The 57,671-nt window shown below is 59.5% G+C and carries 45 protein-coding genes and 1 tRNA gene (1 of these 46 running past the window's edge); 19 read left to right on the top strand and 27 right to left on the bottom strand.

Annotated elements, in window-relative coordinates; all coding sequences use genetic code 11:
- On the bottom strand, positions 1 to 380 hold the 5' portion of the coding sequence (locus HHJ06_RS03915) for a DUF417 family protein (protein WP_215427781.1). It extends 244 nt beyond the left edge of the window; only the first 380 of its 624 coding nucleotides appear in the window; the start codon lies at positions 378 to 380; the stop codon falls past the left edge of the window.
- A 480-nt stretch (positions 381 to 860) separates the two neighbouring features.
- Here HHJ06_RS03915 and HHJ06_RS03910 point away from each other — a divergent pair, with 480 nt between their 5' ends.
- From HHJ06_RS03910 to HHJ06_RS03895, 4 genes are all read left to right on the top strand, one after another.
- Positions 861 to 2,018 (top strand): CynX/NimT family MFS transporter, encoded by a 1,158-nt coding sequence (locus HHJ06_RS03910; RefSeq protein WP_215427779.1) that lies wholly within the window; start codon positions 861 to 863, stop codon positions 2,016 to 2,018.
- Between the two features lie 166 nt (positions 2,019 to 2,184).
- Positions 2,185 to 3,210: a phenylalanine--tRNA ligase subunit alpha gene (locus tag HHJ06_RS03905; RefSeq protein WP_022396059.1), complete on the top strand. Its 1,026-nt coding sequence runs from the start codon at positions 2,185 to 2,187 to the stop codon at positions 3,208 to 3,210.
- 18 nt (positions 3,211 to 3,228) lie between these two features.
- Positions 3,229 to 5,748: a phenylalanine--tRNA ligase subunit beta gene (gene pheT, locus HHJ06_RS03900; RefSeq protein ID WP_215427777.1), complete on the top strand. Its 2,520-nt coding sequence runs from the start codon at positions 3,229 to 3,231 to the stop codon at positions 5,746 to 5,748.
- A 62-nt stretch (positions 5,749 to 5,810) separates the two neighbouring features.
- Positions 5,811 to 6,833, top strand: coding sequence for a DUF4105 domain-containing protein (locus tag HHJ06_RS03895; protein ID WP_215427775.1), 1,023 nt, complete (start codon positions 5,811 to 5,813; stop codon positions 6,831 to 6,833).
- Here HHJ06_RS03895 and HHJ06_RS03890 read toward each other — a convergent pair.
- On the bottom strand, positions 6,823 to 7,416 hold the full coding sequence (locus HHJ06_RS03890) for a M15 family metallopeptidase (protein WP_215427773.1): 594 nt from the start codon (positions 7,414 to 7,416) through the stop codon (positions 6,823 to 6,825). The genes HHJ06_RS03895 and HHJ06_RS03890 overlap by 11 nt on opposite strands.
- A 152-nt stretch (positions 7,417 to 7,568) precedes the next feature.
- On the opposite strand from HHJ06_RS03890, the gene HHJ06_RS03885 reads away from it, so the two are divergent.
- Positions 7,569 to 9,032, top strand: coding sequence for a tryptophanase (locus HHJ06_RS03885; protein WP_215427770.1), 1,464 nt, complete (start codon positions 7,569 to 7,571; stop codon positions 9,030 to 9,032).
- 130 nt (positions 9,033 to 9,162) lie between these two features.
- Here the strand turns inward: HHJ06_RS03885 and HHJ06_RS03880 are convergent, their stop codons facing one another.
- The 4 genes from HHJ06_RS03880 to HHJ06_RS03865 all read right to left on the bottom strand — a co-directional run bounded on the left by HHJ06_RS03880 (position 9,163) and on the right by HHJ06_RS03865 (position 12,419).
- Positions 9,163 to 9,621 (bottom strand): GNAT family N-acetyltransferase, encoded by a 459-nt coding sequence (locus HHJ06_RS03880; RefSeq protein ID WP_343206594.1) that lies wholly within the window; start codon positions 9,619 to 9,621, stop codon positions 9,163 to 9,165.
- 72 nt (positions 9,622 to 9,693) lie between these two features.
- Positions 9,694 to 10,323 (bottom strand): uracil-DNA glycosylase family protein, encoded by a 630-nt coding sequence (locus HHJ06_RS03875; protein ID WP_428994123.1) that lies wholly within the window; start codon positions 10,321 to 10,323, stop codon positions 9,694 to 9,696.
- A gap of 18 nt (positions 10,324 to 10,341) precedes the next feature.
- On the bottom strand, positions 10,342 to 11,391 hold the full coding sequence (locus tag HHJ06_RS03870; RefSeq protein ID WP_215427763.1) for a serine/threonine protein kinase: 1,050 nt from the start codon (positions 11,389 to 11,391) through the stop codon (positions 10,342 to 10,344).
- 80 nt (positions 11,392 to 11,471) lie between these two features.
- Entirely contained in the window at positions 11,472 to 12,419 is a 948-nt protein-coding gene (locus HHJ06_RS03865; RefSeq protein ID WP_215427761.1) for a hypothetical protein, read from the bottom strand.
- 150 nt (positions 12,420 to 12,569) lie between these two features.
- Between HHJ06_RS03865 and HHJ06_RS03860 the strand changes: the two genes are divergently transcribed.
- The 3 genes from HHJ06_RS03860 (at position 12,570) to proC (ending at position 14,915) form a co-directional block, all read left to right on the top strand.
- Entirely contained in the window at positions 12,570 to 13,445 is an 876-nt protein-coding gene (locus HHJ06_RS03860) for an ABC transporter permease (RefSeq protein WP_215427759.1), read from the top strand.
- A gap of 1 nt (position 13,446) precedes the next feature.
- On the top strand, positions 13,447 to 14,019 hold the full coding sequence (locus HHJ06_RS03855) for a DNA-3-methyladenine glycosylase I (RefSeq protein ID WP_215427756.1): 573 nt from the start codon (positions 13,447 to 13,449) through the stop codon (positions 14,017 to 14,019).
- A gap of 89 nt (positions 14,020 to 14,108) precedes the next feature.
- Entirely contained in the window at positions 14,109 to 14,915 is an 807-nt protein-coding gene (gene proC / locus HHJ06_RS03850) for a pyrroline-5-carboxylate reductase (RefSeq protein ID WP_215427753.1), read from the top strand.
- A 47-nt stretch (positions 14,916 to 14,962) separates the two neighbouring features.
- Here proC and HHJ06_RS03845 read toward each other — a convergent pair whose 3' ends face one another.
- From HHJ06_RS03845 to HHJ06_RS03825, 5 genes are all read right to left on the bottom strand, one after another.
- Entirely contained in the window at positions 14,963 to 16,387 is a 1,425-nt protein-coding gene (locus HHJ06_RS03845) for a hypothetical protein (protein ID WP_215427750.1), read from the bottom strand.
- A gap of 13 nt (positions 16,388 to 16,400) precedes the next feature.
- Complete coding sequence (locus HHJ06_RS03840) at positions 16,401 to 17,846, bottom strand: hypothetical protein (RefSeq protein ID WP_215427747.1); 1,446 nt, start codon at positions 17,844 to 17,846, stop codon at positions 16,401 to 16,403.
- Positions 17,836 to 18,837, bottom strand: a complete 1,002-nt coding sequence (locus HHJ06_RS03835; protein ID WP_215427744.1) for a prenyltransferase/squalene oxidase repeat-containing protein — start codon at positions 18,835 to 18,837, stop codon at positions 17,836 to 17,838. The genes HHJ06_RS03840 and HHJ06_RS03835 overlap by 11 nt, the downstream gene beginning before the upstream one ends.
- Positions 18,838 to 18,904: 67 nt before the next feature.
- Entirely contained in the window at positions 18,905 to 19,567 is a 663-nt protein-coding gene (locus HHJ06_RS03830; RefSeq protein ID WP_215427742.1) for a hypothetical protein, read from the bottom strand.
- Positions 19,564 to 22,185, bottom strand: coding sequence for a hypothetical protein (locus HHJ06_RS03825; protein ID WP_215427740.1), 2,622 nt, complete (start codon positions 22,183 to 22,185; stop codon positions 19,564 to 19,566). The genes HHJ06_RS03830 and HHJ06_RS03825 overlap by 4 nt, the downstream gene beginning before the upstream one ends.
- A gap of 204 nt (positions 22,186 to 22,389) precedes the next feature.
- Here HHJ06_RS03825 and HHJ06_RS03820 point away from each other — a divergent pair, with 204 nt between their 5' ends.
- Complete coding sequence (locus HHJ06_RS03820; RefSeq protein WP_215427739.1) at positions 22,390 to 24,444, top strand: methylmalonyl-CoA mutase family protein; 2,055 nt, start codon at positions 22,390 to 22,392, stop codon at positions 24,442 to 24,444.
- Between the two features lie 23 nt (positions 24,445 to 24,467).
- Positions 24,468 to 26,612, top strand: coding sequence for a methylmalonyl-CoA mutase (gene scpA, locus HHJ06_RS03815; protein WP_215427736.1), 2,145 nt, complete (start codon positions 24,468 to 24,470; stop codon positions 26,610 to 26,612).
- Between the two features lie 269 nt (positions 26,613 to 26,881).
- Here scpA and HHJ06_RS03810 read toward each other — a convergent pair whose 3' ends face one another.
- Complete coding sequence (locus tag HHJ06_RS03810) at positions 26,882 to 27,337, bottom strand: hypothetical protein (protein WP_215427734.1); 456 nt, start codon at positions 27,335 to 27,337, stop codon at positions 26,882 to 26,884.
- Positions 27,338 to 27,655: 318 nt separating this feature from the next.
- Between HHJ06_RS03810 and HHJ06_RS03805 the strand changes: the two genes are divergently transcribed.
- The 5 genes from HHJ06_RS03805 to ppdK all read left to right on the top strand — a co-directional run bounded on the left by HHJ06_RS03805 (position 27,656) and on the right by ppdK (position 34,920).
- Complete coding sequence (locus HHJ06_RS03805) at positions 27,656 to 28,549, top strand: class I SAM-dependent rRNA methyltransferase (RefSeq protein WP_215427733.1); 894 nt, start codon at positions 27,656 to 27,658, stop codon at positions 28,547 to 28,549.
- 95 nt (positions 28,550 to 28,644) lie between these two features.
- Positions 28,645 to 29,733, top strand: a complete 1,089-nt coding sequence (locus HHJ06_RS11835; protein ID WP_215427731.1) for a tetratricopeptide repeat protein — start codon at positions 28,645 to 28,647, stop codon at positions 29,731 to 29,733.
- A 24-nt stretch (positions 29,734 to 29,757) separates the two neighbouring features.
- A complete protein-coding gene (locus tag HHJ06_RS03795) occupies positions 29,758 to 31,296 on the top strand; it encodes a glucose-6-phosphate isomerase (protein WP_251841404.1) in 1,539 nt (512 codons plus the stop codon).
- Between the two features lie 205 nt (positions 31,297 to 31,501).
- Positions 31,502 to 31,960: a hypothetical protein gene (locus HHJ06_RS03790; RefSeq protein WP_215427728.1), complete on the top strand. Its 459-nt coding sequence runs from the start codon at positions 31,502 to 31,504 to the stop codon at positions 31,958 to 31,960.
- A gap of 215 nt (positions 31,961 to 32,175) precedes the next feature.
- Positions 32,176 to 34,920 carry a pyruvate, phosphate dikinase gene (gene ppdK, locus HHJ06_RS03785; protein ID WP_215427726.1) on the top strand — a complete coding sequence of 915 codons (2,745 nt, stop codon included), beginning with the start codon at positions 32,176 to 32,178 and terminating at the stop codon, positions 34,918 to 34,920.
- A gap of 119 nt (positions 34,921 to 35,039) precedes the next feature.
- Here the strand turns inward: ppdK and HHJ06_RS03780 are convergent, their stop codons facing one another.
- From HHJ06_RS03780 to HHJ06_RS03750, 7 genes are all read right to left on the bottom strand, one after another.
- Positions 35,040 to 35,612 carry a four helix bundle suffix domain-containing protein gene (locus HHJ06_RS03780; protein WP_215427724.1) on the bottom strand — a complete coding sequence of 191 codons (573 nt, stop codon included), beginning with the start codon at positions 35,610 to 35,612 and terminating at the stop codon, positions 35,040 to 35,042.
- 62 nt (positions 35,613 to 35,674) lie between these two features.
- A complete protein-coding gene (gene aat, locus HHJ06_RS03775) occupies positions 35,675 to 36,253 on the bottom strand; it encodes a leucyl/phenylalanyl-tRNA--protein transferase (protein WP_215427722.1) in 579 nt (192 codons plus the stop codon).
- Positions 36,250 to 37,275: an A/G-specific adenine glycosylase gene (locus HHJ06_RS03770; protein ID WP_215427720.1), complete on the bottom strand. Its 1,026-nt coding sequence runs from the start codon at positions 37,273 to 37,275 to the stop codon at positions 36,250 to 36,252. Before HHJ06_RS03770 ends, aat begins: the two co-directional genes overlap by 4 nt.
- Positions 37,268 to 38,200, bottom strand: coding sequence for a shikimate dehydrogenase (gene aroE / locus HHJ06_RS03765; protein ID WP_215427718.1), 933 nt, complete (start codon positions 38,198 to 38,200; stop codon positions 37,268 to 37,270). The genes HHJ06_RS03770 and aroE overlap by 8 nt, the downstream gene beginning before the upstream one ends.
- 150 nt (positions 38,201 to 38,350) lie before the next feature.
- Positions 38,351 to 39,058 (bottom strand): DUF5131 family protein, encoded by a 708-nt coding sequence (locus HHJ06_RS03760; RefSeq protein ID WP_215427716.1) that lies wholly within the window; start codon positions 39,056 to 39,058, stop codon positions 38,351 to 38,353.
- Positions 39,059 to 39,158: 100 nt separating this feature from the next.
- A complete protein-coding gene (locus HHJ06_RS03755) occupies positions 39,159 to 42,701 on the bottom strand; it encodes an adenosylcobalamin-dependent ribonucleoside-diphosphate reductase (protein WP_215427714.1) in 3,543 nt (1,180 codons plus the stop codon).
- Between the two features lie 84 nt (positions 42,702 to 42,785).
- Positions 42,786 to 42,995 carry a hypothetical protein gene (locus HHJ06_RS03750; RefSeq protein WP_215427712.1) on the bottom strand — a complete coding sequence of 70 codons (210 nt, stop codon included), beginning with the start codon at positions 42,993 to 42,995 and terminating at the stop codon, positions 42,786 to 42,788.
- 393 nt (positions 42,996 to 43,388) lie between these two features.
- Between HHJ06_RS03750 and HHJ06_RS03745 the strand changes: the two genes are divergently transcribed.
- Positions 43,389 to 44,762 carry an NADase-type glycan-binding domain-containing protein gene (locus HHJ06_RS03745; protein ID WP_215427710.1) on the top strand — a complete coding sequence of 458 codons (1,374 nt, stop codon included), beginning with the start codon at positions 43,389 to 43,391 and terminating at the stop codon, positions 44,760 to 44,762.
- Positions 44,763 to 44,796: 34 nt separating this feature from the next.
- On the opposite strand, the gene HHJ06_RS03740 is transcribed toward HHJ06_RS03745, so the two are convergent.
- Positions 44,797 to 45,513, bottom strand: coding sequence for a TIGR02206 family membrane protein (locus tag HHJ06_RS03740; protein ID WP_215427708.1), 717 nt, complete (start codon positions 45,511 to 45,513; stop codon positions 44,797 to 44,799).
- A 103-nt stretch (positions 45,514 to 45,616) separates the two neighbouring features.
- On the opposite strand from HHJ06_RS03740, the gene HHJ06_RS03735 reads away from it, so the two are divergent.
- The 3 genes from HHJ06_RS03735 (at position 45,617) to HHJ06_RS03725 (ending at position 48,153) form a co-directional block, all read left to right on the top strand.
- Positions 45,617 to 46,129 carry a thioredoxin family protein gene (locus HHJ06_RS03735; RefSeq protein WP_215427706.1) on the top strand — a complete coding sequence of 171 codons (513 nt, stop codon included), beginning with the start codon at positions 45,617 to 45,619 and terminating at the stop codon, positions 46,127 to 46,129.
- Between the two features lie 393 nt (positions 46,130 to 46,522).
- Entirely contained in the window at positions 46,523 to 47,461 is a 939-nt protein-coding gene (locus HHJ06_RS03730; RefSeq protein WP_215427704.1) for a T6SS effector amidase Tae4 family protein, read from the top strand.
- A 224-nt stretch (positions 47,462 to 47,685) separates the two neighbouring features.
- A complete protein-coding gene (locus HHJ06_RS03725; protein ID WP_251841403.1) occupies positions 47,686 to 48,153 on the top strand; it encodes a hypothetical protein in 468 nt (155 codons plus the stop codon).
- Between the two features lie 193 nt (positions 48,154 to 48,346).
- Here HHJ06_RS03725 and HHJ06_RS03720 read toward each other — a convergent pair whose 3' ends face one another.
- From HHJ06_RS03720 to HHJ06_RS03690, 7 genes are all read right to left on the bottom strand, one after another.
- Positions 48,347 to 49,564, bottom strand: coding sequence for an aspartate kinase (locus HHJ06_RS03720; RefSeq protein WP_215427700.1), 1,218 nt, complete (start codon positions 49,562 to 49,564; stop codon positions 48,347 to 48,349).
- A gap of 21 nt (positions 49,565 to 49,585) precedes the next feature.
- Positions 49,586 to 50,914, bottom strand: a complete 1,329-nt coding sequence (locus HHJ06_RS03715) for a homoserine dehydrogenase (protein WP_215427698.1) — start codon at positions 50,912 to 50,914, stop codon at positions 49,586 to 49,588.
- A gap of 580 nt (positions 50,915 to 51,494) precedes the next feature.
- A tRNA-Gln gene (locus HHJ06_RS03710) sits at positions 51,495 to 51,569 on the bottom strand.
- Positions 51,570 to 51,664: 95 nt separating this feature from the next.
- Positions 51,665 to 52,168 (bottom strand): threonine/serine exporter family protein, encoded by a 504-nt coding sequence (locus tag HHJ06_RS03705; protein WP_215427696.1) that lies wholly within the window; start codon positions 52,166 to 52,168, stop codon positions 51,665 to 51,667.
- The gene (locus HHJ06_RS03700; RefSeq protein ID WP_215427694.1) at positions 52,165 to 52,941 is read right to left on the bottom strand and encodes a threonine/serine ThrE exporter family protein; all 777 of its coding nucleotides are present in this window, start codon (positions 52,939 to 52,941) and stop codon (positions 52,165 to 52,167) included. The genes HHJ06_RS03705 and HHJ06_RS03700 overlap by 4 nt, the downstream gene beginning before the upstream one ends.
- 30 nt (positions 52,942 to 52,971) lie before the next feature.
- Entirely contained in the window at positions 52,972 to 56,733 is a 3,762-nt protein-coding gene (metH, locus tag HHJ06_RS03695) for a methionine synthase (protein WP_215427692.1), read from the bottom strand.
- 466 nt (positions 56,734 to 57,199) lie between these two features.
- A complete protein-coding gene (locus tag HHJ06_RS03690) occupies positions 57,200 to 57,355 on the bottom strand; it encodes a hypothetical protein (RefSeq protein WP_215427690.1) in 156 nt (51 codons plus the stop codon).
- Between the last annotated feature and the right edge of the window lie 316 nt (positions 57,356 to 57,671).

Here is a 57,671-nt window from a genome sequence, read left to right as displayed (position 1 = left end):
CAATCGCCGATGACGCCCACCTTCGGGAAAAAGATGCCCAGCAGTACAAGCGTTCCGATGGTGACGATCAGGGTTCCCAGGCCGTAGGAGAAACCGTAGGTGTTGTTTTCCTTATGCCAGGCAATGTTGGCCGGAACCACAGCCCCCTCCTTGTTCATGTGCTGCTTGTATTCTGGAGCCTCCTTGTTGTAGAAGAAACTCATCATCGGGCTGTTGGCCACAAAGGGAACGATGCCGTCCGCTTCATACTGGAAGGCCTTGAGGCCGCCAATCCAGGCGAAGACGATGAAGACGGCTACCCTCAGGAAATTGATGCCGAAGCGTTGGAGTTTATCGGCATACTGAAGGCATTTTTCAGGGGACGGGCATGTGGTAAACATATCCGCTTGTAATACTGAAAGGATTCACCGTCAAGGGAATTTAGTTTAATTCCTTTTATTCCTATAGGGATATAAAAAGCAAAAAAAGCGTAAGATATTCTTTTTTAGACTGATGGTGTTTTTTCGCTATGAATGAGGGAAAATGGGAAAGAAGGGAGAAAAATGGACTGGCGTCTCCCGTTTTTACTTTCATGACCGGCCCTTGTCCTGAACAGGAAGGGATGCGGAAAGTCTTTGCGGAGACTGGAAGAAAGCTTGCGGGCTCCTTCTCCATGCGCGGTTCATGTCCGCATTCCGTCCAACCGCAACGCGGTTTCCCGGCCCTTGTAAGAAAATCAGGGGCGTTCCCTGCCTGGCGGTTTTATGTCCGCTCTCCCTTCAACGTGACAAGCTGTTTCCCGGAAAAGTGGTTTACTTTTGAACGGGCGCGGGCACGGGACTGTATAACATGGGATGGATAAGGCAGGAATTTCCGGAAGCATGAAGGGAAAGATGCTGCTGTTTGTGGCTTTTTTAATCGTTTGTTTCAACCTGCGCACCGGGTTTGATTCTCCAGATCCGCTGTTGGGGACGATTGAAAAGGACATGGGCCTTTCCCTGGAAAATTCAGGGCTGTTTGCCCTGCTGCCCGTGTTTGTGCTGGGCGTGGCGGCTCCCATTTCCCCGCGCGTGGCGCGCTGGATGACGCCGTGGAAGATCATTTTCTGGTTCCAGCTTCTGGCCGTGGCCGGCATTTTCTGGCGCAGCTGGGACGGCGTGGCCGGCTTGTACGGCGGCATGATTCTGATGGGGCTGGGCATGGGGATTGCCGGAGCGGCCATTCCCGGACTGATCAAGCACCAGTTCCCGGACCACGCCTCCGCCATGATGGGCGTTTACAGCGCCATGATCGGGGTAGGCAGCGCGGTGGCCTCCGGTCTGTCCGTTCCCATCTCCAACATGCTGGGCGGCTGGCGCTTTGGCCTGGGGATTTGGATTATTCCCATCCTGCTGGGCATGCTGGTATGGGGCGCCTACTTTCTCAAGCATCCCGTCGGCGTGCTTCAGCGCGATCCGTCGGCTTCCGGAAACAATCTGCTGCACAGCAGCAAGGCATGGCAGGTCACCATCTTTTATTTAAGCCGCGTGGGAGCCGCCTACTTCTTTTATACCTGGATTCCCATCTTCCTGAGGCAACGCGGCATGAGCTACGTGGACGCCGGCTTCATCCTGTCCGTAGCCATGTTCGCCCAGCTTCCCGCCACGCTCGCCGCGCATGCCCTGGAAAAAGCCACGGGGGGCAGGGGCCTTCTCATCGTGATGGCCATGGCGCTGGCGGCCCTTTCCTGCTGGGGCATCCTGTACCTTCCGCTGGACTGGGCCCTCTGGATGGCCATTTTGTTCGGCCTGGCGACGGGAACCGTGTTCAGCCGCGGGATGGCGCTGATGGTGGAACGCGCCCGGACCCCTTCGGAATCCATCAGGCTTTCCGGCATGGCCCAGGGCATTGGCTTTACCATGGGCGCCGCTCTGAGCCTGCTGTTCACCTCCTTCCTGCACCCGGGCGGCTCTTTCCTGACCTTCGGTCTGGTATACACCTTTTTCTGCGTGCTCGGCATGATTTCCGGCCGCATGTCCGCCCAGCCGGGATATGTGTGACCTGGGGGGAAGATGATAATGATTAAGGTTTAGCGGTTAATTGTAGAGGCGGTTTCTGTTTAAGAAACTTTTCCGCCTGTTTTATTTGCTTTTACAGAAAGTCCGCATCGCCCGAAGGGCTTGACGCTGGCGGGGGGGACGGGTAAGCTCTTGCCCGTCAAATTTTATGAAGGAAGAGATTGTACGCATTCAACGGGACGCTCTGGCGCGCATTGCCCAGGTGTCTGACAGGCGCGGCGTGGAAGACGCGCGCGTAGCCATCCTTGGCAAAAAAGGGGAACTGACCATGGCCCAGACGGGCATGAAGGATGTTCCCAGGGAGGAAAAGCCCGCCGTCGGCCAGTTGCTCAACGAGGCCCGCAAGGCCATCACCGAGGCCCTGGACGCCAAGCTGGAGGAAGTGCAGGCCCAGGCGGACAAGGCCGCCGTGGCCGGCGTTGACCTGACGCTTCCGGCCCGCTCCCTGCCGCAGGGCGGCCTGCATCCCCTCACGATCGTGCGGGATGAAGCCATCCGCATTCTGCGCCACATGGGGTTTGCCCTGGCGGACGGCCCGGAGATTGAGGACGAGTTCCACTGCTTTGACGCGCTGAATACGCCGGAGGACCATCCGGCCCGCAATGAGAAGGATACGTTTTACTTTGATTCCGGCAAGCTGCTGCGCACGCACACCTCCACCGTGCAGATCCGCTCCATGGAGAAGCAGACGCCCCCCGTCCGCGTGATTTCCCCCGGTTCCGCCTACCGCCGGGACGAGATTGACGCCACGCACCTTTCCGCCTTCAACCAGCTGGAAGGCCTGTATGTGGATACGGACGTTTCCGTGGGCGACCTGAAAGGGACGCTGGAGTACTTCCTGCGCGCCCTCTTCGGCTCTGACACGGAGGTGCGCTTCCGCCCCCATTTCTTCCCGTTCACGGAACCCAGCTTTGAAATTGACGTGAAGCTGAAGGTGGACGGTCAGGAACCGCGCTGGGTGGAGATTGCCGGATGCGGCATGGTGGACCCGAATGTCTTTGAAGCCGTGGACCGCGAGCTGGGGCTGGAACCCGGCGTGCAGGCCCGCTACACGGGGCTGACCGGCTTTGCCTTCGGCATCGGCCTGGACCGCCTGGCCATGATCCGCTGGGGCATCCGGGACATCCGGGCCCTGATTGAGAACGACGTGCGCTTCCTTGCCCAATTCCAATAATTCTTACTTTACCCAGATATGAAAATTTCCCTTAACTGGCTTTCCCAGTATATTGACCTGGCCGGCCTGAGCGTGGATGAAATGTCGGACATGCTGACCTTTGCCGGCATTGAAGTGGAAGACATCCGCCAGCAGGGCGTGGACTCCCCGTACGTGGTGGTGGCCCGCGTGGCCTCCGCGGAACAGCACCCCCAGGCGGACCGCCTGAAGGTCTGCCAGGTGGACGTGGGAGACGGTGCGCTGCACCAGATCGTATGCGGCGCGCAGAACTACAAGGTGGGGGACAAGGTGCCCTGCGCCCTGCCGGGAGCGGTGCTGCCCGGCAACTTTGAAATCAAGGTGGGCAAGCTGCGCGGCGTGGAGTCCCGCGGCATGCTCTGTTCCGCCTCCGAGCTGGGGCTGCCCGACAAGGAGCACGGTCTCTGGATTCTTCCGCAGGAACTGGAAATCGGCACGCCCATCTCCCAGGTCGTGAAGGCGGATACCATGGTGGAAGTGGAAGTGACGCCCAACCGTCCGGACCTGCTCTCCCACAACGGCATGGCGTATGAACTGGCCGCCATCTCCGGACGGGAGTACAGGCCCGTTTCCATTGATGACGCCGGGGTGGAGCTGGAACCTGCCGGAGACTTCGTGCGCCTGGACCAGCCGGACCTGAACCCGTACTACACCGCCGTGAAAATCAGCGGCGTGAAGGTGCAGGAAAGCCCGGAATGGCTGAAGGAACGACTGGTAGCCATTGGCCTGCGCCCCATTAACAACATTGTGGACGTCACCAACTTCGTCCTGCATGAACTGGGCACGCCCCTCCACGCGTTTGACGCGGCAAAGGTGCAGGGCGGCATCGTCACCCGCACCGCCTATGAGGGGGAAGCCTTCAAGGCCCTGGACGGCCAGGAATACACGCTCAACTGCACGGACCTGGTCGTCGCGGACCAGTCCGGCAAGGAGCTCGCCATCGGCGGCGTGATGGGCGGGGAGGAAAGCGGCGTGACGGACGCCACTACGGACATTATTCTGGAATCCGCCTGGTTCAAGCCCTCCTCCGTGCGCGCCACGTCCCGCAGGCTGGCCCTGTCTTCCGACTCTTCCTACCGCTTTGAACGCGGCACATCCGCCTGGAATGTTCTGCGTGGTTCCGTGCGCGCCGTGGAGCTGATCCTCCAGCTGGCGGGCGGCACGGCCTCCAAAACGTATGTGGCTGGGGCTCCCGTGCCCAATCCGGCGCATGCCTGCATGCCTTCCTGCGGGGAGCCGGACGGCCCCGTTTCCGCGTTCGCTTCCCTGAAGCAGGGGAAGGGCGCCGCGGTGGTCAATGAACTGGGCTTCGTGAACCTCCCCTGGAAGGCCCTGGACCAGATGTCCGGCGGTTCCATTTCCCATGAGGAAGGCGCGCGCATCCTGACGGCGCTGGGCCTGGTGCAGGTTCCGGATTCCCCGGAATGCTGGCTGATCCCCCCCCACCGCCTGGACCTCACGCGCCCTTGCGACCTGCTGGAGGAAATCGTCCGCGTCTTCGGCCTGGACGGCATTCCGTCCCGCTTTTCCGGCCCATTCGTCACGGAATCCCCGGTGGACGTGGCCTATAACTTCCAGATGGAACTGCGCCGCAAGCTGGCGGCCCTGGGATTCTATGAAACCCAGACCATCAAGCTCATCGCCTCCGAGTCCGCAGACGCCGCCATCGCCCAGGTGAAGGACGCGCTGCCCCTGCGCCCCCTTCAGGAAGGCGACCTCATCCGCGTGTCCCTGCCGCTCAGCGAGGACCACTCCGTGCTGCGTCCCGCGCACACTCCCGGCCTGATTGCCGCCGCCGTGCGCAACAGCAACCAGGGAGTCTCCGGCCTGCGCTTCTTTGAACTTGGCCGTGTCTTCCGCAATACGGGCGGCGGCAAGGGCAGGGACATTGAAACGGATACGCTGGGCATCCTGCTTTCCGGGGACCGCACGGCGCGCTCCTGGGCGGACCCCAGGCCGGAACAGGCATCCTTTGAAGACCTGCTGGCCGTGATGGAAGCGCTGGCTCCGGGCCACCGCTTTACGCTGACGCCCGCCAAACCGCGTGAACAGGCCGCCCTGGGGGCGGACGTGCAGCTGGACGGGAAGGCCTGCGGCTACTTCGGCCGCCTGTCCCTGGCGCGCTGCCGGGAGCTGGGCCTGGACCAGCCCGTTTACGTGGCGGAACTGGACCTGCGCAAAATGCAGGAAGTCCTCACCGCTCCCGTGAAGGCTGCGGAACTGCCCCAGTTCCCCGGCTCCTCCCGTGACGCGGCCATGGAACTGCCCCTTTCCACGCCCAATGCGGACATCGTGAAGGCCATTGAAGCCGCCCGGGAAAAACTGCTCGCCAGCTACTCCTGCTTTGACGTGTTTACGGACCCCTCCGGTGAAAAGCTCCCGGCGGACCGCAAATCCATCGCCTACACCTTCCTGTACAGGGACCCGGCCAAGACCCTCACGGCCGTGGAGGTGGACGCCGCGCACCAGCGCGTGCTGAAAGCCCTGACGGACAAGGTAAAGGGCCTTTCCTTCAGATAATTCCCCGTCAACGGGCCGCGCGTTTCACCAAACCGGAGCGCGCGGCCTCTTTTTAATCTCCCATGCACCTGCCTTCCCTGCGCCATGCGGGCCTGATAACCGCCCGGGTCCTGATGTTTGCGGCATGGTTCGGCCTCTCCCTCTGGGCGGCCGGGGTGGTGTTTTACAATGTATGGGGCGGCGCCGTGCTGGTGTGGCTTTACGCGGCAGCCATGGCCTGCGCCTTCGTTTTCCGCGGGAAGCGGCCCGTATTCTGGCGCGCCTCCTGGGGCGTGCTCGCCCTGCTTCTGGTTTATTACCTGTGCATTCCCGCGACGAACGGCAAGGAATGGCAGCCTTCCTGGAGCCGCTTGCCCGTCGTGGAAATTGACGGGAATGAAATCGTGGTGAAGGACGTGCGCAGCTTTGTTTACCGGACGGAGCGGGACTTTGACGTCCGCTACGTCACGCGCCGTTTTGACCTGGACAGGCTGGCCACGCTGGACTTTGCCGTAAGCCACTGGGACGGGATGGAATCTGTGGCCCATACCATGCTTTCCTTTGGCTTTGAGGATGGAAAGCATCTGGCGCTCTCCGTGGAAACGCGCCTGCCGGAAGGGGTGGAGCAGGGGACCATTCCGGGCCTCTACAAGCAATTCAATGTGATTTACATCCTGGCGGACGAGGAAGACCTCTTCGGCCTGCGCACCACCTACCGGAAGGAGGACATGTACCTGTACCGCATCAACATCGGCAGGGAGAACCTGAAAAAAGCCTTCCTGGGTTTTGCGGAGAAAATCAACAGCCTCCACGAACGCCCGCGCTATTACAACACCGTTACTGCCAACTGCACGACGGAGCTGGTGGATACCTTCAAGGATTATCTGGGCGTGCGCCGCTGGCAGTGGACGCCCCTCTTTAACGGCATGTGTGACCAGGACGCCTATGACCGGGGCGAGCTGCTTCATCTGCCCGGAGAAAATTTCCGGGAATTGAAAAAGCGCTCTTTCCTGGGACATGGCGGGAACGGGACGGACTGGGCAGCCCTCCGCCGCCGGTGGGAGGAGGGCTGGCGCACGGACGCGTCCGCCCCGGTTAAAGAGTAGCGAACTGGAAGTGCATCCAGTCGTAATCCCGTGTGCGTCCCAGGGACACGGCCCCCTCCGCCTCCACGAACTGCCAGAAGGCCGCATACTCCGGTCCGGACAGCACCGCCTTTGGTGCCGGGATGTTCAGGCCGTTCCTGTCCGGGTCCATGTCCACGGCGATGCCCCAGGCATGCATGGACGTGGCCTTTCCGCCGATGATGGAGCGGTTGTTGAAGCAGCCTCCGTACAGGTCCAGGCCCAGTTCCCTGATCTTCTCCATGCCGTAATGGTCCAGGGTGGCCTGGAAAATGCGGGTGAGCGGTTCCGCCACCAGCTTGTGGCAGCGCATGGTGGAAACGGTGGTGTCCGTATCCCACGCCAGTCTCATGATGTAGGGCAGCCTGACGCTGGTCAGGTTGCTTTCATCTCCCGCCCGTCCGAAGATGGATTTCCCGGAACGCACTTCCTCCTGGCTGGGCCAGGAATGCTCCGGCTGGCGGATCTCCAGTTTTTCCATCAGTGCCCGGGCTGTCCGGGGTCCGGGGATGCCGTCCGCATCCAGCCCCAGATGCTGCTGAATCAGTTTCCAGTGTTCTTTCATAGGGTTTCACGCTAGGGGCTTCCGCCGGGAAGTTCCACATTTTTCCTTCCAGTGGCATACCTGCCTTTCCGGAGGGCGCAAAAAGACGCGGGCATTCCTTTTATGTTGCGGAAAGGGCTCATTCTGCTACACTTTCACTCATCTTTTATTTTATGAATTCAGAACCATCCAACGTTGTCAAATTTTACAATGGGGAGCAGATTCCCCTGGAACTGCACAAAGTCCGCGTGGTGCAGAAACTGCACCTCGTTCCCGTGGAACGCCGTCTGGAAGCCGCGCAGGAAGCCGGGTTCAACACCTTCCAGTTGAGCACGAATGACGTTTATCTGGACATGCTGACGGATTCCGGCGTCAACGCCATGAGCGACAACCAGATTGCCGCCATGTTCCGGGCGGATGACGCCTATGCCGGTTCCCAGAGCTTTGACCGTTTGAAGCAGGCCGTGCAGGACGTCTTCGGCAAGGAATACCTGCTTCCCGCCCACCAGGGCCGCGCCTGTGAAAACATCATCGCCCGCACTTTTGTGAAGCCCGGGGACGTGGTGCCCATGAACTACCATTTCACCACCACGCACGCCCACATTGACCTGAATGGCGGCAAGATTGAGGAACTGGTGGCGGATGAAGCCATCAACCCGGTCAGCACCAACCCGTTCAAGGGCAACCTGGACCCGGCCAAACTGCGGGACTGCATCGCGCGGCACGGCGCGGACAAGATCCCCTTCGTCCGCATGGAGGCCTCCACCAACCTCATCGGCGGCCAGCCCTTCTCCATTGCCAACATGCGGGAAATCCGCGGCATTTGCGACGAATTCGGCATCATGCTGGTTCTGGACGCCTCCCTGATCGGCGAAAACGCGTACTTCATCAAGATGCGTGAAGACGAGTTCAAGGACTCCACCTGCGCGGACATCCTGAAAACCATGTGCGGCCTGGCGGACCTGGTGTACTTCTCCGCCCGCAAGGTCTCCTCCTCCCGCGGCGGCGGCATCTGCACGAATGACCGGGCCATCGCCAAGAAGATGGAGCACCTCGTGCCCCTGTTTGAAGGCTTCCTGACCTATGGCGGCATTTCCGTGCGCGAAATTGAAGCCATGGCCGTGGGCCTGTATGAAACCACGGACCTGACCGTCATTTCCCAAAGCCCCTCCTTCATTGAATACTTCATCGGCCAGATGGTGGACATGGGCATTCCCTGCGTGACGCCCGCCGGCGGCCTGGGCGCCCACATTGACGCCGGGCGCTTCCTGCCCCACATTCCGCAGGAGGACTATCCCGCCGGGGCCCTGGCGGCGGCCTTCTTCATCGCCTCCGGCGTGCGCGGCATGGAACGCGGCACGCTCTCCAGCGTCCGGGATGAAAACGGCAACGACATTCTGGCGGATGTGGAATTGCTCCGCCTGGCCTTCCCGCGCCGCGTCTTCACGCTCTCCCAGGTCAAATACGTGGCGGACCGCATGAAGTGGCTCTACGACAACCGCGACTTGATCGGCGGCCTGGAATTCGTGGAGGAACCGCCCGTCCTGCGCTTCTTCATGGGCAAGCTCCGCGCCAAGAGCGACTGGCCTGAAAAACTGGCAGCCAAGTACCGCCAGGACTTCGGGGAAAGCCTGTAAAGCGCGGATTCCCGTGCACAACCGCATGTTCAAGGGCTGGGCCGTTCCGGTTCAGCCCTTGTTGCGCTGGCGCCTTGCGGGACTCTGCGGGCCGTTAACCGCAAGGGTGAGGCGCTCCTTTTAATCCCGGCTAGGATGGGACGGATGGCGATAATCTCATGTACAGCACAGGGTATGGCCTGCCTTGTTCATCAGTCTCCGTTCTTTTGTAAACCTGAAAGCCCATGTGCTCGTAAAACCCTTTTGCCTGGGGATTCTGTTCATTTACCACCAATTCGTTAATGGAATATTCCTTCATGCCGTATTCAATTAACTTTTTTCCCAGGCCGCGTCCGCGCTCTTCAGGCGCGATGAACAGCATTTCAAGTTTTTGTTCATCAATGCCCATGAAGGCCTGCGGAATGCCGTTCCCATTCTCTGCGATAATCAAATGGGGAATATCCGTCAATGCCCGGGGAACATATTCCTGAATATGGCTTATCTCCTCATCTGACAGGAACGTATGGGTTTCCGTCACGGAGCTTTTCCAGACCTTCACCAGCTGTTCCACCAGTATGGGGGTTCTGTCTTCAATCTTAATGATGTTCATGTTCTCTCCCGCCTGCGGCATGAATCATTGGAGCAGGGGCCTGCTGAAATGTCAAAGGCTCATCCTGTTTTACTACTGCCCTTTGCCGGAGGAAGCAGCGGGCTGCTCCTGGCCGCGGATGAACTCAAGCATGGCGCGGATGTCCTCCGCGGCCATGGTCATCTTTGACTTTTCAATCAGGATATTGCGGCCCGTCATGATGTAGGAGGGAAAGATGCGGAGTCCCATGGCATGGAAGGGAGTCCTGCGGAGCTTATAGGTGGAGCCGGAGGGAATGGCGTTTTTCCCGGTCCTTCCGCGGGCGATCATGTTGAATGCCTTTTTGGCGACGTCACCCATCAGCATGACGGCGCGGAGATTCGGGAAAAGGGACAATTCCCGTTCCAGCACCGGGAGGCTCTCTTCTATCATGGCCTGCGGAACCGTGGTTTCCCTTTTGGGCGTCTTGACGGCGTTGGTGATGTAAATGCCGGCATCCGTCACGTCATGGATGGAAGAGGCCGGAAACCCGGCCTGGCGGAACAGGGGCAGGGCGGTGGACAGGTACAGCGGCGCGGGCGCGCTCCCGTAAAAGTCATTCTCCGGGCATTCCGGAACCACCTCATTGATCATCACGGTCCGGATGGCCGCCGGGTCCACGCGCAGGGGCGGCAACTGCATCCCCGGCGCGGCCATGGCCTTCAGTTCTTCCGTCAGGTCAATCATGGGCGGGAGCCGGGATCAGAAGTTGATCAGGCCCTGCTTCCAGCATATCCACGCGGCTGCCGCCGCAATGAGAAGGATGATGAAGAAGGCGGTTCCGGCGGAGGACTTTTTCCTGGCCTTGGGCAGCGCCTTCCGCGCTACTCCCCCGGCCTGCAGGGTGCCCGCGGCCGCCATGGCGTTGATGTAGTCGTTCCAGGCTTTGGCGGAATGGAAGCGGTTGCGTTCATCCGGAGACAGGGCCTTGTCAATTCCGGAAAGGAAGTTCATGGGATACGTCTGCCGGAGGGCGGCGTAACTGGTCACCTTCGGGTTGCGGTCCACCACGGAACGCTGGTCCGCGGGCTGGGGAACCTGGCCGGTGAGCAGTTCGTAGAACGTGGCTCCCAGCTCATACATGTCGCACCAGGAGCCGATTTCACTGCGGCGGCCCGGATAGAATTCCGGCGGAGTGTAGCCGGGAGTGATCTGGACAAGGCCCTGGTGCTGGAGGGTCTTGGTGCGCACGGCGCCGAAGTCGATCAGCTTGGGCGTGCCGTCCGGCTGGATGAAGATGTTGCCCGGCTTGATGTCGCAATGGTACACCCCCATGGCATGAAGGTAATGCAGGATGTCCAGCAGGCGGAACAGCAGGTCCGTGGCCCGGGCCGGCTCCATGCTCTGCCCGGTGGCGTGCATGGTGGTCATCAGGTCAAACAGGGTCTGCCCCTGGATGTTTTCCATGACGTAGTAGCAGGTGCCGTTGGCGTCAAACATGTCAAACACCTGCACCACGCCGGGGTGGCTGAGCTGGGCCAGCACGGATGCCTCCTGCCGGGAGTTGGAAATGCTCTGGGCGAAGTTGACGGCGGTCTGCTCGTCCCGCGGGTGGACGAACCCGGTTTCCATGTCCCGGTAGGCATAGGCGTCAGGCATGCATTCCTTGATGACGACGTACCGGGAATTGGGATTGTCCAGAGCCAGGTAAGTGATGCCGAAGCCTCCGGCGTTCAGGACGTTTAATATTGTATACTTGTCTTGCAGAACGGTATTGTTCGCAAGCGGGTAAACCAGGGTTTCTTGTTCCATGTCAGGGTTGGGGGCAGGTTGGGGCCGGGGGAATCTTTAATTCAATACGCAGGTTCTGTCAAGAATCTGTCCATTGGCGGTCAATAACAGGAAACCCGGAATTCGTATTCCTCCACGCTGCCGCGCTCCAGGCAGGCGGCCAGCCAGTCAAACAGGGCGCCGAATTCCCCGCCCAGGGTTTCCCCGGTATCCGCTTCCAGCGCCTTCACCCGGCCGGAAGCCAGGCGCACGGGCGTGAGCTCCGCCAGCAGGGCGGCGCATTCCTCGTCCCCGGCCTTGAAAATCTCCTCCGCTCCCGGCAGTTCGCACAGCCGTTCATCCGCAATTTCCAGGCAGAGGACTCCTACGCCGAATTCCGCGGCCAGGCCGCGCAGGGCGGCGCATTCGGAATCATCCGGGAGTTCCCCCACGATGACGAGCTCCCCGCACTGCGCCCAGCGGGACGTGGCCAGGGTCCGGAAAAATTCCCGCCTGCCGTCTTCACCGCCCGGCATGCGGGCCACGCAGACGCCGCGGATGCCCATCATGGGCGCGCCGATCATGCGGCGGCGCTGCAGCGCGCTTTGGTCAAACACCAGCGCGTTTCCCTCCCATTCCCCTTCCGGCCATTCCACCACGGCCAGGTCCGGCTTTACCCAGGAGGCTCCCGTTTCACTGGTGCTGAATACGAAGACGCCGCGGCCCGTGGTGTCATACTGGCGTACCGCCAGGGCCAGCGCCTTGGCGCGGCAGTTCAGGGCGTCCGGTTCGTTTTCCCCCAGGAACAGCGGCAGCAGCCCCCTGGCCGCCGGCTTGCCCTCCCGGTCCCGCACGCGCTTGTAATAACCCTGGCCGCGCTCCACCTTGGCGATTTCAGAGTCCGGCTCGGACGCCATGAAGGAGAAATGGTAGCGCAGGGAGGCGTCTGAATATTCCTCCCCCAGCCTCAGGCGCACCAGGCGGATGAGTTTGGTTCCCTTGATGGCCTGGGCCGGATCGGAAGGCAAAAGTTCCGGGAGCAATTCTTCCAGTTGGGATCTTAAACTCATACGCGCCACATGAGAACACGGGAGGGGGGCTTCTTCAAGGCGGAAGGAGTTCAGCACATGAAATAAAAAGCTCTTTTATTTGTTCCGGAATACGGCAAGATGGTCCGCATGGCATGGATTACCTCCGGTTATATACCTTCGCCCAGGCGCATGGCCGTAATCGCCGGTACCACCTTCACGCAGCTGGTGCGCATGAAGGTGTTTCTTTTTCTGGGCCTCTTTGCCGTGGCGCTGCTGGCCCTGAGTTCCTTCCGCCTGAGCGCGGTGCTGGGGCCGGAGACCGGGGGCATCAATGAACTGGTGCTGCTGAAGAACTCCGCTTACGGCGCCATGCGGGTGTTCGGCCTGTTTTTCTGCGTGGCGGCCACGGCCCTGATTATCCCGAAGGATGCGGAGGACCGCATCCTGTACACCATCCTGTGCAAGCCCGTGCCGCGTATCGACTACCTGATGGGGAAGGTGCTGGGAGTGCTGGCCCTCACCCTGATCGCCGTGCTGCTGATGGACGCCGTGATGACGCTGGTGCTCTGGCTGCGGACGGATACGGTGGTGGCGGAGCAGATCGCCTCCCTGAAAGGGCGTTATACCGTGGAGGAAATGCAGCCGTACCTGGACCGGATACGCCTCCAGGGAGCTACCTGGAACGTGCAGACGGGGCTGGGGGTGATGATGTGCGAGTTCGTGGTGCTTTCCTCCCTGACCTTGCTGATGTCCTGCATTACCAACGGAACCATCATCAGCGCGCTGCTGACGTTCATGGTTTATCTGGCCGGGCTGTTCCAGACGCAGGCGCTTTCCCTGTGGGTGGGCTCCGGAACCGGGGGCTTCTCCTGGTGGGAGCTGGCGGGCAGCCGGCTCTTCTCCCTGGTTTTCCCGAACTTCCAGATTTATTCCGTAACGGATTCCGCCCTGAACGGGCAGATGATCCCCCTTTCCCTGTTCGGCACGCTGGCGCTGATGACGCTGGGGTATTTTGTCTTTCACATGACGCTGGCCGCGTGGCTGTTCAGGAAAAAGGAATTTTAGTATGGAAGACATCATCAATGCACGTTGCGGCTGGGCCGGAACAGACCCGCTATATATAAAATACCATGATGAAGAATGGGGGAAACCTGTTACGGATGACAAGACCCTGTTTGAGTTTCTGGTACTTGAAAGCGCCCAGGCGGGGTTAGCCTGGATTACCATCCTCCGGAAACGCGAAGGATACCGCGAAGCCTTTCACGGCTTTGATGTGGAGAAAGTAGCGCAGATGACGCCAGAAGACGTCGACCGGTTGATGCAATTTGACGGAATCGTCAGAAACCGGCTGAAAATCAATAGCACCATTAATAATGCCAAACTGTTTATGGCTATCCAGAAAGAGTTCGGCAGTTTCTACGAGTATGCCTTGTCATTCTTCCCCGGCCGGAAGCCTGTTGTTAACAATTTCAAGACCCTGGGCCAAATCCCCGCCACATCTCCCGAGTCGGATGCCATGAGCAGGGACATGAAAAAACGGGGTTTCAAATTCTTCGGTTCAACGATGTGCTACGCTTTTTTCCAGGCGGCGGGCTTTGTGAATGACCATATGGAAGGCTGTTTTTGCAGAGAGAATTAATCATCACTACCTTTCATTTTCACGATCGTAACTAGTATTTTTATTTTCTATAAATCTCTTGTGTTTTTGACCTCAAAAAATCTTCAATTATGAAAACAGGTATCATTGGACTGGGAAAAATGGGCGGAGCCCTGCTGAGGGGCATGCTGAAAGCCGGAGCGGTGGTTCCGGAGGAAGTCTGGGTGTACGACCACCACCATGAAAACGTACAGGCCCTTCAGGAAGAATACCCCGGCGTGCATGAAGCGCCCACGGAGGCAGCCGCGGCGGATGCGGTGGAAGTTCTTGTTCTGGCCGTGAAACCGCATGGAATTCTGCCTCTTGTCTCCTCCCTCTCCGAGCGCGGCGCAGAGCTGCCGCTCCTGATCTCCATAGCCGCCGCCGTTTCCCTGGATGACATGGAAGCCTGCGCCAGCGATGGAACGCGCATTGTACGCGCCATGCCCAATACCCCGTGCATGGTGCTGGCCGGCGTCATTGCCTACAGTACGGGAGCCGGCGTGACGGATGAAGATGAGGAAGCCGCCCGGCGGCTGCTTTCCGGCTGCGGCTCCGTTTACAAGGTGCAGGAATCCCAGATGAACGCCGTTTCCGCCATTTCCGGCTGCGGCCCCGCCTACATGTTCACGGCGCTGGATGCCCTTTCAGACGCGGGCGTAGCCATGGGGCTGCCCCGGAAAACCGCCCTGGAACTGGCCGTGGGAACCATGCTGGGTTCCGCCCGCATGCTGGAGCAGACGGGGAAGCATCCCATGGCGCTGCGGGATGAGGTCACCTCACCCGGAGGCACCACCATCGCCGCCCTGAACGCGCTGGATGAATGCGGCTTCCGCAATGCCTGGATACAGGCTGTGAAAAGCGCCGTGCGTCGGGCGGAGGAGATGGAGGAGCACTGACGTGCCCCTGTGGGCGGTTTTCCCTGGAAGGAAGGGAAAACCTGCCTCTATTTGCTCCGGAACGGCGTTTCCCTCTGCTTCCGGAGTTCCGGGTTTTGCAGGTTGAACTGGACCTTTCTGATGGATTGCAGAGGTATCCTCACCTTTCCGATTGCGGCGGCATGCCCCTCCATAAAGCCGTCCTTGAGGGTCTCCAGATTCAGGGAAAGGATGCTCTGGTCCGTCAGGAAAACGCGGGTATCCGATGCCTCTTCCGGCAGCTTCTTCTCCTCCTGGTTTTTCTGGTCCAGGGCACGCACCTTGACGGTGGGTAGGGTAACGTCATAGTGGTCCGACTTAATGCGGATGGTGCCGTTTTCCTGGAGGGAGATGGCGCCTCTGAGCACGTCCCCGTTCACCAGCAGGGCCTTGTCCCTGGGGGCGTCCCCGTCATATTTGGAAATGATGTCCTGTTCGTCCGCCAGGTGGGGGAGGGCGCCGTTCCAGTCAAACACGTTCAGGTTGAACATGGCCATGTTCAAGCCGTCATACCCGCTCACCACAAACGTGTTGCCCGGTTTGAATTCATGTTTTTTGGAGGCCTCCTTCTCTTCTTCCTCGTCCCCGTTTTCATTCTCAAAGATATTGTCCATCTCCTTGACCTCTTCCCACCGGGCCACCTGCTCGCCGTTGATGTACAGGTAGTAATTTCCCTTTTCCGGATCCGCGTAAAAATGAACGTCGGAACGTTTGATGGTCTTGTCCGCATACCAGTTCCGCGCCGTATCCCGCTTGACCCTGCCGAGCGTCCGGTACTGGCCGGAGCTGTTCTTGGCAAGTTCCGCCTTTTCCAAGGAGAGGGCCAGGTCAATGCTGCTTCCGGAATCAGTGTCCTGCCAGAGGGAGAGAGCGATTCGGAACGTATTGGTATGGTAAAGGGAAAACTGCACATGAAGCCGGGACGGCGTGGGGAAGGTGGTTTGCAGGTCCGTATTGTTGGAGCCCCGCATGATCCAGTAGCCGTTGCGGCATTCCGGCAGCATGTTGTTGGAGGAGGACTTCCAGCCCTGAAGGGATTCCGTGGCGTTGCGGATGTAGGCTTTCTGGGAATCGAATCCGATGTGCTGCACGTACTTCCTGTTGACGGGAATCAGGCCTCCCCACGCGGTTTGCAGTTGAAGGCTTTCCGTATCCAGCGCCTTCAGGGTGCCGTAAAATTCATCCCCGTTGGCAAGGCGGATGACGGAAAACTGCGCCGGAATGTCCAGCGGGCGGGAAGAAACCAGCTCGTCCAGTTCCTCCACCTTTACGTCCACGGGTTTGGAAAGGATGCTGGACCGGACTTTCAGGTACGGACTGTCCAGCGTGTCCAGGCTGCCCGGCAGTTTTTCCCCGGATTTAAGCGTAATGACCCCTTCCGCCCGTACGCCGGGCAGGTGGGCGGCAGCCAGCAGGGCGCATGCGCCCAGGAAAAGCGTTGTTGCTTGTTTCATATGGTGGAGGGCATCAGGGGGTGGAACGGGTGGGTTGTGCGGAATTCAGGAATTCCACGCGGGTGATATTTTTCAGAGGCAGTGAAATCTGGCCGAGCTGGGAATGCCTCAGGATGATTTTTCCGGAGTCCATGCTCAGGATGTCGCCATGCAGGCGGGAGCCGTCCTTCATCAGGATGCTGTGGCCCGCGGGAGTGCGGGAGTCATCCTTCTTTTTGGGTTCCGCAAAAAAGACCGTATCCAGATACCTGGCCGGGATGGAGAGCTCCCGGGGGATGTCCGGATACTCCTTGTCCGTGGAAAGCGTCAGTACCTTGTTCCTGCTGTTGTAGCTGCTGACGGAGCCGGGAATGGCGTCCTCCTCCCTGGTCAGGACAAGGTCCGTATCCATGTTCCCGTTCTTGGTGACGGACTTGGCGCTCAGGGTGATGGAGGAAAGGGCCAGCCTGCTGATGGTCAGGGAGACGTGCCCCTCCATCTGAAGGCCGAAGGCGCCCCCTTGCAGCGGCTGTTCCGGAGGGCTGGGGTCCGTCATCAACTTGGGGGGCAGGTCTCCCACCAGCAGCTCGTAAACCTGTTCATGGTCTCCCTGCCGGGAGGCCGTCAGCCTGATGTCCACGCCTTCCGTCAGGGTGGGCGTGGGGATGTCCACTTCCCCCAGGACAATAATGCCGGATTTCTGTTCCCGGAGCAGGGTGCATTTGCCGGGGGCGATGTTCAGCATGAGCCTGTTCAGGCTGCTGCCGGAATTGGACCGGAAGGCGATGTTCTCATTCCCCCCGAAGCAGAAGACAATGCCGGCGCGGTCATTGTTGCCGTCCATCGTCATGGTGGTGCGGAAAGTGAAGGAAGAGGGGTCCAGGCCGATGTTCTTGTACAGGGGCGTCCAGGTGGGGTAGTCGCTGTTGCCCAGCCGGTACTGGTACTTGTCACCCTGGATTTTCGGTTTCAGGGCATTCATCAGTTTTCTTCCGGCCTGGGTGCGGTAATCATCATCCCCCCTGCTGCTGGAATAAACCCAGCTGTTGTCAAAAATCAGGGGTTCCTGCCAGAAGCCTTTTTCCTGGATGGTGTCCAGCCGGAATCCGGCCACCTGGCTGCGGGGGATGGAGCGTTCCGTGCCCAGCATGTCCCGGTACTGCACCTTGTCCGGCGTGATGGAGATGATATTGCAGGGGATGATGTCCCGGTGCCCGGTAGCCATGAAAATCTTGTCTCTGGAACGGAGGTCCGGAGAGGAGGTTCCGGTGAAATAAAGCGCCCGGATTTCCGACGGGAGGATGACCGCGTTCTGGCGCATGGCCGGGTGCCTGATGACGATGCCCTGTTTGCCGTAGGAGACAATCTCCCCGCGGAGGCGGTAGTTGCTCTCCGTGACCACATCCACGACGGAATTACCCCAGGCGGTCAGCAGGAACGCCGGAGCCAGTAGGAGGGAAAGGCGGATGCTATTGTTCATAAATGGGTAGAAATCTGTAATTGAGCGCCAGGGAGAGCAGGGCCGCGGAGGTTGAATAGGCCGCGGAATGGTCGGAAAGCCAGGAACCGTTAGGGGTCTGGGAGGCTCCCAGGTAGCGCATGTTTTTGTAATTCCATTCCTTCCATGCCTCCTGGTCCGCATGGAACAGGGCCTGGGACATGTAATATTCAAAGTAGAACGGGTAGGAAGAATCCCGGTAATTCAGGTTCTTTTTCAGGTAGGCCAGGGAATCCTTGAAGGAGGGGTCCGCCTTGCGGCGCGCCAGGGAGAGCGTCAGGGAGCCGATGGCCGTGAGGGTGACGCGGGGGCCCGCCGGGCTGGTGTACCCGTAAGCTCCCTTCTTGTCACGGCAGGAGGCCATGTACTTGAGGCCGCGTTCAAAGGCCTCGTCAGGAACGGGAATGCCCGCGTTGCGCGCGGCAAACAGGGAGACGATCTGGCAGCCGGTCACCGTGCTGTCCGCATCCGTGGATTCCGGGGAATAACGCCAGCCGCCCGTCTTGTTCTTCTTCTGGGCGGTCAGTGTCAGGGCCACGGCTTTCCGCAGGGCGGGGCCGATGCGGTCGTCCCGCACCATGCCGTAAGCTTCGGACAGCGCCAGGGTGGCGAAGCCGTGGTTGTACATGGAATCCCCGATGTAGCCGGACCCCTTGTTCTGCTTGGACAGGATGTAATTCACGCAGCGGCGCACCATGGTGGCGTACGGGCCTGTGTTCGGGTCATCCCCGTGGGCCAGCACGGACATGAGGCAGAAGCCGATGATGCCGGGCTCCTGGCCGTAGGTGCCTTCATAGGTTCCGTCCGTTTTCTGGGCGTTCTGGAGGTACCGGAGCCCTTTCACGTACATCAGCTCCACCTGGGGCGGCACGGGGGAGGACATCCTCACGGGGGATTGGGCGGCGGCGTTCTGCGGGACAGCCGCCATGCAGCAGGCGAGGAGGGGGATCAGGAGGATGGAGGCTTTTTTCATCGGGGAAATGGATTAATGGTTTTTCATGGGCGGAGCGCCCGGCAGGGGCGCGCCATGTTCACGGCGGCTATTTCTGAAGGGTCTTGTTGTAGGCGTCCAGCGCCTTGCGGAATTCGGCGGGCATATCCTCTGCGGACATGCCGGTGGATTTGGGGACGGAGCGCGATTCCGCAGCCATGTCCGGGTTGGAGACGCCTTTTTCCTGGGCGGAGGGCATGTTGGATTTCCCGTCCGCGCCATGTCCGGGGGTGGTTCCCTTGCCCTTCTGGGAGCCGCCCTCTCCTTCACCCTGTCCTTCCCCCTCGCCCTCCTGCTGTGCCATGGACTGGGAATCGCTGTCCATGCCCAGAAGCTGGCGCAGCATGTCCATCAGCGCCTCGCCGCCCGGCTTGGGTTCGCCCCCGGCGTTGGTCATCTTGGCCTTGGCGGCCTGGTAAATCAGCTCAATCACTTCCGACTGGGCAGCCAGCGTCTGGCCCCCGGTATGGTAAACCTCCAGCAGGTCCACGGCGTCATTCATGGCGTGGCGGCACTTTTTCAGCAGCTCCACCACTTCCTCGTTGGTTTCTCCCATGATAAGGTCGGACGTGTCCGCCTGGAGCTCATCCTGTTGTCCGGCCAGCTTGGAGGCCGTTTCCTTGTGCTTGGCGGAATATTCCGGAGTGGAATCCGCGGCGGCGCAGGGCAGGGAAAGCGCCAGAATCATGGCTGGAAGGTTGACGGTATTCATGCGGTGGGAGGGGTGGAGGCTTTGCGGTGTTCCTGTTCGGCGGCGCGGGTGCGCATGCGGATGTCCTGTTCCTGCTGAATCATGCGGATGACCTTCAGCATGAACTCAAACTCGGCGTCGGAAATGGAATTCTGGTCTCCTCCTCCGCCACCGCCGCCACCGCCGCCGCGGTTCTTCTTATAGTCGTCTATCAGCTTGGCCCAGTGGCGCAGGGTGGAGGCGTACAGGCGGGACTCGTCAATGGAGCGCGCCGTGATCGCGTTCAGGATGTTGCTGTGCACCAGGTCCAGCTTTTCCCGGAGGGAGAAGGCGTTCATCTGGTTGTACAGGTCACTGTAAATGCGTTCCTCCGTGCGGGACTTATAATAACTGAGGTCTTCCAGAATCCAGCTTATGTCCTGGGTGGAGGCGTTTTGAAGGGTGGCGATGGTTTCCATCTCCCGCTTGGTGGAGGGGTCCAGCTCATCCATGGTCATGCCCACAATGATGTTGATCTGGCCAACCAGGGCGTTCGCGATGGAATCCTCCTTGGCCGCGGCCTGCTTGAGCCGCGCCACAAAGGTGCTGGCCTCCATGTCCTGCGCGGACTTGGAAAGCTGGTTCATGGCGTCTTTCAGGGCCTGGGTAGCGTCGGAATGGGAGCTCTCCCCGTCGTCCAGGTCCTTCCGGCTGTCCTGCGCGGAGCGGTTCTCGGACGCGGAGGACCGGAACTGGTTCTGGGCCTTCTTCATGGGGCCGTTGGGGATGGGTTTCAGCATGGAGATGCCCTTCATGAACTCCTTCATGCCGGAGGGGTCTATCTGGGAATTGCGGGAGGCCTCCTTGAACAGGTCTTCCGAGCGGTTGAGCAGGTCGCCCAATTCGCGCCTGTTGGCCTGTTCCTCGTCAGCCAGGGCGTGCAGGCGCTCCTGGGTCTCCGAATTCTTCAATTCACTGCCCTCCATTCCCTTCATGCGCCTGGCCTCGTCCGTCATGGCGTCCATGCGCCGGATCATGCCTTCAAGCTCGCTGGTGATGCGCTCCAGTTCATTGCGGATCATCTGGGCGTGCTCCGACTTGGAAAGGACGAAGATGATCATGGGCTCCGAATAAACGCGGTTGCCTCCCGGCTTGTAGTCCTGCGTAAAGCCGCGCACGACGACGCGCTGGGGGGACAGTTTCAGCGCCCGGGCCTGGAACAGGTACGTGCCTTTCAGGCTGGTCTGTGTGGGATGGCCGTCCGCCAGCACCTTTTCCCCGCGCAGGCCGGGGACGGGCTTGCCCGCCTTCGCCGGGTCCGGAGCTGCGGAACCGTTTTCCTCCTCGTCATCGTAAAAGGACTTCTCCCCCTGCCATTCCACACCCATTTCCCGGAGGCCGAAGTCGTCCGCCGCTTCCACTTCCAGTTCAATGCTGGTGTCTTCCAGCACATAACGGTCGTTCTCACCGCCCCTCAGGTAAATGGACGGCTGCTTGTCCTCAATGGGTTCCAGGCGTATCCGGACGGGCTGTGACGCCGCCAGGCCGTCGCGGTCCGTCCAGGTCAGCTCTATTTCCTGCGGATCCTTCTCCAGGCGGATATCCGGGATGATGACGCTGCTCCCCTTCACGCGGAGCGGTTTTCCCTGCGCGGTGGCCGCGGACAGCAGGTCCTGGGAGGCGGTTACCTCCAGCGTCAGCGTGGAGCCTGCCGGGGCGGAAATGACCCCGGCGCGCATGGCCTCGTGCCCGTCGGGGCGCGCCATATAGGCGGGGTAGGCCACCGTGGCCGTGGCGCCCAGCAGGGAGGGGCGCGCCTTCGGGATGATTTTCAGGCGGCGGGCGATGTCCCCCGCGAAAAACTCCAGCCTGTCCGGCTGCTGCATGGGCGGAATATGGATTTTATAAGCGCCATCCGCCAGGGGGGCCTGCTGGCGCACCCTGTTATGGAAGAAATATTCTCCCGTCTGCGGGCGGGATTTGGTGGTTTCCGCCAGCCGGAGTTCATACAGGCTGCTCTCCCCCAGGGGGATGACCAGGGAATCCGGCGTGGGGTCCAGCTGGGTGAACGTGTAGCGCTCCGGAGGATTGAACGGGCGCAGCCAGCGTTCCAGGGCGTTTCCCGCCGCTTCCGGAGTAACCAGGCATACGCCTGCCGTGCATAAAGCCAGAACGGCCAGCAGGATAAACAGCTTTTTATGGCTGGGCCTGGGGATGTTCACCGTCAGGTCCCGCGCAGAAACTTCACGGGCCACCTGTTCCATGGCGGCCGCCTTCAGCTTTTCAGAACTGTACTGGCGGCCGTACTTTTCGGAATCCAGTTCAATGACTCCCAGGAGCCGGTCCCCAAGGGCCGGATCCGTCCGGGAAATCAGGCGCGCCAGCTGGGCCTCCTTGCGTCGCTGCCACACCCACCGGAAACTCCACAGCGGGATGAAAACCGCCAGGCCGGCCACGGCGGTGAAAAAAAGAATCCAGCCCACGGCGGAGGGCGTTTCCCACAACCTGTCGGAGAGGTACAGGAAAATATAGGAGAGAATCACGGCAATGCCTGCAAGGCATACGGCTTCCAGCATCTTAACCGTTCTGAGGCGGCGCCGGAAGGAGTGAAGCTGCCTGACCAGCTGGTCAGGGAGTTTGACGGTAGTTGAGGAGGGCATGCTTAATCCCGGTATTTACGCTAATTACATCGTTTTTGCAAGCTCGCCGCGCGTGATGGAGCAAATTCGCATTCATGGGGCTTGAAGTGTTTTTCTCGCTGGACTTTATAGTTTGATTTCCTAAAATAACGCTGCGCTTTAAATCTGGCCTGGTTTGCGCATGACTAAAAACCAACATATTAGGCCTTACCCATTGACTTCGCCATGCAACAGGGAAACGAAACAACGGCTCCGGAGGTTGACTTCGGAGAATTCGCACCAGCCACATACGCCGAATGGCGTGAGGCAGCCGTCGCTGCCTTGAAAGGGGCTGACTTTGATAAAAAGCTTTTCACCAAGCTTGTGGAGGGAATTACCCTGCACCCCATCTATAACAAGTGGGATGAACACGCTCCGGTGATGCCTGCCGGGCAGTTCCCGTACCGCCGCGGCACGCGTGCGCTGGGCTACATGGAAAAGCCCTGCGAGATTGCCCAGAGCATTCCCGCCTCCACCCCGGAAGATTTCAACAGCAAGCTGCTCCATGACCTGGCCCGCGGCCTGACTGCCGTGAACGTCCAGCTTAACTGCAAGTGCGGCCTGAAGCTGCGCAAGCAGGCCGACTGGGATACCGCCCTCAAGGGCGTCCGGCTTGACAAGCAGCCCGTCTACATCACCCCCGGCTCCTGCGGCCTGGGCACGCTCTCCATGTTCCTGAACACGTACAAGGCCGCCGGCTTCAATACGGCGGACCTGAAGGGCGGCGTTCTGTACGATCCGGTGGGCAAGGCCGTGATGAAGGGCTCCCTCTGCGGGGGGAAGGGCATCTGCGCCTACTATGACCAGATGGCCGTAATGACCAAATGGGCCGTTGCCAACGCTCCCGCCTTCCAGACCATCGGCGTCAGCGGACTGCCTTATGCTGACTCCGGCGCTTCCGCCTTTGAAGAAGTGGGCGCCATGCTGGCGACCGCCGTGGCCTACCTGCGCGCCATGGAGGAACGCGGCATTTCCGTGGATGAAGCCGCCGCGCACATGCGCTTTACGGTTTCCATCGGCGCCAACCTGTTCCTGGAAATCGCCAAGATCCGCGCCCTGCGCGAACTCTGGGCCATCATCGTGAAGGAATGCGGCGGCAGTGAAGAAGCCGCCAAGATCAGGCTTCATGCCCGCACCTCCTTCTGGACCCTCTCCAAGGTGGACCCCTGGGTCAACCTGCTGCGCGGCTCCGCGCAGGCCTTCTCCGCCATCATGGGCGGCGTGGACAGCATTGACGTGCTCCCCTTTGACGCCGCCGTGCGCATGCCGGACGAATTCTCCCGCCGCATTGCCCGCAACTGCCCGCTGATCCTGCTGGGCGAATGCAATCTGGACAAGGTGGTGGACCCCGCCGGCGGTTCCTGGTACCTGGAAAACCTGACGGACGAAGTCTCCCGGAAAATCTGGGACGTCTTCCAGGGAATTGAAAAGGAAGGCGGCATCATCAAGGCCCTCAAGGCCGGTTCCATCCAGAAGAGCGTGAACGCCACCGCCGCCAAGCGCTACCAGCTGGCCGACCAGCGCCGCCAGTCCATCGTGGGCGTCAACCAGTACGTCAACCTGGCTGAGAAGAAGCTGGAAACGCCGGAAGGCTCCGGTTGTTCCGCCCCCAAGGGCCACGGCTGCTGCAAGAATGCGGACGTGCAGCTTCCGGACGTGGAAATGAGCGTGGACTCCGCCTGCAAGGCAGCCAGCGAAGGCTTCTCCACCTGCCTCATCAACAAGGCCCTGGCGGCCGGCGCGGACTGCAAGTGCGGCGAACCGCTGGAAATGGAAGCCCTGCCGAAGCGCCGCCTGGCGGAACGCTTTGAATCCCTGCTTGCCAAGGCTGACGCCTGGGTGGAGGAAAAGGGCTCCCGCCCGATGGTGTTCTTCGCCAACATGGGGCCGCTGCGCCAGCACAAGGCCCGTGCGGACTTCTCCCGCGACTTCCTGCGGGCCGGCGGCCTGGACGTGGTTTACCCGTCCGGTTTCCAGACCCCGGAAGACGCGGCCAGGGCGGCTGCGGAAAGCGGCTGCGCCGTGTGCGTGATCTGCTCCACGGACGACACCTATCCGGAAATCGTTCCCGCCTTCTGCAAGGCGCTCAAGGAAATCAAGCCGGACATGATGGTGGCCCTCGCCGGGTACCCGGCGGACCATGTGGAAGCGTTCAAGGAAGCCGGCGTGGATATCTTCATCCATGTCAAGGCCAACTGCTACGACACCGTTGAAGCCATCCAGAACAAGATCGGCCTCTAAAAACCACCAACCTATTTCATTCAATGAGCAATATTCCTGATTTTGCATCCGCCTCCTATCCTGAAATCAAGGCTGGTGCCCCGGCCACGGCTTCCGAAACGGAAACGTGGATGACCAATGAACAGATTCCCGTGCCGCCCACCTACTCGGAGAGCGTGTATGACGACTGCCTGCACCTGGACTTCACGGCCGGTGTGGCCCCCAACCTCCGCGGACCGTACGCAACCATGTACGTGGCCCGTCCCTGGACCGTGCGCCAGTACGCCGGCTTCTCCACGGCGGAGGAATCCAACGCCTTCTACCGCCGCAACCTGGCGGCCGGGCAGAAGGGCCTCTCCATCGCCTTTGACCTGGCGACGCACCGCGGCTATGACTCCGACCACCCCCGCGTGGTGGGTGACGTGGGCAAGGCCGGCGTGGCCGTGGACTCCATCCTGGACATGGAAATCCTCTTCAAGGGCATTCCGCTGGACAAGATGTCCGTCTCCATGACCATGAACGGTGCCGTGCTGCCCGTGCTGGCCTTCTACATCGTGGCCGCCCAGGAACAGGGCTGCACGCTGGACCAGCTCTCCGGCACGATCCAGAACGACATTCTCAAGGAATACATGGTGCGCAACACCTACATCTATCCGCCTGATCCCTCCATGAAGATCATTGCGGACATCTTTGAGTTCACCTCCAAGTACATGCCTAAGTTCAACTCCATTTCCATCTCCGGCTACCACATGCAGGAAGCCGGCGCCACGGCGGACCTGGAAATGGCCTACACGCTTGCGGACGGCCTGGAATACGTGCGCACCGGGATCAAGGCCGGCATTGACATTGACGCCTTTGCCCCGCGCCTCTCCTTCTTCTGGGCCCAGGGCAAGAACTACTTCATGGAAGTGGCCAAAATGCGCGCCGCGCGCGTGCTGTGGGCCAAGCTTATCAAGCAGTTCAACCCCAAAAACCCGAAGTCCCTGGCCCTGCGCACGCACTCCCAGACTTCCGGCTGGTCCCTCACGGAGCAGGACCCGTTCAACAACGTGACCCGCACCTGCATTGAAGCCCTGGCCGCGGCCTGCGGCCACACGCAATCCCTGCACACGAACTCCCTGGACGAAGCGATCGCCCTGCCGACGGACTTCTCCGCCCGCATCGCCCGCAACACCCAGCTCCATCTTCAGGATGAAACCACCATCTGCAAGGTCATCGACCCCTGGGGCGGCTCCTACTATGTGGAATACCTGACCAATGAGCTCATCCGCAAGGGCTGGGCCCACCTTCAGGAAGTGGAAAAACTCGGCGGCATGGCCAAGGCCATTGAAACCGGGCTGCCCAAGATGCGCATTGAAGAAGCCGCGGCGCGCCGCCAGGCCGCCATTGACTCCGGCAAGGAGCCCATCATCGGCGTCAACAAATACCGTCTGGAACAGGAAGCCAAGATGGACATTCTGGAAGTGGACAACACCACCGTCCGGGACGCCCAGATCGCCCGCCTGCAGAAGCTGCGCGCGGAACGTGACTCCGCCGCGTGCGAAGCCGCGCTGGAAGCCCTGTCCGAATGCGCCCGCACGGGTGAAGGCAACCTCCTTGACCTTGCCATCAAGGCGGCCAAGGCCCGCGCCTCCCTGGGTGAAATCTCCTCCGCCCTGGAAAAACACTTCGGGCGCCACAAAGCACCAATCAAACTCATTACCGGCGTGTACGCTCAAACCTATGGTCAAGATCCGCTGGTGGAGGAAGTCCGCAAAATGACGGACGACTTCGCCGAACGCACGGGGCGCCGTCCCCGCATCCTCGTCGCCAAGATGGGCCAGGACGGCCACGACCGCGGCGCCAAGGTGGTCTCCTCCGCCTATGCCGACCTCGGCTTTGACGTGGACGTGGGCCCGCTCTTCCAGACGCCGGAGGAAACCGCCAAGATGGCGATTGAAAACGACGTGCACATGATTGGCATGAGCTCCCTGGCCGCCGGCCACAAGGTGCTGCTCCCGGCCCTGGTGGAAGAACTTGCCAAGCAGGGGCGCCCGGACATCCTGGTCTTCTGCGGCGGCGTTATTCCCGCCCAGGACTATGACTTCCTGAGGGAACACGGCGCGGTGGCCATCTTCGGCCCCGGCACCAACATCCCGGAAGCCTCCAAGGAAATCATGGAGGCCCTCAACGAACAGTACGCCGACTAAGGCCCGCTGTCCGGAAAACAGCCTCAATCCACAGAGGGAGCCGGATCATGGGATCCGGCTCCCTTTTGATAAGTTTCGCTTCAGTCTGGAATCCCGGCTCGGCTCCCGTATTCATCCGGGAGCGCCGGACATCTGCGGCAGTTGAATCCTGAGATGTCCCAGGGCATCCTTTTAAATGTTAAGCGTGTTTGCCGCCGCTCTCACGTTGTCCCTGGCTGCCGCAGGGACTTGCGGCGCTCCGGACGGATCATCCCGGAAGCCATGGCATCTTACCGGTTGACCCAGCCCTCGAAGGTTCCGTCTTCCAGCGGATGAATGCTCAGTCCGGTTTGAGAATCATGCTTCCCTTCATACCTGATGACCGGGTAGGCAAAAAGGGACCTGCCGTTGGGCGTCGTTTTCATCTTCAGGGACTTCAGGGTAATGGTATCTCCCGGGGCAAGCGGGAAAGCGTGGCCGTCCGAATAATAATGGCGGTCCAATTCTACCAGGGAAACTTTTCCGTTCTTTTTGGAAACGGCCAGAATATCAAAGCGGGAAGGGCTTGTCTGCACGCCAATGAAGATGGTGTTCCATTCCGGAACATCCACCGCCGTGCAGACCGTTCCCTTGACCGGGGACTGGAATTCAAATGAATGGGTGCCGTCTGACACGCTCCATGCTGCTGTGTCCTTGTTCTTTGAAACGGTCAAGCCCTGTTCGGTAAAATCCCCCTCTGCGGCCATGGAAGGATGGAAAGGGAAGGGCGCCAGTAATACTGCTGCAAATAATAATGTTTTCATATCAGGATAGGATGGGTTGACTCTCTGCATCTCATGAAACCATTTACGTTGCAAGGGAAAACGTCTTTTCCCAGGAGCTTTTTCCGGAATGGCAATGGGCTGGGGCTGGCGGCCGGAGTGAACTCGGATTTTTACTTTGTCCATCCTGTCCATGAATTCCGTTCCTGCGGTAAGGGAGTGCCCCTGCGTCCCGGAAGGATGCTCTCCTTTTATTGCTTTTGCATTGCCCCTTGCGGTCAAATTCCGTAGTCTCGTCCAGCCGTGAGCCGCTCCTACCGTCATTGCCTGGATTATAAAAAGGGATTGATTCCTGCCGATACCGATATTTTTCGCGTGATTGACGGGGTGGGGGACGGGCGCCCGGACGTATTTGCCGACCAGATGGGAGACCGCGTTCTGGTCTCCACGCGGGACTGCCCCATCCCTGCGGATTTGGAACGCGAACTCCGGGAACTGAATATTCCCGTGTTCCACAAAAGGCTGGAACAGAATCAGAAGGAGGCTCCCGTGCAGATTGACGGGCCGGAACTCCCCCTGCAATTCACGGTGACGGAGCAGGGCGTGCGTTTCAAGATAGACATGTCCACCGGTTATTCCCAGGGCATCTTTCTGGACCAGCGCGACCACCGCCGCCAGGTCAGGGAGCGGAGCAGACCCGGCATGAGGGTGCTGAACACCTTTGCCTATACCGGGGCCTTTTCCATATATGCCGCTTTGGGAGGGGCGCAGACGACCACGCTGGACCTGGCGCAGCCGTGCCTGGACTGGGCCAGGGAAAACTTCAGCCTGAACGGCATTGACCCCGCCGCCCAGTACTTCTGCAAGGGGGACGTGCGCCGCTGGCTGGAACGGTTTGCCCGGCAGGGCCGTACTTTCCACGGCATTATTCTGGACCCGCCCACGTTTTCCCGTGACGACCGGGGAAAGGTATTCCGGGTGGAATCCCACTACGGGGAACTGGTGGCCCAGGCGCGCGAATGCTTGGAACCCGGCGGCTGGATGCTGTGCACCAGCAACTGCCGCAAGCTGAGCCACGCGGACTTCCGCAGAATGGTGGCGGAGGCCGTTCCGGGCTTCCGGCTGACCCATGATTCCATGCCCCCTGACTTCACCGGGGAGGATTATCTGAAAAGATTGTGGATAGATTGGAAATAAATATTTTATGAAAAATTTTCCTCACTTCCGCTGACGCATTTTATCCTTTTGAAAACCGTCCCGGTCTGGTAGGAAACCGCCCAATTACTTTTTCTATGAAAAAACTAGCCTATGTTGCGGGCCTCTTCGCGCTTACGTGCGTTCCTCTGCTTGCCGCCCTCTATGAAAACCTGGAAGTGGGAATGGACAAGGACCAGGTGCTGAAAGCCCTGAGGCAGAGCAAGCAGCTTGAAGGGCCGCCCACGGATGCTCTTCTCTCACGTACCGGCCTTAACGGCGTGTTTAAAACCAAACAGTCCATAGGCGGTCAGACCTTTTCCCTGAACTTTGACTATGACCCCTCCGGCGGCTTGAGGGCCGTTGTCTTCTATTCCCGCAGCAAATGCCGCGGTTCCGAGTATGAAACCAAATTGAAATCCGCCTACAAGGCGCTTCTGGTGGGCCTGACGGAAAAATTCGGAGAGCCCGCCAACATGCCGGAATGGGTGGCCAAGGAATCCCTTCAGGAAGGCCGCATCCAGTACATGCACATGTGGAGGGTATCTCCCGGCGTCTTCCTGATGTCCGGCCTGGGCAACATGGGAGCCATGGAAGGGTACTTCCCCCTTTTCCGCTTTTCCGGACCGTCCGGCATGCCTCCCGCCTCCAAAAGGGACCGGGAGGAACTGAAAAGGGAATGGGCCGCCATCCCGGAATTCCCCGGATTGAAAGAGGCGGAGCTCCACATCTCCGATGCCGTGCGCGCCATGGGCACCAAAAAATATGAAGACGCCTTTGAATGCTTCCAGCAGGCGGCGGAACTGGGAAGCCCCCGCGGCTACTGGGGCATGGCGTTCCTGTCTGAGCTGGGCAAATACGGCGTGAAGCGGGACAAGAAAAAGGCGGATGAAATGAACCGCAAGGCCGCCGCCGCGGGCTATGCAGCCTCCGCCTCCAAATTCGGCGCCACATGGCCGGATGCCGCGCGGGCCCTGGGCCTCTCCGCCGCCGCGGCCAGGGAACAGCTCCGTATGCGCCAGCGGGCGGCCGCGGAAGGCTATGCCTCGGAACAATACAACATGGGCATCATGTACCACACCGGGTTTGGCGTGCCCAAGGACCCTGCCAAGGCCCGTGAATGGTTCCAGAAGGCGGCGGACCAGGATGACGTGCAGGCCAAAAGCATCCTGAAAAAACTCCAGTAACTCTTTTCCCAATCCATTACTATCATGAGCTTATACGCACAACAACTCGTTCGCTACCCTGAACTGGGCATCTCCCTTGACTTCTCCAAACTCCCGCTGGACGACGCCTTCCTGTCCTCCATGCAGGGGCGCATAGACAGGGCGTTCGCCGATATGAAGGCGCTGGAATCCGGCGCCATCGCCAATCCGGATGAAGGCCGCATGGTGGGCCACTACTGGCTGCGCAACTCCGCACTGGCTCCCACGCCGGAACTGAAAGCCGCCATTGACGCTCCCCTGGCGGACGTCAAGGCCTTCGGCCAGGACATTCTGGAAGGCAAAATCACGCCGCCCCGCGCGGAACAGTACTCCGCCGCCCTCGTCATCGGCATCGGCGGTTCCGCCCTTGGTCCGGAACTGGTGGCGGACGCCATCCCTGCCGCGGGGCTGGACATGTTCTTCCTGGACAACACGGACCCGGACGGCATGTACAAGGTGCTGGAAACCCTGCCGCTGGAAGAAACGCTCGTCGTGGTCATCTCCAAGTCCGGCGGCACGCCGGAAACCCGCAACGGCATGCTGGTGGCCCAGGACTTCTTCAAAAAGAACGGCGTGGAATTCGCGCCCCAGGCGGTTGCCGTCACGGGCGTGGGCTCCAAACTGGACAAGACGGCTGAAGCGGAAGGCTGGCTCAAGCGCTTCCCGATGGAAGACTGGGTGGGCGGCCGCACCTCCGTCATGTCCGTGGTGGGCCTGGTTCCCGCCGTGCTTCAGGGCGTGGACGTGGATGAACTGCTGGAAGGAGCGCGCCTGATGGATGAAAAGACCCGCCGGGACTGCGTGAAGTGCAACGCCGCCATGAAGCTGGCGCTGGCCTGGTACAAGGCCACCAACGGCAAGGGGGAAAAGGACATGGTGGTTCTTCCCTACAAGGACGCCCTGGTGCTCTTCTCCAAATACCTTCAGCAGCTCATTATGGAATCCCTCGGCAAAAGGCTGGACCTGGACGGCAATGAAGTCTGCCAGGGAATCTCCGTATACGGCAACAAGGGCTCCACGGACCAGCACGCCTATGTGCAGCAGCTCCGCGACGGCGTGAACAACTTCTTCGCTACCTTCATTGAAGTGCGGGAATGTTCCGCGGATGCGGTGGAAGTGGAAGCGGGCGCCACCTGCGGAGACTTCCTCCAGGGCTTCCTGCGCGGCACCCGCCAGGCTCTGGCGGAATCCGGCCGTTCCTCCATCACCATCTCCATCCCGGAAGTGAACGCCAGAACGCTCGGCATGCTGGTCGCCCTGTTTGAGCGTGCCGTCTCCTTCTATGCCTCCCTGGTGAACATCAACGCCTACCACCAGCCCGGCGTGGAAGCAGGCAAGAAGGCCGCGGGCACCTTCCTGGCTCTGCTGGGCAAGGTGAGGGCGGCCCTTGGCTCCACCCCGGAAACCGCCGCCCAGTTGGCGGCCCGGCTGGATGCGGACCAGGAAGCCGTGTACCACTGCCTGGTGCACATCGCCTCCAGTGACTCCTCCGTCAAGTGGGTCCAGGCCGCCTGCGCGGATGAAGACACCTTCTGCAAGGCGTAAAAATAAAAAACATATTCCTTCCGGCGGACGCTTATCTGGTTGATAAGCGTCCGCTTTTCCTTTACAAGGAAACGCCCCTGTGAAACCTGCCTCCGTTGCCGACGTCTTCGTGAATCTTGAAGCTATCCTGGAGAACCCCGTCTTCAGGCGGACGGCTTATCCGTTCCGGAAACTCCGGGTTAATTCAATATTCTCTCTCAAAATCATGAAACCTGTTCTTCTGGCGGGAAGCTGCCTGCTGCTTCTTTCCTCCTGCTCCATTACCCAGGAAGGCCCTGTGAACATAAAAGGCGTTCCCAACGTTTTGTCTTCCACGGCCTCGCAACAATTGCAGAGGGCGGGGGAGGAAGCATGCCGCAAGGCCGGGTACAGTAACTTCAGTTCCAATATTCTGGTTTTTTCCACGGATGTATCCTACCGTTTTACGGGCTCGTGGAACATGGACGTTGACCGGGTGGCAAGGAACCAAAAGGATATCTGGGATGATACGGAACCTCCCAATGTGCGGATGAAAGGCAAAATGATGATAGCCCGCACCCGGAACTATAGAATACCGGGAATCATTCTTCCATTATTCCGGTGGACGGGAGGCACCATTTATGTGGAATGTCCGGTAGATATCCTTTACTATGAGCCGGATTCCTCCTTTCGGGAAATGCTCTGAAAAAATGGAGCCGCCGGAATGGAGCTGCGGAGAAAATAAGGAAGATATTTTTCCCTAAAAATCATAAAAAACATTTTCGTTTTCCGTACAATTTCGAGTTGACAAAGCCGGAGGCGGCGGGCATCCTTACTCGACCCTAACTCGCTATCGGGTCTTTTGTTGGCTCCTGTGGTTGATGTTTGGGCAGAATCATTAATTCGACTAAAATAATCGATATGTCCACCAATTCCTGCGCATGCAGCGCATCTACTGACAAATTCGTCTATTCCTTCGGCGGAGGGTCCGCCGACGGCAATGGCAGCATGAAAAATCTTCTGGGCGGCAAGGGAGCCAACCTTGCGGAAATGGCCCGCATCGGTCTTCCTGTCCCTCCCGGATTCACCATTACCACGGAGGTCTGCACCTATTACTACGATCACGGCTGCACTTATCCCGCCCAGCTTGACGCGCAGATCAAGGAAGGCATCGCCAAGATGGAACAGATCCTGGGCCGCAAGTTCGGCGATACGGAAGCCATGCCCATGCTGGTGGCCGTGCGTTCCGGCGCCCGCGAATCCATGCCCGGCATGATGGACACGATTCTGAACCTCGGCCTGAATGAAAAATCCGTGGAAGCCATGGTAAAGGCCACCGGCAACCCCCGCTTTGCATGGGACTGCTACCGCCGCTTCGTCCAGATGTACGGCGACGTGGTGCTGGGTGTGCAGAAGAACCCGGATGAAGACCACGAACCCTTTGAAGCCGCCATCGCCGCCATCAAGGAAGAACGCTACGGCAGCCCGGATGTGGAAGACACCAAGCTTTCCGCTGACGACCTGAAGGAACTTGTCTCCCGCTTCAAGGCCCTGGTGCTGGAACGCACCGGCCATGAATTCCCGGAATGCCCGTGGGAACAGCTCCAGGGCGCCATCGGCGCCGTATTCGGTTCCTGGAACAATGACCGCGCCATCGTTTACCGCCAGAAATACGGCATCCCGTCCGAATGGGGCACCGCCGTCAACGTGCAGGCCATGGTCTTCGGCAACACGGGTGAAGAATCCGGTTCCGGCGTGGCGTTCACCCGCAACCCCGCCTCCGGGGAAAACGAATTCTACGGTGAATTCCTGATGAACGCCCAGGGTGAAGACGTGGTGGCCGGCGTGCGTACGCCCGCTCCCGTGGCAGCCCTTCACGACGTGATGCCCGCCGCCTTCAATGAACTGATGCGCATCCGCGAAGTGCTGGAAAACCACTTCCACGACATGCAGGACTTTGAATTCACCATTCAGGACCGCACCGTGTACATGCTCCAGACCCGCAACGGCAAGCGCACCGGCGTGGCCGCCTTCCGCATTGCCTGTGAAATGGTGGAGCAGGGCCTCATTGACTGGAAGACCGCCGTGCGCCGCATTCCCGCGGACCAGGTGGACCAGCTCCTGACCCCCATCTTTGACCGTGAAGCCCTCAAATCCTCCAAGGTGCTGACCCGCGGCCTTCCCGCCGGCCCCGGCGCCGCCACCGGCCGCATCTACCTGAACGCGGAACGCTGCGTGGAAGCCGCGGACAACGGTGAAAAAGTGCTTCTGGTCCGTCTGGAAACCTCTCCGGAAGACCTGCGCGGCATGATTGCCGCTGAAGGCATCCTGACCGCCCGCGGCGGCGTTTCCTCCCACGCGGCCCTCGTCGCCCGCCAGATGGGCAAGGTCTGCGTCTGCGGCGCTGATGAAGTCATCGTGGACTATAACAACCGCACCGTCACCGTTGGCGGCATGACCTTCAATGAAGGCGACTACATGTCCATTGACGGAACGAGCGGCCTGGTATACGCCGGCAAGGTGGAAACCTCCCCCTCTGAAATCATCCAGGTGCTGATCTCCAAGACCATGAAGCCGGAAGACAGCCGGACGTACCAGAACTTCGCCAGGCTCATGCAGTGGTGCGACGACTGCACGAAGATGAAAGTACGCACCAACGCTGACTCTCCCAAGCAGACGGAAACCGCCATCGCCTTCGGCGCCACCGGTATCGGTCTCTGCCGCACGGAGCACATGTTCTTTGAAGGGGACCGCATCGACTTCGTTCGTGAAATGATCCTTTCCACCAAGAAGAGCGACCGCGTGGCCGCCGTCTCCAAGCTTCTTCCCTACCAGAAGAGCGACTTCAAGGGCATCTTCAAGGCGCTCAAGGGCCTGCCGGGCACCATCCGCCTGCTGGACCCGCCCCTGCACGAATTCCTTCCCCAGACGAAGGAACAGCAGCTTGACCTGGCCCAGAAGATCGGCATGCCCGTGGAAGTCATCATGCGCCGCGTGGCTGAACTCCATGAGTTCAACCCGATGCTCGGCCACCGCGGCTGCCGCCTCGGCATCGCCTACCCGGAAATCACGGAAATGCAGGCCCGCGCCATCTTTGAAGCCGCTGTGGAAGTCTCCCAGGAAGAAGGCTTCTCCGTGGTGCCTGAAATCATGGTTCCCCTGGTGGCCTTCAAGAAGGAACTGGACATCCAGAAAGCCATCATCGACAAGGTGGCCCAGCAGGTATTTGAAGAAAAGGGCGCCAAGGTGGACTACCTCGTCGGCACCATGATTGAAATCCCGCGCGCCGCCGTCACGGCTGACGAAATCGCGGAAACCGCCCAGTTCTTCTCCTTCGGCACCAATGACCTGACCCAGACGGGCCTGGGCATGAGCCGCGACGACTCCGGCTCCTTCCTGCCGCAGTACCAGGAACTGGAAATCATCAAGAAAAACGTCTTCGCCTCCATCGACCAGGCCGGCGTCGGCAAACTGATGAAGATTGCCGTGGAACTCGGCCGCTCCACCCGTCCGGACATCAAGCTGGGCATCTGCGGCGAACACGGCGGCGACCCCGCCTCCGTCAAGTTCTGCAACACGCTGGGCCTGACCTACGTGAGCTGCTCCCCCTACCGCGTCCCGACCGCCCGTCTGGCCGCCGCCCAGGCAGCTCTGGAACAGGCGTAAGCCTTTTTGTTAAGGGTTAATACACAGCCCGTGGTTCTCCGGAACCACGGGCTTTTTTGTGGACAGAATTGACTTAATGGACTAAATGGACGGCGTGGACCAAATATCAAACAAGAAGATTATTTGCCCCGGTGTTTGCGGTGCTCCACGCGGGCGCGGGTCATGCGTTCACGGATGCCGCCGTTTTTCATGAAATCCCGTTCTTGAGCTTGGATCAGCCTCGTAAGAAGTCCAAGAGCCACGTTAATGAGGATAATCGCCGCATTGGCGCCAAAATGGTCCGGCTGAAAATCCTTGTGCCTTCCTACCCACCGGATAACTTCCTGGGCGGAAGGAAACCTGGCCCTGATCAATTCCTGCGCATAAAAACTGTTATTTTCCCACTGTTCCAATCCTCGCTGGCGCAAATAGGAACAGTAATCTTCCTTAAGCTCCTGCAGGCTTCCCTTGGATATTCCCGTCAGTTTCAATTCAGACGCCTTGCTGACGCCTGAATCCACGCTCCCTTCCGCGATATTCTGCATGCCGGAACGGGCTGCCTGGACCATCTGGTCATGAGTCCGACCTTGATTTTTCACGTATTTATTGCAGAACCGGAACGTGAAATCATAAATGATCTCCGCAATCCGGTAAGCCACCAGATTCCTGTATCCTCCATGCTTGGGAATAAATCCATGGTCCGTTTCGTCCATGACGTCCATTCTGTTTATTTATCCCATTTTGTCCATTAAAATGAGATAAATAACAAATTTCTTTACCCCTCCAGCGCCCTCTTAAGCAGCTTCCGGTATTCCCCCGCCGGCACCTCGTACGTGCCGAATTTCAGCAAATGCGGCGTAGTCCACTGCGTATCCAGAAAAAGGAACTGGTGCGCCCGCAGGTACTGCACCAGGGCCACCAGCGCAATCTTGCTGGCATCCGTCTTCCGGTGGAACATGCTTTCCCCGAAAAACGCCTTCCCCAGGGAGACCCCGTACAGTCCGCCCTGCAATCCTTCCCCATCCCAGCATTCCACGCTGTGGGCGAACCCCATCTCGTGAAGCTTGCCGTACACTTCTTCAATCTGCCCGTCTATCCACTGTTCCTCCGGCTCTTCCGTCCGGGCGCAGGCATGGACCACCTCCGGAAAGGCGGCATCCATCCGTATTTCAAAAGGTTTCTTCTTCAGAACCCGCCTGAGTCCATGCGGGATGTGGAAGCGGTCATCCAGCGGAATCAGGGCGCGGGGGTCCGGTTCATAGAAGGAGATTTCCCCCGTTTCCGGGTCCGCCATGGGAAAACACCCCTGGCAGTAGGCGGAAAGAACCAGCTCCGGTGTCAGTCGGGGATTCATCTGATTTGGTCCAGCAGTTTGCCTAGAATGGGGGAATTCAGGGCCTTGCGGTCCGGGGAGGCCATGGGCAGCTCGTGCACCTTGTCCAGAGGGACCAGTTCCTCCCCTTCCAGAAAGGCCGGGGACTCCGTCACATGGTGGATGTAGCGGGTCACCTTGTAGCGGGTGACGCTGTAGGTCTGTTTCAGCACATGGGGCAGGGAAAGGGTGTGGTCATCCTCCCGCTGGGGGAAGCGGTACATTCCGGCGTGGCGTTTCCCCTCCGGGCATCTTGCCAGCAGGATGGACTTGCTGCGGAGGTACAGAATGTCGTGGTGCTCCACCCGCGTGATTTCCGGCTTGGGATTCTTGACGGGAAGCGTTTCCGGCTGTTCCGCGGAGCAGAAGGGGCGCACGGGGCACAGCAGGCAGTCCGGCGCGCTGATCCTGCAATAGGTCTGTCCCAGCTCCATGATGGCGGAATTGAACTCGCGGGCATGTTCCGGGTCCACCAGGCTTTCCGCCCGGGTCCACAGGTATTTCAGTCCTTCCGTGGAATCCACGGGCACGGAATAATTATCAATGCGTGCCAGCACGCGCGCCACGTTGGCGTCCACGATGGGGGCGGCCTTGTTGAAGGCGAAGGAAAGAAGTGCCCCGGACGTATAGGGGCCTATGCCCGGCAGGCGTTTCAGCCCTTCCGGGTTGTCCGGGAACCGTCCGCCGAATTCGTTGACAATCTCCCTGGCGATGGCCTGGAGGGAACGCACGCGGCGGTAATACCCCAGCCCCTCCCAGGAGCGCAAGGCCGTCTGTTCGTCCACGGCGGCCAGATGCCCCGGAGTGGGGAACTGGCGCATCCACCACTCATACCTTCCCAGAACGGTGGGGATGGTGGTCTGCTGGAGCATCAGCTCGGAAACCAGGATGTGCCACGGGTCCGTGGTCCGGCGCCACGGGTAATCCTTCCCCTCCCTCCGGAACCACTCCACCAGCGCTTTCCGGAACGCGTGAAGGTCAAAGTCTGGTGCGGAGTCAGGCATGCTTTTGTTCCAGGGCTTGGCGCATGGCGGAAATATCCGGCTTGATGCCGAACCAGCGTTCAAAGGACAGGGCCCCCTGGTGAACCAGCATGGAGAGGCCGTTGGCGACCCTGGCTCCCTGGAAGCGGGCTTCCATCTGGAACGTGTCGTCATGCGTCTGTAAATCATACACCAGGTGGTGGGCGGAGAGCAGGGCTGACGGCACGGGGGACGGGTCCGTGGGCTTCAGGCCCAGGGAAGTGGCGTTCACAATCAGGTCCGCTTCCTCCACGGCGGCATTGAAGCGCGGCGTGTTGTTCAGGTGGGCCGCCAGGCGGTCGGAAGCGCCCTCCAGCCTGTGCTCGTCAATAAAGAAGGAGCTTAGCCTGTCCTTTAGCGACTGGAGCTTTTCTTCCGATCTTCCGGCCAGTGCCAGCCGTTCGCAGTGCTGCATGGCGCAGGTGTACGCCAGGGCCAGTCCGGCGCCGCCGCAGGCGCCCAGCAGCACTACCTTCAGATCGCGCAGGTCCACAAAAAATTCCTCCCGGATGGCGCGCGCAAAGCCCGGGCCGTCCGTATTGAAGCCGGAAACGGAACCGTCTTTCTGAAAGACGAGCGTATTGACGGAGCCGGTAGCGCGGGAAAGGGCGTCCGTATCGTCGCACAGGGAGAACGCCGCCTGCTTGTGGGGCACCGTCACGTTGGCGCCCATGAATCCCTTCTCCCGGATCAGGCGCACCACGTCCGCAAACTCTTCCGGAGAAGCCTGGATGCGGATGTAACGCGCACGGATGCCTGCTGCATCCAGCGCGGCCTGCTGCATGGCGGGAGATTTGGAATGGGAGATGGGGAAGCCGATCACGGCCAGTCTGGCGGGAACGGATTCCCCGGCATCAAACGGATGTTCTTCATCCAGAAGATCGGCCAGGGTGTAGTAGGGTTTCATGGAAAGATAGAGGAACAGCCTCAGGCGTTCACGCTGTACTATGAATGAAATTCCGCCGGATTTCAAGGCAAACGCCTATCATTCCTTCTTCCCGGCTTTTTTTTGCCCATGGTCCGGAAGGCGTGTTTCCGCCGCACGCCGGACGGGAGGTCAGCAGTTGATGCCGGCTTTCTTCGCCTGGCTGCACAGCTGCCTGGCGTGAAGACGGTACATTTTCCCGTCCTTGATGAAGTTTGTCCCGCATTGCCGGAATTCAAAGCGGACCTTGCTACGGAGGCATTGCTCCCGGATGGACAAGACCCATTCGTAGTTCAGGGGCCTGGCGCAACTGTTGGATTCCCCGCCTGCGACGACCAGTTCAATCTGCCGCAAATACGGGGCCAGGTCCACTTGTTCAAGAAGCGGCTGGCAGATGATGTTTTTATGCTTGATGGGCAGCCTGCTGAAAATGGGAAGCCTGAAATCCGCCCTGTCCTGGTTTTCCACCGTGCAGCCTACGGTCACGTTGTCATAACCGTCCCCCCAGTCGCCGGGGATGCACTCCATGAACCGTTCGATTCTTTTAGTCAGGAAAATAAAGTTCAGGTCCCGGCGTTCCCGGATCATGTCCCAGCATTCGCCGCGCCACGGGTCAGCCTCCCGGATGAGAAAATCCGTGGAGAAGCCCAGATAGACGGTCTGGCCGGGCTTCATTCTGTAATCCCCCCTTTTATTCTTCAGCACGGGGGCGTGGAACTTGTCCGTTTTCACGATCTCGTCCGTATCCATCCCCCGCCGCCTGTCGGCTTGATGAATATAACAGAACTTGCACCCGGCGCTGTACCGGTGGCATCCGCGCCATGGGTTCCACATTGCCATTTGCCTGCTTCTGGTGAATTGGTGTTGGGAAAGGCATCAACAAGGCGGAACCCGGAAGCTGGCCGGGTTCCGCCTGGAAAGAATGGATGCGGGAATATGTTTATTCCCCGCAGCCGCCGTCCTTGTAGCCGCAGGAGCGGCAGGACTTGCACTTGCCGTCCTGGACGTAGGCCAGGGAATGGCACTGCGGGCACAGGGAGGCTCCGTTGAGCATCGTCCCTTCCGGCGCCTTGCCTGCGGGAACTTCCGGAAGAGCCGGGGGCTGGGTATGAACCGGGGTGGTGATGATGCGGGGGGGCAGCACGCTCACCGTGGTGTCCGGAGACTGGCCGGGAAGGCTGACGCTCGGGATGGAGAACACGTCCCGCAGGCGGTAGCCGTTGCTTTCCGGGAAGAGCCACGCCAGAATCTTGGCGATCAGGTCCACCACGGAGGCGCAGGAGCGGATTTCCGTGCAGGTGTCCGCCTCCGTATCGTCCCCCACGCGGCAGAAGCCGGAGGGCTCAAAGGAGTAATTGCGGAAACCCTTGACCACTTCCTTGAGCGGCACGCCGAACTGGAGGGCCGTGGAGAGGAGCTTGCAATAAGCTTCAAACATGCCGGAGGCGAAGGAGCCCACCTGGCCCAGGCGCCCGAAGACTTCCCCGCAGGTGCCGTCCGCATAAACGCCCACCGTCAGGTAGCCCGTGAGCTGTCCGCCCACGGAGAATTTCACGGTCTGGCCCAGGCGGCGGCCGGGCAGCTTGCGCTGGCGTGGTTTGGAGGCTTCCGCGATGATCTCGTCAATGGCTTCCGTTCCGGCGTTCACGAGCTGCTCCCAGACGTGGTTGGCCTTGAACATGCGGGTTTCCGGCGTATCCACCACGTAAACGGCGTTCGCCTTGGACCCGGCGCGGAAAATGGCGATGCACTTCACGCCCAGGTCATGGGACATGATGAGGGAATCGTAGACTTCCTGCACGGTGGCGGAGACGGGCATGTTCACCGTCTTGGAGCACGCGCCGGAAATGAAGGGCTGGAGGGCGCCCAGCATCAGCACGTGCCCGGCGGGAGAGATGGCCCGGACGCCGTTGCCGTTGGTGGCGGCGCAGTCAAAGACCGGAAGGTCCTTCTTGTCCAGCCACGGAATGGATTCAATGTGGGCCGAGCCGTTGACCACGGTCAGTTCGTCCGCCGTCAGCACGGACATGTTGGCCGGGTTGCTGATGTAGGCCACCTTTTCCTGAATTTCACTGCGGGATTCCGTGCCGGAGAGCAGGCGGCGCCACGCGAGGCGCACGGGGCCGGCCTGGTCGTTGCAGGGGTCCACGATGATCTGGTTCACCACGGCGTCCATATTCCCCTGGAAGGCGGAGATCAGGCCGTCCAGGCCCGCTACTTCCAGGGCGGCTTCATTGACGAAGTCTTCCGGATACCCCAGGGAACGGAGGCCTTCCAGAGCCAGGCGGTTGAACATTTTCAGGGAGCCGCCGCCAGCAAGCTGCTTCCACTTCACCAGCGTGTAGTCCGGTTCAATGGAAGTGGTGCCTTCATCATAACAGCCCAGCGGGGCGGAGATGGTGCCCGTGGGGGCCATGACGGAAACAAAGGCGTTGCGATGCGCCGTGGCCTTGGCGGCCTTCGCCCACATGCTGGAGGCCGCTTCCGCCAGCTTGGCGGCGGGGGCGATGCGCTCCTTGTTCATCATGGTGGGCGCCTTGAAGCTCTTGAGGTATGCGTGCAGGGCATAGGAGGCGGTCAGCCCCTGCGCTTCCGGCAGCGTTCCCCCGGCGTTGGCGATGATGTTTTCAATCAGGTCGTCCAGAGCCTTGGAATCCTTCTGGGCGGGCAGGGCGGTAGCCAGCTTCTGGGCCGCGTTATGCAGGCGCAGCACGGCCAGCAGGTCCTTCTTGCTGGCGGGGTATTCCACATAGGAGCCCAGTTCCGCGCCCATCTCCGCGGAGGCCGTCCAGCAGGCCGCCGTCAGGGCGCTGCAAAGCTGGGAGGAGATCCAGCGGCCTTCATCGGAATCATACGGAACGCCCAGGGCCATCAGGGAGCCGCCCACGTTGGCGAAGCCGATGCCCGTGGTGCGGTACTTGTAGGTTCCTTCCGCGATCTCTTCAATCGGGAAGCCGCCGCGTTCCACGTTCAGGTCCGCGCAGACCATCGCCAGGCGCGCGGCATGGGTCAGGGCGTCCGCATCAAAGACGGGCTTGCCGTCCTCTCCCTTCGTCAGGAAGCGGTAGGCATTGAAGGAGGAAAGGTTGCAGCTCGTGTTGTTCAGGAAGACGTATTCGGAGCAGGGGTTGGACGTGGTGATGGAGCCGATGGACTTGACGGGGTTCCACAGGTTGATCACGTCATTGTTGTGCACGCCGGGCTCCCCGTTTTCCCAGATGGACTTGGCCATGGCTTCCAGCAGCTCCTGGGCGCGGAAGGTCTGCTCAATGTGGGCCGGGTTCGTGACCCAGCGCGTGTAGGTATTGCCGTTGTTGGCAAGCGCCTGCCAGAAGTCCCCTTTCAGGGAGACGGAGTGGTTCGCGTTCTGGTGGGAAAGCGTTTCCCCGTACAGCAGGGCGTCCATGTGCGGGTCAAAGCTGTTCCGCGTAGCCAGGGGCAGGGAAAGGATGAGGCGCGCGGCGGCTTTTTCCGCCGGGGTGCCGGCCACCAGCTTGGTCTCTGCAATCTGCTTCAGCTCCACATGCACGTTGTGCTCGCGCAGGATCACCTTGGCAATGTCTTCCTGGCGGTTTTTCGTGTTGATGAATTCGAAGATGTCCGGGTGGTCGCTGAACATCAGCACCATGCGCGCGGCGCGGCGCGTCTTGCCGCCGGACTTGATGGCTCCGGCCATGCGGTCCCAGCCGCGGTCAAAGGAGATGGGGCCGGAAGAGCGGCCCTTCCCGCTGATGGGCTCCTTGGAGGAGCGGAGGGTGGAAAGGTTGATGCCCACGCCGGAACCGGAGGCGAAGATGCGGCCTTCCGTGGTCAGGTGGTCCAGAATGTCCTCCATGCTGTCCCCCACTTCCGTCAGGAAGCAGGCGGAGCACTGGGGATATTCATACGTGGACTGGACCGTGAAGGTTTTCAGGTTGTTCTTGGTGCCCTTGGTATGGTAGGCCTTGTTGCCGTGGCCGGTATAGTTTTCCCGCAGGTCCGGGCGGCCCCAGCGCCACTGTTCCCAGTGGCCGATGTTGAACCAGACGGGGGAGTTGGGGGCCCAGATCTGCTGCACCAGCATGGCCTTGATTTCCTCATTGAAAATCTCCGCGTCCTCCAGCGTGGCGAAGTAGCCTTCCTCCCAGCCCCACACGGTGTAGGTATTGGAAATGCGGTCGTAAATGTTGCGGAAGCTGTCTTCATATTCCAGAGACCCCGGTTCACTGCCGAAGAGGTACTTGTCCGCCGTGATCTTCACGGCGTTGTCATCCCAGTGGGCGGGGGCTTCCAGTCCCAGGCGCTCGTAAATGGTCTTTCCGGTCTTCCAGTCCATGATGCGCACGTCGCGGCGCGTCCAGTCCACTTCATCATAAGGGTGGACTTCATTGTGGGAAAATCTTCTGGTGAATTTCAAACCGCCCAGCAGGTCCTTCCTCTGGGGGAGGATGATTTCCTGTCCTGTGCGGAGTTTAAGCGTAGTTTGCGAGTTGTCTGTAGTCATGGCTTGCGAAATGGAAAGCATTTGGGAGGAGCCTCCCGGGAGCAGCGCTCCGTCGCGGGGTTGGGGCGGCGCGTAGCGTGTGCATTATCTACTGAAAAATAATCGCGATGAAAAGGAAATATTGTACAGTCTTTTTTCATGTGTGCCACATCTTGTGTTTTCTCTCCCTTTATGAGAAATTACGCTCCTCTCTTGCGTAAATTTTTTTTGTTCGCCTGACACTGCTTTTTTTTTCGCTTGACGCACCCCTTCCTTCGGAACGTTCTGCATCCCTTCCTGCGGTGCTTCTTTCATGGGAACTCCCGGCAATAAGAAGGTGTTAACAGCCCTTGAAAAGGTGGAATCAGCGGGTATTTCAAGGCATGCCGCGGCTCATGGGGAATATTTGTTGTGTTTTATCAATGAATGAATTATGATGTTTACTAACATGAGACTTCCCTGGATTGCTCCTGATGGTTTTCCGTGTGGGTGAAACCGGATTCCCTGATGTGGCGTGCCGGAGCTTTTCATGTTTTCCGGAAACCGGGGCATCTTACCGGAACCTTGGCAGAAGTCGGGAACTCCGCCTTTCCGGAGTCCGGAACGGTTTTTCCGTCCTCCGTCTTTGTCCTGGCAAAGCCAGGGGCCTTTTTCATGTTCCTTAAATCAGCCTTGATGAACGGAATGGGAAACGTTATTTTAAAGGTCATGAGATTAGCTACCCTCATCTGGCTGGCCAGCGCCGCATGTTGCATGCCTGGCATGGCCGCGGAGCCTGAGCGGCATGAACAGCCCGCTGCGGGAAAAACGCTGCAACGCCAGCCGCGTGACCTCTCCATCCAAAGCGTTGCCCCGGTGCCGGGCCTCCCGGTACCCATGGACCTGGCGCAGGCGGACGGCATCCGCCTGAACGCCCTGGACGTTACCGTAGCCCTGAAACAGCATCAGGCTTTTCTGGTTTACACCTGCGCGCTGGACATTCCCAGGGGGGTGAAGGGGAAGACCATCTCCGTGGGCGTGCCGTTCCAGTATGCCCCGCCGGATGAGCAGGCCAATGCCGCCACGCCGGAACCCCTGCGCATCCTTCCGTTCACCAAAGCGGTGCAGGACATCGTGACGTCCGTGGATGACTTGAAATGTGATTTCTCCCTGGTGGAAGGGAAGCATCTCCAGGCGGACGCCCCCACCATGTCCCCCGTAGCCGGAATTACCCACTGGCTGGTGGCCCAGGTTCCCAACAAGGCGGGAACCCACGTGCTCACCTTCCAGTTCTCCGTACCCTATATACAGGATACCGTCATTACTCCGGACCCGAAAGTCACGGTGGGGGAACCCCGCCTGACGCTGCTCACCTCCCCGGTCATGACCTGGACCGGAGGCACGCCCAAGGCGGTGGTGAATGTGTACAGCTCTGAAATGACCAACCAGTCCGTCAAGCTGGACCCCTCCGCGGACACCAAATCCATCGTGACCACGCCCAAGGGCGTTTTCACCTGGTCCCTGCTGGGCGCGGACGGCCGTCCCTACGCTCCTTCCGTGGTGCTGGCGCCCGGACCCTCCTGGGTGCTGGACAAGGACGGGCACGTCACCATCCGTGGTGAAAAAGGGAAGCTTACGGACCAGTACGAGGTGACGGCCAGCTCCACCCTGGACAAGGACCCCTACGGCGCTCCGTGCTCACCGGACAACCTGAAGAACGGCACCGGATACTGGGCGGAAGGCGTTTCCGGAGACGGCCAGGGGGAAACGCTGGAGCTCAAGCTCAGGAACCCGGGGCGTTTGCTCGGCATCATGCTGGAAACCGGCATCTCCCCGGTGACCAATCCGGCCAGGGATTCGGAGGCGCGCCGGCACCCCAACATCGCCTACTCCATGTTCAGTCGCCCCAAGGGCATCCAGGTGACGCTGAACGGGGATTACACCTTTGACGCCACGCTGCGGGATGACTGGACGCCCCAGATTGTGGTTCCTCCCTATTACAGGCAGCCTGTCCGCACCATTAAAATCAGGATAGACTCCAGCTATCCCGGTACCGGGACATCTGACACCTACATAGGCATCCTCAAGCCAATCGTCAAATAAAAGGGGCGTCCCGGGCCTTCCTGTCTTCCTTCTGTCATTGGAACAGGGAACTTCCCGTCCGGCCCTTGGGATAATGGCGGAAGGGTAGCGTAAGCAGATACATCAGCGCAAGCGCCGGAACCTGCATCCACAGCAGGTACCAGGGCCACGGGCCAAGCAGGTCCAGCACGGAGCCGCCCGCCGGAGTAGCGACCGTGAAGCCGTAATTGGTCCCCAGGAGCATGTTGGCCGGATGGACAACGGCCAGATACACGTTGGCGAACAAAAGAGCCCACAGGAAGTCCCAGCGCGCCGGTTTCCATTCCAGGGCCAGCGGCAGGTAAATGGCCGTGATGACCGTCACGCCGTGGGACAGGAAGAAGGCAAAATACGTCCAGGACGGGAAATCATGGGCAACGGAAGGAGTGACGAGTCCCTGAAAAGTGGCGCATAGCACGCAGTAATACACGATGGAACGCAGCAGGCGGGAGGGTATCCACAGGCTCAGGGCGCATAGCACCTGCATGACGGAGCAGAAATGCAGGGGGAGCATCCATGTCCAGCTCTTTTCCGGTTCATCCGCCAGCATGGCGGCCAGGTCCGGAACCAGGCTGAACAGGCAGGCGATACCCAGCCAGAACGTAGTGCGGTTCCGTATGGCTTTCTTGTAGGACTGGCCCAGTTCCATGATGCACAATCCCGCTGCCAGGAGAACGGCCAGAGCCGCCCAGTGGGAAACCCCTGCGAATTCCAGTGGAGGGATGCCGTTCATTCAACGGCTACCATAACAGATGGAGGGGGCCCGGGGCAACGTGAAAAGCGGGACGGGTTTCAGTCTTGCAAATTTGCCCTTCCCGGGCATACTTGCCGGCGGAATGAAACAGGGCTTGTTCATAGGGGTCAGCGCTTTGCTGATGATGGCCGGTCTGACCGGATGCGACGATTCCAGTGAACGGCGCGCCCGTTATGCGGAGAAGAAGCCTGCTCCGCGTCCCCTGGAAAGAACGTTTGATCCTCCCAGAAAAGTTCTTCCGCCCGCCACGCCCGTGAAAAAGGCGCCTGCGTGGATGGATTACAAGGGGGAGGACATGCGGCAGTTGACGGAACTTTCAGGCCGCAAGGTGCTGATTGTCTTTTACGCTCCGTGGAGCCGCCCTGCCATGGACTACGTCCAGGCGGTCAAATCCTACGCTGCGGCGCAGGACGGCAAGGCGTTTGCCGTGCTGATTGACGCGGATGCCTATCCGGACGTGGCCCGCAAGTACGGGCTGGAAGCCGTCCCCCTGACGCTCCTGTACCTGGAGGGAATGAAGCTGAAGGAAATGGTGGGCGCCCTTTCCGCGCCGCGCCTGAACGAACTGATTGAGCAGACGATACGGGTTCAGTAAAGGAATTGCCTTTGCGGGCCTCTGCATGGTTACGGGGAAAATAACCAATTCCCTGCCCATGGACACTCGTCAATAGTTCGGAGAGGAATATTCCTTCTGGAGGCGCTTCTTATATTTTGTATTGGAAGCGGTTTGACGGAATTCCGGGATGTACGGGCGGAAGGCGCATTTACTTCTTCCCGGGCGGAGAGAGTGGAATGTTTAATTATTGACCATCAATGCTTGTATTTTTGATGCCCTTTATTTTCACCTGATTCCTGCGCCGTTTCAGCCCTTTCCCTGCCTGCCGAATACGCGTTGAACGTGTTGATGGGGAGCGGGAAATCTTTCAAGGTGGCCAGGAACTGAATGGTCAGTTCATTCAACAATAAATGAATTGAAAACATAAACACTATGGCTATATCAACTATACCATTTCACCCGCTCGACGCTGAAAATAATCCTCGTTACAAGGTGAAGAAAAAAGACGCTCCCAAAATTGTCTGGCACAAGACGGAAGAAACCGGCGTCCATGACTGGGAAGGATACATCCGTGTTCCCTTTGACAAGGAATGTGCCTTTACCATTCAGATGGACGACAACGGTTACCTGGAAATAGACAACCAGAGAGTGGTGGAACTCAAGGACGGCAACTCATCCAAGAAGGCAGAGGGCAAGAAGGAACTCAAGCAAGGTTACCATTACGTCAAGCTCCATCATGAAAACCTGAAGGTTCCGGATTCTATTGCACCCTATCCCAATGCGGAAGAATTCGTTCCTGAAATGGATGGGGGTGACCTGGAACTCTGGGAAATTGATGCCCCCGTCAATCTCTGGAAGACGGAGGATGCCCAGAAACTGCTGAAATGCTACAATGTGGTGGATTATGTCACCATGCCCAATCCCGGACAGGTTTGGTCCTATATCGGAGGGTGGCTCTATCAGGCTCACCTGAAGGAAATTGAGGACAATGTTCCTGAGCAATTGCGCAACTATTATAACAGCTGCGCCTTGCGGATGAGTATCGCGTTGAGTTCCTTCGGTAAGGACTTGAAGAACGAAGCAGGAGCGGAGCTCATCGGGGACAAGGCGAACGCCGATGCGCTGGGAGGTAAAACCCACGTTATCACCCGTGCAAGGGACATGGCTGCTTATGTGCAAAAGCTCCTGGGCGACCCTGACTATGCCGACGGCCAGGATACAGGCTATTGCAGCCCGCAGCCGGGCGACATTATTGTGTTTGCCGGAAAGGGCCACGTAGGCATGTGTCCGGGAGACAACATCTCCATTGGCAGTTTCCTGACTGGCCCCATTTGGTTAATCAATCGGGCGACATTGAAAGACGCTGAATAATTCATCAACTTCTTTTTTTACGGAGCGGATGCTTTTAAAGCATTCGCTCCGTTTTTGAACATAATGGGAAAGAAAGTAATCTACCCATTTCTATGGTTAAAAACCCACTCTTTTATTGTTTGCTTTCCGGACTGATAACGGTATCGGCCAGCGCGGCGCCATCTTCCCCCTCCTTTCCCACGCAGGCTGAAGTAGCCGGAGATGCTTCTCTTTACAGCCCGGCCATGCACCTGCGGAAAAGCGACATTCTCCTGGCGGTTATTATTTATAAAACGGTAGAAACGGACCAGGAGATAACGTACTACGCCCGCGTCGTCCAGTCTCTCCGGGGAGACATTCCCGTGGAGGCTTTGATCCAGTGGAGCTGGGCCGCCAATAAACACTCTGCGGTCAGCTTCTCTAAACCGGAACCGGGCAGCCCTCCTAAAACGGAACTGTATTCCGGTAATTATATGTATTATATCCTCGCCTCCTCCAAGGAGGTAAAAAAACTGCCGGACACGCCGGAATCTTTTGCCCCCGCGGGCAATATCCCCGGCCTGGATTCCTATCATCTGGGAGACGACGTCATTTACTTCCCGGTGACGGAGAGCGACCGGGGCCGGGCTATAAGGAAGCTCCTTCATATCGAACCCGCCAGGATCACCGCAGAATCGGAGGCCGCCCGTTTCCAGCCCTCTTCCGGCAAATAACGTCTTACTCTTTTTTCTCTCCCTCTTTCCGGCAAGCCCTTCCTTGTTGCCCGGGCATGTTTCATCCCCCATCCCGTTCCTTTCAGGAAGCAGGCCTTTTTGTATTTCAGCATTCCCCCTGTCCCGGACAGGGGGAATACATGAAAAAACCGGTTCACGTTTCCGTGAACCGGTCCTGAAAAAGGGGGAAGTGTTAAACGCCCAGATTGAACGCCCTGTGCACCACCCGGGCCGCTTCCTCAATGTCTGATTCGTCCACCATCACGGCAATCTTGATCTCCGAGGTGGAAATCATGCCGGTCTTGATGTTGGCGTCCGCCAGGGCCTTGAACGCGGTGGCGCCCACGCCGGAATGGGAACGCATGCCGATGCCCACCAGGGAAAGCTTGGCAAGGCCCGCTTCCGTTTCCACCTTCACGGTGGAGCCCAGGGCGGCCATGACCGGCTTGAGGGCAGCCTGGGCGCGGCCCAGTTCATTGGACGGCATGGTGAAGGACTGGCGGACGTAGCCGTCATGCGCGGTATTGGCCAGAATCATGTCCAGGTTGATTTCCGCCTCAGCCAGGGCGCCCAGCACCTGGGCCGTATAGCCGATCTGGTCCGGAATGCCGGTGATGGTGACGCGGGCCTGGTTGCGGTCAATGGAGATGCCGCGGATGACGACGGCTTCCATGGAGGGAGTTTCTTCTTGCACGATTGTACCGGGGTTGTTGTTCATGGAGTTGCGAACTTCAAAGACGACGCCGAATTTTTTGGCGAATTCCACGGAGCGCGACTGCATCACCTTGGAACCGTTGGAGGCCATCTCCAGCATCTCGTCATATGAAAGGGTTTGTATTTTCTTGGCGTCTTTCACCACGCGGGGGTCGCAGGTGTACACGCCGTCCACATCTGTAAAAATCTGGCACACGTCCGCCTTCAGCGCGGCCGCGATGGCGATGGCGGAAAGGTCAGACCCCCCGCGGCCCAGCGTCTGGACCATTCCTTCCTCCGTAGCCCCCTGGAAGCCGGCGCAGATGAGGATGTTGCCTTCCTGCAGGTACTTGTTCATCAGCGTGGGGTTGATGCTGTGGATGCGTCCGCGCGTATGGCTGCCGAAGGTGGTGATGCCCGCCTGCGCCCCCGTGAAGGACATGGCTTTTTCCCCCAGCTCGTGAAGGGCCATGCAGAGCAGGGCGATGGACTGCTGCTCGCCGGTGGCCATTAGCACGTCCAGTTCGCGTTCACAGGGGGATTCGGACAGTTCCCTGGCAAGGCTGATCAGCTTGTCCGTCACGCCGCTCATGGCGGAAACGACGGCTACCACCTGGTTGCCGTCCCTGGCGGTATCATGGATGCGGTGCGCCACATTGCGGATGCGGTCAATGGTGCCGACGGAGCTGCCTCCGAATTTTTGAACGATAAGAGCCATGTAACAGGATGATGATGTGGGTTAGGATTGAGGAAGAAGATGTTCAATGCGGAGCACGCGGGGATCCGCCGCCACGCAGGAAATGCGCGCAATTTCCGCCAGGGCCTTCTGGAGCTGGCCCCACGGGCACGTGTGCAGGATAAAGACCAGGTCATTCCAGGGTTCCCCGTTTTCAGCAATGTGGCTGGGGGCGGAAGAGGTGGCGGAAATGCCGATGCCGAAGGTTGCCAGGATGCGTGCTATTTCCGCAATGACGCCGGGCTGGTCCGCCACCTGGAAGCGGACGTAATACGGAGTCACCGTGTCGTTGATGTGCATGACTCCGCAGGACTTGGCGTAAGGATTGAAGCCCGTATGGTACTCCGGATAGCGGCTTTCGCGCATGGCGGTGATCACGTCGCTGATGACGGCGGAGGCCGTGGGGTTCTTGCCCGCTCCGCGTCCGTAGAACAGCGTTTCCCCTACAATGTCTCCCGTGACGGAAATGGCGTTGAACACGCCGTTCACGGAGGCCAGGATGTGCCAGTCATGGACAAAGCAGGGCTGAACGCGCAGTTCCAGGGCGTCTTCCTGTCCTTCATGGTAGCGGATGACGACGAGAAGCTTGATCGTATAGCCCAGCTTCTTGGCGAACTCAAAATCGCGGCTGGTGATGTTCTCAATGCCGCTCACGTAAATCTTGTCCGGGGAAATGGTGGTGCCGTACGCCAGCATCGCCAGGATGAGGGCCTTGTGGGCGGCGTCCCAGCCGTTCACGTCCAGGGAGGGGTCTTCCTCCGCAAAGCCCAGCTTCTGGGCCTGGACCAGGGCGTCCGCATAATCCGCCCCGTGTTCCCCCATGGCGGAAAGGATGTAATTGGACGTCCCGTTGATGATGCCCACAATGGAACTGATATGGTTGCAGATCAGGGAATTCTGAAGGCTCTGGATAATCGGGATGCCGCCCCCGGCAGAAGCTTCAAAATAAATGGGTGTGCCCATCTCCGCGGAAAGCTTGAAAATTTCCGCTCCGTACTCCGCCAGAAGGGCCTTGTTCCCCGTGACGACAGGCTTTCCGGCGCGCAGGGCCAGCGTCACCAAGTCGTAAGCCTGGCGCGTGCCGCCGATCAGCTCAATGACGATGTCAATTTCCGGATCATTCACCAGGTCGTTCCAGTCGTCCGTCAGCAATTCCCGTGGAACGGCGGTTTCCCTGGGTTTTTCCAGATTGCGCACGGCGATGCGCTTGATCCTGAAAGGAATCTTGCTCCGGGCTTCCAGGAGGGCATGGTTGCGGCACAGCGTTTCATACACGCCGGAACCGACCGTTCCCAGCCCAGCAAGCCCAAGTTGTATAGGTTTTTCCGTCATTCCTGCGGGGCGATTATGCAAAAAAATCCCTGTAACGCAAGAGCTTTTACCGTTCCGGAAGGGCAGTGAGGCCGCCGTCCGGATGGCATGGAAACAGGTGGGATGGAAAAGGGGCACATAAAAGAACGGCAGGTATGAAAAGAAAGCCCGGAAAAGGACGAATACCGTTTTTGGTAAGGGGAATAGACTTGGAATATTTTTCTGTATGCCGCACGGAGTATTATAAGGGCCGGGAAACCGCGTTGCGATTGGACGGAGTGCGGAGCATGGAGCCCGCAGGGTGAAGGAGTCTGAAAGGCGAATGAGTCAAACCCTTGTTCCCAGCAGCGTGGCATCAGGAAACACGGGGGAAAGGATATATTACCACGGCTTGAGAGGAAAACGGCCAGCCGGGAGCGAAGGCCTCCGGCCTTCGTGCCTGCCGGGTAAACTGGTTTCCCTCGGGAAACTTATGAGGGCCGGAACCCCTCTTATTCGCTGACGCTGGTTCCTGCCGGAACCTTGCGGCGCTTTGAACCGCAGGCAGGCATGGAAAGGACAAAAGGGCAATAAAAAACCCTCCCAGAGAGGAGGGTAAGATTGGCAGCCCCACCAGGACTCGAACCTAGAAATACTGAACCAAAATCAGGTGTGTTACCAATTACACTATGGGGCTGTCTTGCACTGGCATTCCTGCCGTTGCGGGGCGTAGTAAACCACACGGGGCGTAGTCTGGCAAGAGAAAAATGCCCCGTTTCCGGCGTTTGGGGGTCAGTGCCCCGGCTTGATGATGCGGGTATAGCTCAACCGTTTGAACATCAGCATGGGAATGGCTACTCCGATCACCAGGGAGAAGATGATGAAGAACGCCGTGATGCCGTTTTTGCAGATGTCCACGATCAGCCGGTTCATGGTGGACGTATCCTGGTTCTCCTGCATGAACTGCATCAGGGCCAGGATGGTCTTGTACGCGTACACGCCCGGAATCATCGGCAGCAGGGAGGGGAACGCGAAAATCTCCGCCGGGCACTTCACCAGCTTGGCCGTCATGACGCCCAGCATGCCTATGGTGAAAGCGGCGATAAAGGTGGCGCTGGAAATGTCAATGGACCAGGAATGCAGCATGTAAAACCGGAAGGCGTGGCCGATGGCCGCCAGCAGGGCGGAAACGGCAATGGCGCGCTTGGGCGGATTGGAGATGACGGCAAACCCCGTGGCGGCAATGGCGGCCATCAGGCCGTCCAGAAGGATGGAGGAGAGGAAATCCGGGCTCATAAGCTGTTTACCCCCACAATAAGCATGGTTGCGGAAAGGCCGATGGTGATGCAGGTAATCATCATGATGGAATGGACGCCCCGGGAAATCCCCATCAGGATGTGGCCGTGCATCAGGTCCATGATGGAATTGATCATTTGCACGCCGGGCACCAGGAACAGGACGCTGGTGGCCAGGGCGATCTGCGGCGTGGCGCCGATCTGGAAAATGACGGCGCACGCCGCCGCCATGGAGGCGGCGAAGGCGGAAAGAATGATTACGCCGAGAGGATTGTACTTCAACCGGGAGAGCTGCTGCTTGACCAGGAAGCCCAGCAGGGTGGCCACAAACACAGTCAGCATGGCCCACAGGTCCCCGTTGAACAGGCGGCAGAAGGCGGCGTTCCCCACGCTGACCAGCAGCAGGTCCGTCCAGCGGGAAAACCTTTTGGTGCGCACGATGGAACTGAACGCCTGCTCCATCTCCGCAATGCTGACGTTGTTGTCCACCGGGAGCCAGCTTAATTCACTAAGCTGCTGGATCAGGTTCAGGTTGAACGCCAGGGGCTTCAGCTTCCGGACGGAGGTGCGGCGCAGCGTCTCGTCATCCTTGCAGATCAGGCTCATGGTGATGTTGCGCTGGAAGATGGTCATATCCGCGCTGTACCCGTACGCGGCGGCGATGCGGGAAATGTTGCGCACGGCGCGGTTGGTATGCACCCCTGCGCCCATGAGCGTGGTGGCGTACTCCAGCAGGAACTCTGAAAGGGCCTGTATTTGATCGGTATGCTGCATAGATGAAAGGCGGAATGAAAAAGAGGAAAATCAGGAATGGGCGGCCTGTCTTCTGGCGGCGTAATCCTTCTGCTGGTCTTCTCCGGTGGCGCCCACGGTGAAGTAGGTGCTTTCCGGGTGGGAGAACACGAGGGCGCAGACGGCGGAAACGGGCTGCATCATCCAGGTCTCCGTCAGGCTCATGCCCGCTTCCTCCTGTGCATGAAGGAGCCTGAACACGGTTTCCTTCTCCTGGTGGTCCGGCTGGCTGGGATAGCCGCAGGCGGGACGCACCCCGGACTCTTCCGGAATATTCCACAGGAGGCGCAGCCTGTCATGGGCGATGGAAGCGAAGGCCTCCACCAGGCGGTCCGCCAGGGAACTCACCAGCAGGGCGCGGTAGGAATCGTTCCTGTCCTCCCACTCCTTCGCCCAGCGCCGGGAGCCGTGGATGCTGACCGCCATGGCCCCCACGTAATCCTTCACTCCCGCGGGAGCGATGAAATCCGCCAGCGCCATCCGGGTCTTCCCCTGCTTGTTCAACTGCTGCCGCTGGGTCAGCAGGGTGGCCTGGGGAACGTTTCTGGACTCATCCGTCCAGACGGTAATATCGTCATGGCTGGCCGTGGAATTGGCCGGAAAAATGCCGATTACGCCGCGGGCCTGGTAGCGGTTCTCCCTGACGGCCTGGTCCAGCAGGTCGCGGGCGTCCTGGTACAGGGCGGCGGCAGCCTCCGCCTTGGAAGGGTCCTTCGTGCGGAACTCCCGGGCCGCGCGGTTCCAGGAGCCGTGCAGCTCCCAGGCGTGGAAAAAGGGAGTCCAGTCAATCCGCTCAACCAGCTCCTCCACGGTCACGTAATAGCGCGGATCGTCACTGCAGCAGCCGCAGCTGACGGAGCTGTGCAGGCTGCCGATGGAAACCGGCCCCAGGCGTGCGGGCACGGGGGGAAGGTAACCGCCCTCCGCCCCCTTCCAGCGCAGTTCACGGGCTTCCTCCAGGGACAGGAGGTCGCGGGCGGGCTTGTTCTCATGCCTGTTGCGCAACTCCTCCTGCCGGGCCTTCACGGCGGCGATGTAGGAATCCTTCTTCCCGCTCACCAGGGAGGCGGCAGCGGGCACCACCTGGGACGCGTCCACCGTATGCACCACGGCGCCCTGGTAATGGGGGGCTATTTTCAGGGCCGTATGCAGGGCGGACGTGGTGGCTCCCCCCACCATCAGGGGAATGGTCATTCCCCGGCGCTCCATCTCTGCGGCCACGTGGGACATTTCCTCCAGGGAAGGGGTGATCAGGCCGGAAAGCATCACCAGGTCCGCCTGTTCCGCCTCCGCCCGGTCCAGGATGGTATCGCAATGGACCATCACGCCCAGGTCAATCATCTCAAACCCGTTGCAGCCCAGCACCACGCCCACGATATTCTTGCCGATGTCATGCACGTCCCCCTTTACAGTGGCGATCACGGCCTTGCCCGTCTTGGAGGAGCCCTTGCTGTCCGCCTCAATATACGGGGTGAGCCAGGCCACGGCCTGCTTCATCACGCGGGCGCTCTTCACCACCTGGGGCAGGAACATCTTCCCGTCCCCGAACAACTGCCCGACCACCTTCATGCCCTCCATCAGCGGGCCTTCAATCACCTTCAGCGGGGAGCCCAGCTCCCGGAACGCCTCCGCCGTATCCGCATCCACAAACTCGGTAATGCCCTTGATCAGGGAATACTCCAGGCGCTTGGCCACGTCCTGCTCCCGCCACTCCAGCACGGGCTTCTTCTCCGCTCCGGCCTCCGTCTTCTCCGCGGCCAGCTTTTCCGCGTAATCCGTCAGGCGCTCCGTGGCGTCCGGATCCCGGTTCAGCAGCACGTCTTCAATCAGCTTCAGCCTGTCCTTGGGAATATTGTCGTATACCTCCAGCATCCCGGCGTTCACGATGCACATGTCCAGCCCCTGCCGGGTGGCGTGGTACAGGAAGGCGGAATGCATGGCCTCCCGCACCGGGTTATTGCCGCGGAAGGCAAAGGAAACATTGGAAATGCCGCCGGAAATGTGCGTGTGCGGCAGGTTTTGGGAAATCCAGCCTGCGGCCTTGAAAAAATCCAGGGCGTAATTGGCGTGCTCCGCAATCCCGGTGCCGACGGTCAGCACGTTCGGGTCAAAAATAATATCCTCCGGCGGGAACTGCACGCGGTTCACCAGCAGGTCATAAGCCCGCTGGGCGATGCGGACGCGGTCCTCGTAATTGGAAGCCTGCCCCTGTTCGTCAAAACCCATCACCACGGCCGCCGCGCCGTACTTCCTAATCAGGGAGGCCTTCTTCAGGAACTCCTCCTCGCCCTCCTTCAGGGAAATGGAATTCACGATCCCCTTGCCCTGCATGCATTGCAGACCGGCTTCCAGCACTTCCCACTTGGAGGAATCCACCATGAAGGGAACGCGGGCGATATCCGGCTCCGCGGAAACGAGGTTCAGGAACCGGACCATGGCCTCCGGCCCGTCAATCAGGCCGTCGTCAAAACAGAAATCCAGCACCACGGCGCCGTTCTCCACCTGCTGGCGGGCGATGGATACGGCTTCCTCATACTTTCCTTCACGGATCAGGCGCGCGAATTTGGGAGAACCCGCCACGTTGCAGCGTTCCCCCACAAAAAGGGTATTCTTCTCCGGAGTGTGGTTGTACGCCTCATAACCGGACAGGCGCAGCGCGGGCTCCTGCGCGGTTGGAACACGGGGAGCCAGGCCTTCCACGGCGGCCGCAATGGCGCCGATATGTTCCGGCGTGGTGCCGCAGCAGCCGCCCACGATATTCAGCAGGCCCAGGGACGCGTACTCCTTCATGAACCGGGCCATGTCCTCCGGAAGAAGGTCGTACCCCGTGGGGCTGAGCGGGTTGGGAAGCCCGGCGTTCGCGTAAATGGACACATGGCAATCCGCCAGGCCGGAAAGCTCCTCCGCAAAGGAGCGCATCAGGTCCGGCCCCAGGGCGCAATTAATGCCCACGGAAAAAGGACGTACGTGGCGGATGGAATTCCAGAACGCTTCAATCGTCTGGCCGGACAGCGTGCGCCCCGCCTTGTCCGTCAGCGTGACGGACACCATGACCGGAACGGCGGCGTCCGGCTGTTCCTCAAAAACCTCCTGAATGGCGAACAGGGCCGCCTTGGCGTTCAGCGTGTCGAAAATCGTCTCCAGCAGCAGCAGGTCCGCGCCGCCCTCCAGCAGGGCCAGAACCTGGTCGCGGTAGGCCTGCCTCAGCTGGCGGAAATTCACGGCCCGGAACCCCGGGTCATTCACGTCCGGAGACAGGGAGCAGGTAACGGGCAGGGGGCCTATGGACCCGGCCACCAGGCGCGGCCTTCCGTCCGCCGCTTCCGCTTCGTCACAGGCCTGGCGGGCGAGGGCGCAGGCGGCCAGGTTCACTTCCCGGATCAGGGACTTCAGCCCGGGGGCGTCCACTACCTCCTGGAAATAATCCTGGTCCTTGCGGCTCCCTTCCTCCGGACGGTGCCAGAAATAATCGTGCTGGCCGATGCTGGTAGCGCTGAACGTGCAGGTTTCCAGAATATCCGCATGCCCTGTGCTTAGAAAGCGGCGGTGGATGTCCAGGATCACCTCCGGCCTGGTCAGGACCAGCAGGTCGTTATTATTCTTCAGGTCGTTGGGGTAGCGCGCCGCATCCGCAAAACGTTCCCCGCGGTAATCCTTCTCCCCCAGCCTGAACTTCTGGATATTGGTGCCCATGGCGCCATCCAGGATGACAATCCTTTTGCTCAATTGGTCCTTCAGATAATCAAGGCGTTCGAATCTGGATGCTCTGGTCATATGGCGCGGAAAATCTACCGTTCGTCCGTGTTTGGGACAAGGACAATTGGCGTCACGCTTGCCATGGAAACAGGCATTCGTGGCCGTGCGTTTTTAAATCCTTCCGTTTACTCTCATTCTGTCCTGCGGAAATGGATGGAAAATCCGTACTCCGGGAAAAATGTGTACGTGAAATATCTGCGGATGCCTTATCCTCTGGCGCTTGAAAAAGCACGCGAACGGTGCGTTTTTGTCTCAATAATATGAATGTGATAACGGTAGCGGTAAATCTTCTCTTCAACATCCGGAAGATAATCTACGGGAAGCAGTCTTCTCCCGGTCAAAGCCGTTTCCAGTGTTTTCCTTGATGCCTGCCTGTCATGAACCTTTGCCGATCACGAAAAAAATCAGGGCAAATCATGGAAGGTTTGATAATAACATGTTCATAAGATGTGTATAACTCTTGAGGTGATCCCGGTCTGGAGAATCATTCCAGTGGCTTGCCGCTCTTTTCTGGAGCCTGTTTCCAGAATGGAAAAGGCGGCTGGGAGAGTTGGTTTTCTGTTCTTCTCCTGTCCGTTTTGAGTGTAGCTTGAAGGGCTTCATGGCTATTTCTATTTTCTGCCTGGGTTTCCGCATTCATGATTTGGCCGTGTAAAAACAGGATGGACGCTCACCCGAAGATGAAAGGTGATGTAAATAGAATGTGGATAACAGGTGTACAACTAAAGCAGAGTATCTGAAAAAATTAATAAAATGCGCATAAAATAAATGAATAGTGATAAAAAATGAAAGGAGGAAACGTGCAAAGAGGCTCAGCCGCTCCCGTCCGTCTCATGCCGGGAAATTCTCCATTCCTGTAGACCGGATGCTCCCGGTATTTCCTCCGTGTAACTTTCTTTGAGTAACTTAAGAAATTCAACTCTTTAAGGAGAAATTCAGGACAACCGGGATGAAGA

It is taken from the genome of Akkermansia muciniphila (assembly GCF_018709685.1).
Taxonomy (GTDB): domain Bacteria; phylum Verrucomicrobiota; class Verrucomicrobiia; order Verrucomicrobiales; family Akkermansiaceae; genus Akkermansia; species Akkermansia muciniphila_E.
Note: the sequence above shows the minus strand (reverse complement) of the source record. Positions and strands in the feature narration are given on the sequence as shown.

Bases quoted from the DNA above. Each gene is read 5' to 3' on its own strand.
- HHJ06_RS03855 (WP_215427756.1), top strand. From the start codon at position 13,447: ATGGAAGACATCATCAATGCACGTTGCGGCTGGGCCGGAACAGACCCG.
- HHJ06_RS03795 (WP_251841404.1), top strand. From the start codon at position 29,758: ATGAGCTTATACGCACAACAACTCGTTCGCTACCCTGAACTGGGCATC.
- HHJ06_RS03760 (WP_215427716.1), bottom strand. From the start codon at position 39,058: ATGGCAATGTGGAACCCATGGCGCGGATGCCACCGGTACAGCGCCGGG.
- HHJ06_RS03865 (WP_215427761.1), bottom strand. From the start codon at position 12,419: ATGAGTTTAAGATCCCAACTGGAAGAATTGCTCCCGGAACTTTTGCCT.
- HHJ06_RS03790 (WP_215427728.1), top strand. From the start codon at position 31,502: ATGAAACCTGTTCTTCTGGCGGGAAGCTGCCTGCTGCTTCTTTCCTCC.
- HHJ06_RS03910 (WP_215427779.1), top strand. From the start codon at position 861: ATGAAGGGAAAGATGCTGCTGTTTGTGGCTTTTTTAATCGTTTGTTTC.
- HHJ06_RS03870 (WP_215427763.1), bottom strand. From the start codon at position 11,391: ATGGAACAAGAAACCCTGGTTTACCCGCTTGCGAACAATACCGTTCTG.
- HHJ06_RS03895 (WP_215427775.1), top strand. From the start codon at position 5,811: ATGCACCTGCCTTCCCTGCGCCATGCGGGCCTGATAACCGCCCGGGTC.
- HHJ06_RS03835 (WP_215427744.1), bottom strand. From the start codon at position 18,837: ATGAAAAAAGCCTCCATCCTCCTGATCCCCCTCCTCGCCTGCTGCATG.
- HHJ06_RS03880 (WP_343206594.1), bottom strand. From the start codon at position 9,621: ATGAACATCATTAAGATTGAAGACAGAACCCCCATACTGGTGGAACAG.
- HHJ06_RS03825 (WP_215427740.1), bottom strand. From the start codon at position 22,185: ATGCCCTCCTCAACTACCGTCAAACTCCCTGACCAGCTGGTCAGGCAG.
- HHJ06_RS03740 (WP_215427708.1), bottom strand. From the start codon at position 45,513: ATGAACGGCATCCCTCCACTGGAATTCGCAGGGGTTTCCCACTGGGCG.
- HHJ06_RS03735 (WP_215427706.1), top strand. From the start codon at position 45,617: ATGAAACAGGGCTTGTTCATAGGGGTCAGCGCTTTGCTGATGATGGCC.
- HHJ06_RS03745 (WP_215427710.1), top strand. From the start codon at position 43,389: ATGAGATTAGCTACCCTCATCTGGCTGGCCAGCGCCGCATGTTGCATG.
- HHJ06_RS03845 (WP_215427750.1), bottom strand. From the start codon at position 16,387: ATGAAACAAGCAACAACGCTTTTCCTGGGCGCATGCGCCCTGCTGGCT.
- aroE (WP_215427718.1), bottom strand. From the start codon at position 38,200: ATGAAACCCTACTACACCCTGGCCGATCTTCTGGATGAAGAACATCCG.
- HHJ06_RS03750 (WP_215427712.1), bottom strand. From the start codon at position 42,995: ATGAAAGAAGCACCGCAGGAAGGGATGCAGAACGTTCCGAAGGAAGGG.
- HHJ06_RS03725 (WP_251841403.1), top strand. From the start codon at position 47,686: ATGCACCTGCGGAAAAGCGACATTCTCCTGGCGGTTATTATTTATAAA.
- HHJ06_RS03730 (WP_215427704.1), top strand. From the start codon at position 46,523: ATGGCTATATCAACTATACCATTTCACCCGCTCGACGCTGAAAATAAT.
- HHJ06_RS03705 (WP_215427696.1), bottom strand. From the start codon at position 52,168: ATGAGCCCGGATTTCCTCTCCTCCATCCTTCTGGACGGCCTGATGGCC.
- scpA (WP_215427736.1), top strand. From the start codon at position 24,468: ATGAGCAATATTCCTGATTTTGCATCCGCCTCCTATCCTGAAATCAAG.
- HHJ06_RS03890 (WP_215427773.1), bottom strand. From the start codon at position 7,416: ATGAAAGAACACTGGAAACTGATTCAGCAGCATCTGGGGCTGGATGCG.
- pheT (WP_215427777.1), top strand. From the start codon at position 3,229: ATGAAAATTTCCCTTAACTGGCTTTCCCAGTATATTGACCTGGCCGGC.
- ppdK (WP_215427726.1), top strand. From the start codon at position 32,176: ATGTCCACCAATTCCTGCGCATGCAGCGCATCTACTGACAAATTCGTC.
- HHJ06_RS03690 (WP_215427690.1), bottom strand. From the start codon at position 57,355: ATGAATGCGGAAACCCAGGCAGAAAATAGAAATAGCCATGAAGCCCTT.
- HHJ06_RS03830 (WP_215427742.1), bottom strand. From the start codon at position 19,567: ATGAATACCGTCAACCTTCCAGCCATGATTCTGGCGCTTTCCCTGCCC.
- HHJ06_RS03715 (WP_215427698.1), bottom strand. From the start codon at position 50,914: ATGACGGAAAAACCTATACAACTTGGGCTTGCTGGGCTGGGAACGGTC.
- HHJ06_RS03755 (WP_215427714.1), bottom strand. From the start codon at position 42,701: ATGACTACAGACAACTCGCAAACTACGCTTAAACTCCGCACAGGACAG.
- proC (WP_215427753.1), top strand. From the start codon at position 14,109: ATGAAAACAGGTATCATTGGACTGGGAAAAATGGGCGGAGCCCTGCTG.
- HHJ06_RS03770 (WP_215427720.1), bottom strand. From the start codon at position 37,275: ATGCCTGACTCCGCACCAGACTTTGACCTTCACGCGTTCCGGAAAGCG.
- HHJ06_RS03905 (WP_022396059.1), top strand. From the start codon at position 2,185: ATGAAGGAAGAGATTGTACGCATTCAACGGGACGCTCTGGCGCGCATT.
- HHJ06_RS03720 (WP_215427700.1), bottom strand. From the start codon at position 49,564: ATGGCTCTTATCGTTCAAAAATTCGGAGGCAGCTCCGTCGGCACCATT.
- HHJ06_RS03860 (WP_215427759.1), top strand. From the start codon at position 12,570: ATGGCCGTAATCGCCGGTACCACCTTCACGCAGCTGGTGCGCATGAAG.
- aat (WP_215427722.1), bottom strand. From the start codon at position 36,253: ATGAATCCCCGACTGACACCGGAGCTGGTTCTTTCCGCCTACTGCCAG.
- HHJ06_RS03885 (WP_215427770.1), top strand. From the start codon at position 7,569: ATGAATTCAGAACCATCCAACGTTGTCAAATTTTACAATGGGGAGCAG.
- HHJ06_RS03780 (WP_215427724.1), bottom strand. From the start codon at position 35,612: ATGGACGAAACGGACCATGGATTTATTCCCAAGCATGGAGGATACAGG.
- HHJ06_RS11835 (WP_215427731.1), top strand. From the start codon at position 28,645: ATGAAAAAACTAGCCTATGTTGCGGGCCTCTTCGCGCTTACGTGCGTT.
- HHJ06_RS03700 (WP_215427694.1), bottom strand. From the start codon at position 52,941: ATGCAGCATACCGATCAAATACAGGCCCTTTCAGAGTTCCTGCTGGAG.
- metH (WP_215427692.1), bottom strand. From the start codon at position 56,733: ATGACCAGAGCATCCAGATTCGAACGCCTTGATTATCTGAAGGACCAA.
- HHJ06_RS03820 (WP_215427739.1), top strand. From the start codon at position 22,390: ATGCAACAGGGAAACGAAACAACGGCTCCGGAGGTTGACTTCGGAGAA.
- HHJ06_RS03840 (WP_215427747.1), bottom strand. From the start codon at position 17,846: ATGAACAATAGCATCCGCCTTTCCCTCCTACTGGCTCCGGCGTTCCTG.
- HHJ06_RS03810 (WP_215427734.1), bottom strand. From the start codon at position 27,337: ATGGCCGCAGAGGGGGATTTTACCGAACAGGGCTTGACCGTTTCAAAG.